Raw genomic sequence first — 54,788 nt, 5'->3', positions numbered from 1 at the left:
CGGTAAAACCCTGCTGGACGGCGACGCTGGTACCATGACTTTCCAGGTCGGCTCCAATACCGGTGGTGATAACCAGATCACTCTGGTGCTCAGTGACTCGTTCGACGCCGCAACTTTGTCTGTCGACAGTGGCACTATTAGCATCACTGGTGACAGTGCGAGCATCGAAGCCAACTTTACCTTGGCGATCACCAACATCGACGCCGCCTTGAGCACAATTAACGCCGCCCGTGCTGACCTCGGTGCTGCACAAAACCGGCTGACGAGCACTATCTCCAACCTGCAAAACATTAACGAAAACGCCAGTGCTGCACTGGGTCGCGTACAAGACACCGACTTCGCTGCTGAAACTGCCCAGCTGACCAAGCAGCAGACTCTGCAACAGGCTTCCACTTCGGTTCTGGCCCAAGCCAACCAACTGCCATCCGCTGTACTGAAGCTGCTTCAGTAATAGCCGGATGAGTTTTAGCGGGGGAGTGCGCTTGCGTACTCTCTCGCTTTTTTCGTTCAAGAGGTGATGGACATGGATATGAGCGTGAAGCTGAACTTGTCTTATCCAGCTGCGAAGCCGGCGCCGACAGTTGCCGACAAGCCAGTGGAGAAGCCTCGAACCGAGGTCACCAGCCTGGCATCGGTGAAAGACGAGCCTAAAGATGCAATGGCCGAAAAAGACAAGCTCAAGCAAGCGGTTCAGGAAATTGAAAAGTTTGTGCAGTCGGTCAAGCGTAACCTGGAGTTCTCAATTGATGAGCCTTCAGGCAAAGTAGTAGTCAAAGTGATTGCCAGTGGTTCCGGCGAAGTGATTCGTCAGATCCCCAATGAAGAAGTTCTGAAGCTGGCCAATAGCTTGAATGATGCAAACAGCCTGTTGTTCAGCGCGCAAGCCTGACAGCTGGTACGAATTTTGTTGATCGGTTCTTTAGCGTCGCAATCGCCAAAAGGTCGCCGACACACTGAAGGGAGTCCCACATGGCAAGTCCAATTCTACCTGGCTTGGGTTTAGGCTCTGGCCTTGACACCGGTGCTATCGTCAAGGCATTGGTGGATTCTGACAAAGCAGCCAAGCAAGGTCAGATTGACCGTGCCACCAAGACTAATACCTCCAATATTTCCGGGATTGGCACCCTGAAATCCTTGTTGGCTACCTTCCAGTCCACGCTGAAAGCCTTAGGCAGCACGAGCACCCCGCAATTTACCGGCGTCGCCGCCACTTCGGCCAACACCAGTGCGTTGACGGTGACCGCGGGCAACTCGGCGGTAAGTGGTACCTACACGGTAGAAGTCAGCCAACTGGCCACTTCTTCAAAAGTAGCGACGGCTGCTTTCGCCGGTGGGACTTCCAGTGCCGTAGCGGCTGGTACGCTGACTATCAGCCAGGGGGGCACGGATTACGCCCTTGATATCCCGGCGGATTCGACGTTGCAGTCGGTGCGGGATGCCATCAACAGCAAGTACTCCACCAGCGGGCTGACCGCGAACATCGTGACAGACAGCTTCGGTTCACGCCTGGTGGTCGGCTCGACTAAAACCGGTGCGGGTAACGATATTTCCCTCAGCGGTATTGCCAGCCTGACGGCTGACGGTTCCGTTAAAATGGTCTCGCCACCGACCGCGAATTCTTCAGGGTCCCTGGGGCTCGCCCAGGACGCCATATTCAAGGTTGACGGCCTGGAGATGAGCAGCAAGACCAACAAGCTGGATAACGTGGTCTCGGGCTTGAGCATGACGTTACTGGTTGAGGACACAGGCCCGACAATCGTTACCGTCGCTACTAACGCTGACGGCCTGAAGGCTTCGATCCAGAAGTTTGTCGATGCCTATAACGCCGTTGCGAGGGCCGTGACGTCCCTGACTAAGCCATCGACAGACGCGGAGGGGAATTCGGTTCCGGCGGCCTTGACCGGTGACTCGTTGCCCCGCTCGCTGCTGGCGGCCATTCGCACGCCTTTGTCCGAGGCCGGTTCAGGTGACAAGCTGACCGTTCTTTCTCAGCTGGGAATCACCACCAACCAGACGACCGGAACCCTGGATTTCGACAGTGGGAAATTTACTGCGGCGTTGAATGACAAACAGTTGGGCGGGGAAGTCCAGACACTGTTCGCTGGTGAAAATGGCCTCCTTGAGCGCATGAATAATGCTATCAAGCCATACACCGAAGGCAAGACTGGTGTGGGGGGGCTAGGGGGCTCAGAGGCCATCCTGACCACTCGCACCAAGAACCTGGAGCTTCTCAAGGCGAAACTGAGTGAAGACCAGTTGGCCTTGGATCGCCGGATCGAAACCCTTACCGCAGTGCTGACTAAAAAGTATAACGACATGGATACCCTGGTCGGCAGGCTGAAAGCCACCGCCAGCAACATCACTTCCATGTTCGAAGCAATGACGGCACAACAGAAAAATAGCTGATTCTCAACCGATGCAAAAGCCCGGCAGCGTTTTGACAACGCTCCGGGCTTTCGGCTTTTCGGTCTAAAGTTTTTTGACGCGGCGTCGATACGCTGTTTATACGAACCGAAGTTTTTTTGATGAGGTAGAACATGAATCCGATGTTAGCCCTTCGCCAATACCAGAAGATTGGTGCCCAGGCGCAAACCTCCGAAGCAAGTCCCCATCGTCTTGTGCAGATGCTCATGGAAGGTGGGCTGGACCGTATCGCCCAGGCCAAGGGCGCGATGGAGCGCAAGGATATCCCGAACAAAGGCGTTCTGATCAGCAAGGCCATCGGCATCGTTGGCGGCCTGCGCGAAGGCCTGGACCTGGAAAACCAGGCTGAGTCGGTCGCTGAGCTCGATGCCCTTTACGCCTATATGATGAAGCGCCTGGCCGAAGCCAACGCCAAGACCGATCCGAAGATCCTCGACGAAGTCACTGATCTGCTTCGCACGGTCAAGGAAGGCTGGGATGCCATTGCCACGCCTGGTCCGCAATTCTAAGGAGTGCTCCCCATGAGTCTTGTCCTGCAGCGAATCGAACAAACCCGTGAAGCCCTGGTTGATGCCCTGGCCGAGCGAAATTGGGAAGCCATTGGTCAATTGGACCTGGCGTGCCGTACCTGCATGGAAGACGTCATGAGCGAGTCCGAGGTGGACGAGGCGGCGTTGCGTAGTAATCTGGAAGAGTTACTAGGGGTCTACCGCAACTTGCTGGAAGCGGCGACCGGAGAGCGTCAGGCAATCGTGAACGAGATGTCGCAGATTCATCAGGCACAGAACGCGGCGAAGGTTTATCACCTGTTCGGCTGATTTAATTTTCAGTTAACCCGAACAAAGTGCGCCATAAATTTGACTGTGCACGATTTTTTGACTTAACTAGTGGCTGTTTACAGATTTCAGGCGTCTACAGGCATGACAAGTCTGCAAGCGTCTAGCTTGCCCCCAAATTCGGGCACTGAGTTGACTAGGGAAGTTGCTATTGCATGTGGCGTGAAACCAAAATTCTCCTGATCGATGACGATAGCGTCCGCCGCCGTGACCTAGCGGTGATCCTCAATTTTCTTGGCGAAGAAAATTTGCCCTGCGGTAGCCATGATTGGCAGCAGGCTGTCGGCTCTCTGTCCTCCAGTCGTGAAGTCATTTGCGTCCTTATTGGGACCGTAAATGCCCCCGCGTCGCTTTTGGGCTTGCTAAAGACACTCTCAACCTGGGATGAGTTCCTTCCAGTGTTGTTAATGGGTGAAAATTCTTCTCTCGACTTGCCTGAAGACCAGCGCCGCCGAGTACTTTCCACCCTGGAAATGCCGCCCAGCTACAGCAAATTGCTTGATTCGCTGCACCGCGCCCAGGTTTACCGTGAAATGTACGACCAGGCTCGTGAGCGCGGTCGGCATCGCGAACCCAATCTTTTCCGCAGCCTCGTCGGCACTAGCCGTGCGATCCAGCACGTGCGCCAGATGATGCAGCAAGTGGCCGACACTGACGCCAGCGTGCTGATCCTGGGTGAGTCCGGCACCGGCAAGGAAGTGGTTGCGCGCAACCTGCATTACCATTCCAAACGCCGCGAAGCGCCGTTCGTTCCGGTCAACTGTGGGGCGATACCCGCCGAGCTGTTGGAAAGCGAATTGTTCGGCCACGAGAAGGGCGCCTTCACCGGTGCAATCACCAGTCGCGCCGGGCGTTTCGAATTGGCCAACGGCGGCACGCTGTTCCTCGACGAAATCGGCGACATGCCGTTGCCGATGCAGGTCAAGCTGCTGCGGGTTCTGCAGGAGCGTACGTTCGAGCGCGTGGGCAGCAACAAGACTCAGAGTGTCGACGTGCGAATCATCGCCGCGACCCACAAGAATCTCGAGAGCATGATCGAGGTCGGCAGTTTCCGCGAAGACCTCTATTACCGTCTCAATGTGTTCCCTATCGAAATGGCACCGCTGCGTGAGCGGGTCGAAGACATTCCGTTGCTGATGAACGAACTGATCTCGCGCATGGAGCATGAAAAGCGCGGTTCGATTCGCTTCAACTCGGCGGCGATCATGTCCCTGTGCCGCCATGGCTGGCCGGGCAACGTCCGGGAATTGGCCAACCTGGTGGAGCGCATGGCGATCATGCACCCCTACGGTGTGATCGGTGTCGCCGAGTTGCCGAAGAAATTCCGCTACGTCGACGATGAAGACGAGCAAATGGTCGACAGCCTGCGCAGCGACCTGGAAGAGCGCGTGGCGATCAACGGCCATACGCCGGATTTCACCAGCAACGCCTTGCTGCCGCCGGAAGGCCTGGACCTCAAGGACTACTTGGGCGGCCTGGAGCAAGGCCTTATCCAGCAAGCCTTGGACGACGCCAACGGCATCGTGGCTCGCGCCGCAGAACGCCTGCGCATCCGTCGTACCACCCTGGTAGAAAAGATGCGCAAGTACGGCATGAGCCGTCGCGAAGGAGATGAACAGGCGGATGATTGACGCCTGTTTTGCAACCGCCTGATTTTCAGGCGGTTTTTTTTCGGCACGGGTATTGCTAAAGCTCTCGCAACGTTCCGTTTAACTGACGGTCAGCCAAGCGAGAGAGCACGATGACCCAAGCCGCCCTGATGTCTCCTGTCCCAGAGTCGGGACACATGCCGTCCGCCGAACAGGCTAGTCGTCTTGGACTTGAGCAGGCGTTTTCGCTGTTTAACCAGATGTCCAGCCAGCTGACCGACTCCTACAGCCTGCTTGAAGCCCGGGTCACCGAGCTCAAGGGTGAGCTGGCGGTGGTCAGCGCCCAGCGCATGCAGGAGCTGGCGGAAAAAGAACGCCTGGCCAATCGACTGCAAAACCTCCTCGACCTCTTGCCCGGCGGCGTCATCGTCATCGATGCCCACGGCTTCGTGCGCGAAGCCAACCCGGCGGCCTGCGAGCTGCTGGGCTTGCCGCTGGAAGGCGAGTTGTGGCGACACGTCATCGCCCGTTGCTTCGCCCCGCGTGAGGATGACGGTCACGAAGTCTCCCTCAAGGACGGCCGTCGCCTGTCCATCTCGACTCGGTCGCTGGACGCCGAGCCCGGTCAGCTGGTGCTGCTCAACGATCTGACTGAAACCCGTCACCTGCAAGATCAACTGGCCCGTCACGAACGTTTGTCCTCCCTTGGGCGGATGGTGGCGTCGCTGGCTCACCAGATCCGTACCCCGCTGTCCGCTGCGTTGCTGTACGCCAGTCATTTGACCGAGCAGCAATTGCCGATGGAGACCCAGCAACGCTTTGCCGGTCGCCTGAAAGAGCGCCTCCACGAACTCGAACACCAGGTGCGCGACATGCTGGTGTTCGCCCGTGGCGAGCTGCCCCTGACCGACCGTGTAACGCCCAAGGCGCTGCTGCAATCCTTGCAGGCTGCGGCGCTGACTCACGTGCAGGGCTTGCCGATCCGCTGGCAGTGCGACAGCCATGTCGGCGAGGTGCTGTGCAACCGCGACACGCTGGTGGGGGCGGTGTTGAATCTTATTGAAAATGCGATCCAGGCCAGCGATGGCGAGGTGCGGCTCAAGGTCCATCTGTACACGCGCGACAACACCTTGCGCCTGTGCGTCAGTGACAGCGGCAGCGGTATCGAGTCGGCCGTGTTGACGCGTCTGGGCGAGCCATTCTTTACCACCAAGACCACCGGGACGGGCCTCGGCCTGACCGTGGTCAAGGCGGTGGTCCGTGCCCATCAGGGAGAATTGCAGTTGCGCTCGCGGCCGGGGCGCGGCACATGCGCGCTGGTGCTCTTGCCGCTGTTTTCCAGTACGCCAGGGGTGGAGTGAGGGTTATGGCGATCAAGGTTCTGCTGGTCGAGGACGACCGCGCCCTGCGCGAAGCGCTGGCCGATACGCTGTTGTTGGCCGGGCATGATTATGCAGCCGTCGGTTCGGCAGAAGACGCTTTGCTCGCCGTGGCCCGTGAACCGTTCAGCCTGGTGGTCAGCGACGTCAACATGCCGGGCATGGACGGCCATCAGTTGCTTGGTTTGCTGCGGGCGCGCCAGCCGCAATTGCCCGTCTTGCTGATGACCGCCCACGGCGCCGTCGAGCGTGCGGTGGATGCCATGCGCCAGGGCGCCGCGGATTATCTGGTCAAGCCGTTCGAGCCCAAGGCGCTCCTGGATCTGGTCGCGCGGCATGCCTTGGGCAGCCTCGCTGTCGAGGGTGAGGGGCCGGTGGCGCTTGAGCCGGCCAGCGCGCAATTGCTGGAATTGGCCGCGCGGGTAGCCCGCAGCGATTCGACGGTGTTGATTTCCGGCGAGTCCGGCACGGGCAAGGAAGTGTTGGCTCGCTATATCCACCAGCAATCCCGGCGCGCCAGCGAACCGTTCATCGCCATCAATTGTGCGGCGATTCCCGACAACATGCTCGAGGCAACATTGTTCGGGCATGAAAAGGGCTCGTTTACTGGCGCTATCGCGGCCCAGCCCGGCAAGTTCGAGCAGGCCGACGGCGGGACGATCCTCCTCGATGAGATTTCCGAAATGCCGCTGGGCCTGCAGGCCAAGTTGCTGCGTGTATTGCAGGAACGGGAAGTGGAGCGGGTCGGCGCGCGCAAGCCCATCAGCCTGGACATTCGCGTGGTGGCAACGACCAACCGCGACCTGGCCGGCGAAGTGGCGGCGGGGCGCTTTCGTGAAGACCTTTATTACCGACTGTCGGTTTTCCCCCTGGCCTGGCGTCCATTACGCGAGCGCACCGCCGATATCCTGCCGCTGGCCGAGCGCCTGCTGGCCAAACACGTCAATAAAATGAAGCACGCAACGGCCCGGCTGTCTGCCGAGGCGCAGGCTTGCCTGATCGCGTATCCCTGGCCCGGTAATGTCCGCGAGCTGGACAATGCTATTCAGCGAGCCTTGATTCTTCAGCAGGGCGGCTTGATCCAGCCCGAGGATTTTTGCCTGGCGGGCCCGGTGGCCTGCGCGCCATTGCCGGCGCTCAAGCCTGTGCCAACGCAGGTTCAGCCGGTCGAAGTGACGGGGGAATCGGCTGGAGCCCTGGAAGACGACCTGCGTCGTCGCGAATTCCAGATGATCATCGACACCCTGCGCGCCGAGCGCGGCCGTCGCAAGGAGGCGGCTGAACGGCTGGGCATCAGCCCGCGTACCTTGCGCTACAAGCTGGCGCAGATGCGCGATGCCGGGATGGACGTGGAGGCTTATCTCTTCGCCAGTTGATGCCTGTCGCCAGGGGCTGGCCAAGCATGAGTGCGAAGCGCTCATGCATGTAACGGTTGAACCGTGTAGCGCCGGATGCGCTCGCGTGCGCATTTGTTTCTGACGGCCATGGAGCTGGCACCCTTGTTGCTAACACCTGTATACCCGCTGAGTAAGTGTCAAAAAAATGCGGGCCGCCAGAGAGAATAGATCATGAGCCAAGGTATTGAATTTAATCGGTTGATGTTGGACATGCGATCCATGCAGATGGACGCCATGGCCCAGCCTAAATCGGTCGCGGTGCCGCAAGCGGCCGGCAGCAGTTTTTCCGACTTGCTCGGTCAGGCCGTCAATAAAGTGAACGATACCCAGCAGGCTTCGAACCAGTTGGCCAGTGCTTTCGAGATTGGCAAAAGTGGCGTCGACCTGACGGACGTAATGATCTCTTCGCAGAAAGCCAGTGTCTCGTTTCAGGCGTTGACCCAGGTACGCAACAAGCTGGTTCAAGCCTACCAAGACATCATGCAGATGCCGGTCTAAGGAAATTATTGAGTCATGGCAGAAGCAGCCGTTGATAACGTTCCAGCCAAGACCACACCGGTAGACGGCAAGCCGCCGTTGTTCGGTCTGTCTTTCCTGGAAAACCTCTCCGAGATGACCATGCTGCGTCAGGTTGGCCTGTTGGTCGGCCTGGCTGCCAGCGTGGCGATTGGTTTCGCCGTGGTGTTGTGGTCCCAGCAGCCAGACTACCGTCCTTTGTACGGCAGCCTGGAAGGCATGGATGCCAAGCAAGTCATGGAAACCCTGGCTTCTGCCGACATTCCTTACACCGTTGAACCTAATTCCGGCGCCTTGTTGGTCAAGGCCGACGATGTGGCGCGTGCGCGCCTCAAGCTCGCCGCGGCTGGCGTAACGCCGACCGATGGCAACATCGGCTTCGAGATTCTCGACAAGGACCAGGGCCTGGGCACCAGCCAGTTCATGGAAGCGACGCGTTATCGTCGCGGCCTGGAAGGCGAACTGGCGCGGACCATTTCCAGCCTCAACAACGTCAAGGGTGCACGCGTGCACCTGGCGATTCCGAAAAGCTCGGTATTTGTGCGCGATGAGCGCAAGCCGAGTGCTTCGGTCCTGGTCGAACTGTATTCCGGCCGCTCGCTTGAGCCAGGCCAAGTCGTTGCCATTATCAATCTGGTGGCAACCAGCGTTCCCGAGCTGAGCAAGTCGCAGATCACCGTGGTCGACCAGAAGGGCAACCTGTTGTCCGACCAGGCGGAAAATTCCGAACTGACCATGGCCGGCAAGCAATTCGACTACAGCCGTCGCATGGAAGGCATGCTGACCCAGCGTGTGCACAACATCCTGCAACCTATACTGGGCAACGGTCGCTATAAAGCCGAAGTCTCGGCTGATGTAGATTTCAGCGCCGTGGAGTCGACGTCCGAACAGTTCAACCCGGATCAACCGGCGTTGCGCAGCGAGCAGTCGGTGAACGAGCAGCGTACTGCCAGCAACGGCCCGCAAGGTGTGCCAGGTGCCCTGAGCAACCAGCCGCCATCGGCAGCCAGCGCGCCGCAAACCACCGGTGGTGCTACCGCTGCGGCAGGCATGGTGCAGCCAGGCCAGCCCCTGATCGACGCCAACGGCCAGCAGATCATGGACCCGGCCACCGGCCAGCCGATGCTCGCGCCGTACCCGGCCGACAAGCGTCAGCAATCGACCAAGAACTTCGAGCTCGACCGTTCCATCAGCCACACCAAGCAGCAGCAGGGCCGTTTGAATCGCCTGTCGGTTGCCGTGGTCGTGGACGATCAAGTCAAGATCAACGCGGCCAACGGCGAAACCAGCCGTGCGCCATGGACCGCCGACGAATTGGCGCGCTTCACTCGTCTGGTGCAGGACGCCGTCGGTTTCGACGCCAGCCGTGGCGACAGCGTCAGCGTTATCAACGTGCCGTTCTCCCTGGAGCGCGGTGAAGAAATTGCCGACATTCCGTTTTATTCGCAACCCTGGTTCTGGGATGTGGTCAAGCAAGTATTGGGTGTGCTGTTCATCCTGATACTGGTGTTCGGCGTGCTGCGTCCGGTGCTCAACAACATCACCGGTGGTGGCAAGAACAAGCAGCTGGCAGGCTTGGGCGATGTAGAGCTGGGAGGCATGGGCGGCCTGGATGGCGAATTGGCCAACGATCGCGTCAGCCTCGGCGGACCGCAGAGCATTCTGCTGCCGAGCCCGAGCGAAGGCTATGACGCTCAGTTGAACGCCATCAAGAGTCTGGTGGCAGAGGATCCGGGTCGTGTGGCCCAGGTCGTGAAAGAGTGGATTAACGCAGATGAGTGATAATCGAGCCGCTGTTGCCAAATTGTCCCGGGTCGACAAAGCCGCGATCCTGCTGCTGTCCCTGGGTTCGACCGACGCCGCCCAAGTGCTGCGCCACATGGGTCCGAAAGAAGTCCAGCGCGTTGGCGTGGCCATGGCGCAGATGGGCAACGTGCACCGGGAGCAGGTCGAGCAGGTCATGAGTGAGTTCGTCGACATCGTCGGCGATCAGACCAGCCTGGGCGTCGGTTCCGACGACTACGTGCGCAAGATGCTCACCCAGGCCCTGGGCGAGGACAAGGCCAACGGCCTGATCGACCGGATCCTGCTGGGTGGCAACACCAGCGGCCTGGACAGCCTCAAGTGGATGGAACCGCGCGCGGTGGCCGACGTGATCCGTTACGAGCACCCGCAGATCCAGGCGATCGTCGTGGCGTATCTCGACCCGGACCAGGCTGGTGAGGTGCTGGGCAACTTCGATCATAAAGTGCGTCTCGACATCATCCTGCGGGTATCGTCGTTGAACACAGTGCAGCCGGCGGCCCTGAAAGAATTGAACCAGATTCTCGAGAAGCAGTTCTCGGGCAACTCCAATGCTTCGCGCACCACCCTGGGCGGTATCAAGCGCGCGGCGGATATCATGAACTTCCTCGATAGCTCGATCGAAGGCCAACTGATGGACTCGATCCGCGAAGTCGACGAAGACCTGTCCGGTCAGATCGAAGACCTCATGTTCGTGTTCAACAACCTGGCCGATGTCGACGACCGTGGCATCCAGGCACTGTTGCGCGAAGTGTCCTCCGATGTGCTGGTCCTGGCCCTCAAGGGTTCGGACGAAGGCGTCAAGGAGAAAATCTTCAAGAACATGTCCAAACGAGCGGCCGAACTGTTGCGCGACGACCTCGAGGCCAAGGGCCCGGTGCGCGTCAGCGACGTGGAAACCGCACAGAAGGAAATCCTCACCATCGCCCGCCGTATGGCCGAAGCCGGAGAAATCGTCCTCGGTGGCAAGGGCGGCGAAGAGATGATCTAAGGTCGTTATGTCTGCCAAGAGTGATGATTCACCCAGCGACCTGATCCGCGCCCGGGACGTCGGTGGCTTCGACGTCTGGTCGCTGCCCAGCTTCGATCCCCACGTGCCCGAGCCTGAGCCTGCACCGGTGGAAGAACTGCCGGAGATGGAAGAGGTACCGCTGGAGGAAGTGCAGCCGCTGACCCTCGAAGAAGTCGAGAGCATTCGCCAGGAAGCCTATAACGAAGGCTTCGCCATCGGCGAAAAAGAAGGTTTCCACAGCACCACGCTCAAGGTCCGCCAGGAAGCCGACGTGGCGCTGACGGCCAAGCTGCGCGCGCTGGAATCGCTGATGCTCAATTTGTTCGAGCCCATCGCCGAACAAGACACTCAGATCGAAAAATCGTTGGTCGGGCTGGTGCAACACATCACCCGGCAGGTAATCCAGCGCGAGCTGGCGATCGATTCGAGCCAGATCGAACACGTCATGCGCGAAGCCCTCAAGCTGTTGCCGCTGGGCGTGGGCAACGTGCGGTTGTACATCAACCCGCAGGACTTCGAGCTGGTCAAGGCGCTACGCGAGCGCCATGAAGAAACCTGGCGGATTGTCGAAGACGAAACCTTGCTGCCGGGCGGGTGCCGGGTCGAAACCGAGCACAGCCGTATCGATGCGACGGTCGAAACGCGCATCAGCCAGATCATGGCCAAGCTGTTTGACCAACTGCACGAACAGGCCCTGCACCCGGCTCCCGCTGACCTGAGCCTGGAGTTGCCGGACGAACCCAAGGCCGCCGTCATCGTCGATCCGGACGGTGCCGAGCTGATAGCCCCTGAACTGGACGGTCGCGATGCGCCTTGATCGAACCAGCTTCGGCAAGCGCCTGGGCAGCTACGCCGAAGCCACCGAACTGGCCGGCCAGCCGATCCTGGAAGGCCGCCTGCTGCGCATGGTCGGCCTGACCCTCGAAGCTGAAGGCTTGCGCGCCGCCATGGGCAGCCGGTGCATGGTGATCAACGACGACAGTTATCATCCGGTGCAAGTCGAAGCCGAGGTCATGGGCTTTTCCGGCAGCAAGGTGTTTTTGATGCCGGTGGGCAGTGTCGCCGGCATCGCCCCCGGCGCCCGCGTGGTGCCCCTGGCCGATACCGGTCGGTTGCCCATGGGCATGAGCATGCTCGGACGAGTGCTGGACGGAGCCGGGCGTGCCCTCGACGGCAAGGGCGGCATGAAGGCCGAAGACTGGGTGCCGATGGACGGCCCGACAATCAACCCCCTCAAGCGTGACCCGATCAGCGTGCCGCTTGACGTGGGCATTCGCTGCATCAACGGATTATTGACGGTGGGACGCGGCCAGCGTTTGGGCCTGTTCGCCGGTACCGGCGTGGGCAAGAGTGTGCTGCTGGGCATGATGACCCGCTTCACTGAAGCCGACATCATCGTCGTGGGGCTGATCGGTGAGCGGGGCCGCGAGGTAAAGGAATTCATCGAGCACATCCTCGGCGAAGAAGGGCTCAAGCGTTCCGTGGTGGTGGCTTCGCCAGCGGACGATGCGCCGCTGATGCGCTTGCGCGCCGCCATGTACTGCACGCGGATCGCCGAATATTTTCGCGACAAGGGCAAGAATGTCCTGTTGCTGATGGACTCGCTCACTCGTTTCGCTCAGGCTCAGCGGGAAATCGCCCTGGCCATCGGCGAGCCCCCGGCCACCAAAGGTTATCCGCCTTCAGTATTTGCCAAGCTGCCCAAGTTGGTAGAGCGAGCCGGTAACGCCGAGAAGGGTGGCGGTTCGATCACCGCGTTTTATACCGTGTTGTCCGAAGGCGATGATCAGCAAGATCCGATCGCCGACTCGGCGCGGGGTGTGCTCGATGGCCACATTGTCTTGTCTCGGCGCTTGGCCGAAGAAGGGCACTACCCGGCCATCGACATCGAAGCCTCGATCAGTCGGGTCATGCCGTCGGTCATCAGTGCCGAGCACATGAAACGCGCCCAGCAATTCAAGCAGTACTGGTCGCGCTATCAGCAGAGCCGCGACCTTATCAGCGTCGGTGCCTACGTGCCGGGTGGTGATCGCGAGACGGACATGGCCATCAATCTCTATCCGGCCATGGCGGTTTATCTACGCCAGAGCCTGAACGACAACATCGGCATGGGCGCCAGCGAAGCGCACCTGCAGACCATCTTCACCCCCGTCGCTGGCGCGTAACCGGTCATGGCCACGAGTCGTGCTGCACGCCTGGCGCCAGTGGTGGACATGGCGGAAAAAGCCGAGAAGACCGCCGTCCAGCGACTGGCGTATTTCCAAGGGCAAGTGGCCGTCGCCGAGAGCAAGCTGGCGGACCTCGAGAATTTTCGCCTCGAATACCAGGAACAATGGATCGCCCGTGGAAGCCACGGGGTTTCCGGGCAATGGCTGTTGGGTTATCAAGGGTTCCTGGCACAGCTGGGTACGGCCATCGATCAGCAGCGTCAAAGCCTCGTCTGGCACCAGAACAACCTGGAAAAGGCCCGCCAGAGCTGGCAGGAAGCCTTTGCCCGTGTCGAAGGGCTGCGCAAGCTTGTACAGCGCTATATCGACGAGGCTCGGCAATTGGAGGACAAGCGCGAGCAGAAACTGCTGGATGAGTTGTCCCAGCGCCTTCCCCGGCAAGACCCGTATTGATGGTGGATAGAGTTTTGTCGGGAAGCGCTGTGAAACCTTGCCCGAACCTCTACCAAGTGCTAAACCTTGTACACGTATGTCCACGACAAGGAAGTGAATATGTCTGTCGTAACTGAAGTATCCCCAGATGGGCAAAAGCTGACGATCTCGATCAAAGGTCGATTCGATTTTGGCCGGCATCAGGAGTTTCGCGAGTCTTATGAGCGGCTCGACAAAAAGCCTGAGTCCATCGTGGTGGATTTGAAAGAGGCCACTTATCTCGACAGTTCTGCCTTGGGCATGCTCCTGCTGCTGCGCGACCATGCCGGTGGCGACGAGTCGGACATCCGGGTCGTCAACAGCAGCAGCGACGTCAAGAAAATCCTCGCGATCTCCAATTTCGACAAGCTGTTCGACATCAGTTGATCGCCATGCAATCGTCGTCGGAGCCACTGACGGTCCTGATTGCCGAAGACAGTGCCGCTGATCGACTGCTGTTGTCGACCATTGTCCGCCGCCAGGGCCACCACGTGCTCACGGCTGCCGATGGCGCCGAGGCGGTCGAGGTTTATCTGCAGCAGCGTCCGCACCTGGTGCTGATGGACGCAATGATGCCGGTCATGGACGGCTTCGAAGCTGCGCAGAGGATCAAGCAACTGGCCGGGGACCAGCTGGTCCCGATCATCTTCCTCACTTCATTGACTGAAAGCGAAGCCTTGGCCCGTTGCTTGGAGGCCGGGGGCGATGACTTCCTGGCCAAACCCTATAACCAGGTGATCCTGGCCGCGAAGATCAAGGCCATGGACCGCTTGCGACGGCTGCAGGCTACGGTGGTGGAGCAGCGCGACCAGATCGCCCGGCACCACGATTACCTGCTCAACGAGCAACGGGTCGCCAAGGCCGTATTCGACAAGATCGCCCACTCGGGTTGCCTCAGCGCGCCGAACATTCGTTATCTGCAGTCGCCCTATGCCTTGTTCAACGGTGACTTGCTGCTGGCCGCGTTCAACCCGGCTGGCGACATGCATATCCTCTTGGGGGACTTCACTGGGCATGGCTTGCCGGCGGCGGTCGGCGCCATGCCGTTGGCGGAGGTGTTCTACGGAATGACCGCCAAAGGCTACGGCCTTGCGCAGATCCTGCGGGAGATGAATGCCAAGCTCAAGCGCATCCTGCCGGTGGACATGTTCTGCTGCGCGACGCTGTTGTGCCTGAGTTTCCAGCGCTGCACCGTGGAAGTCTGGAACGGCGGCATGCCCGATGGCTACCTGCATGACAGCCTGAGTGGCGCGCGCACGCCGTTGCCGGCCCGGCATTTGCCACTGGGCGTGCTGACGCCGCAGCTATTCGATGACCGAACTGAAGTTCATCCCTTGTCGGTGGGGGATCGGGTTTTCCTGTTGTCCGATGGTGTGATCGAGACCAGTGACCGCGATGACCAGCCGTTTGGCGTGGAGCGGTTGCAGCAAGTGTTCTCGGCCAACCGCGAGCCCGACTCTCTCTTCGAAGATATCCAACAAGCCCTGCAGGATTTTCGCGGCGAAGCCCGTGACGACTTCAGCATGGTCGAAGTGCGTCTGGTCGCGCCGACGCAACTCAATCCACCGCCGCCGGTCTATTCCGATAGCGGCCAGTCCAGCCCGCTGGACTGGTCGGTGAGCTTCGAGTTCCGGGCGCAGACGCTCAAGCGCTTCAACCCGATGCCGTACCTGTTGCAGTTGTTGCTGGAGGTTCATGGGTTGAGAGGGCAGAGCGGCGCCTTGTACAGCGTATTGTCGGAGCTTTACTCCAATGCGCTTGAGCATGGCGTGCTGGGGCTCGATTCGAGCCTCAAGCGTGATGCGGTCGGCTTTGCCCGCTATTATCAGGAGCGTAGCGTGCGCCTGGATGAGTTGAGTGACGGTCACGTGCGGGTGCATTTGCATGTCACGCCCCATGGCGACGGTGGCCGCTTGGTCATCGAGGTCGACGACAGCGGCAAAGGCTTTGATGTTGCCAAGGTGCTGGCGCGACCGCTGGACAAGGATCGATTATCGGGCCGTGGCGTGAGCTTGGTTCGCCAGCTATGCCATCAGGCCGCGTGGTCCGACGATGGTCGTAGTGCGCGCGTGGAGTTTTTCTGGGAGGCTCTGGCATAATCAGGGCCATTCTTGATCAAGGAGCGAACAAGTGAGCGAAATTCATCTGGATCGCGACGTGCTCAGCACGTTGCGGGAAGTCATGGAGGAGGGGTACCCGGAATTGCTGGATACCTTTCTCAATGATTCCGAAGCGCGCTTGCGCGTGCTGCATGAAGCGCGGGACGCTGAAAAGCTCAGCGCCACGGCCCACAGTTTCAAGGGCAGCAGCAGCAACATGGGTGCCCTGCGCCTGGCCGAGCTGTGTGGCGAACTGGAGCAGCGTGCCAAACAGCCGTCGCTGGGCGGTATCGAAAAACTCGTCAGCGAAATCGACAGCGAATTTGCCCGAGTGCGTATTCTCTGCCGAGAGGAGCGCGAAGGCTTCCATTGCTGAAATCAGCGCCGTTCACACGTTGGCCCGTCCCTTGCATTGCACTGTCTCGACTGCATCTATGATTCCAGTGCAGCGGAGACCATTTTATGCCCGTTACGCCTAATACACTCATCCAGGCCACTGCCCAGGCCAAGCCGCAGGCCGCTGTCAATCCGCTGGCAGCAGGCCCGGACGCCGGGAATAAAGCCTCCAGCTTCGCCCAGGTCTTCGCCAAACAGGCGCCCGTCAAATCACCGGCGGTACCTGAGCCATCGACAAAACCGCTGCGCGACAAGGCCGCCGATAATACCGTCAAGAAGGACGTCGACAGCGATACGACTGCCGCGCCGGAACCGGTGGTTGCCGATAGCGGCAAGCCCTTGCCTGCCGACAAGCCGGCGACTGCCGACGGCAAGACAACGCAAGATGCTCCCGCCGATACGGCTGAAGCTCCGGTAGTGGATGCAGCACCTTCCGATCCGACGCTTGATCCGGCCTTGCTGCCGGACGCCGTTGCTCTGGTGGCCGCCGTCGAGGCTCAGCCTACGCCTGTCGTCACCCCGGCCGAGGCTCCAGTCAGTGCGGTGGTTGCAACTCCCGTCGTTGCCTTAACCACGCCAACCAAGGCAACGGACCCAGTGATCGATCCGGAGTTCGACCCGCAGGCCGATCCACTCGATGCGCTTCCAGCCCTGCGCCTGGCGATGGAGCAGGGCGGTCATGTGTCCGCTTCCAGCCAGGCACAGCCCAAGGCAGCGGCACCGGCGTCCCTAGACGGCGAACCGACGTCGGCCCAGACCTTCGCGGCGGGGATGGCGAGCATGCTCACCGTGCAAGCCGACCAGGACAGTACCGGCGCGGGTAGCCAGGGCGGCGACAAGGCGTTCAGCGGCCTGATCAGCGAAGGCCTCAAGGACCTGACCGCGGCGTCCAGCGATACCCGCGTGGACGATTTCGCCAACCGCCTGGCAGCGCTGACCCAGGCGGCCACGCCAAAAACCGCCAACGCGGTGCCGGTCAACCAGCCTATCGCCATGAACCAGAGCGGCTGGACTGAAGAAGTGGTCAATCGGGTGATGTACTTGTCGAGCGCCAATCTCAAGGCGGCCGACATCCAATTGCAACCGGCTGAACTCGGTCGCCTGGATATCCGGGTGAACATGGTTCCGGACCAGCAGACCCAGATCACGTTCATGAGCGCACACTCAGGCGTTCGCGAAGCCCTCGAAGGCCAGATGCATCGCCTGCGCGACAGTTTTGCCCAGCAAGGCATGGGGCAGGTCGACGTCAACGTATCAGATCAGTCGCGTGGCTCGCAGGGCCAGGATCAGCAAGCGCAGCAGCAAGCCCAGGCGGGACGCACGACTGCCTCCGGTGGTCGAGTGGATTCGGTGGATGAAGTTTTGCCGGCCAGCGTGGCCGAGGTGGCGGCCAGCACCGTCAGCGTGATTGGCACCAGTGCGGTCGATTACTACGCCTGATTCAATGCAGTAAACCCGCGGGAGCGCGTTTGCTCGCGATAGTGGATGTCAGCCAGCGTTGTCCTGGCGGGAATCAACCCTATCGCGAGCAGGCCCGCTCCCGCTTTGTTTGTGGGCGGCGCAAACCACCTGAGCTGCACACTTCTGGCATAACACTTGCTCCTGCCTAGCCGTGCAACAGTGAAACCCCCGATTAGTGACGGATTATTGGCATGGCGAAGAGCGAAGCAGCAGCAGTAAAAGACCCTGCAACCAAAGGCAAACTCAAGATGATCATCATGATCGTTGTGGGCTTGCTCCTGGCGGTGGGTGTTTCCGTTGGGGCGACCTGGTATTTCATGCACAGCGCTCAGAGCAAGCCGGCGCCGGCAGTCGAAGCCGCTCCAGTAGGCAAGCAGCCGGCGATTTTCGAGCCCATGGCCCCGGCCTTCGTGGCCAACTACACCCAGAACGGTCGCCAACGCTACATGCAGGTGAGCATTACCCTGTTGGGACGCAACCAGGCTGACCTGGAAGCGTTGCGGGTACACATGCCACTGATTCGCAATAATCTGGTCATGCTATTTTCAGGACAGAGTTTCGACACCCTGGCCACTCCGGTCGGCCAGGAAATGCTGCGTCAGAAAGCCACGGCCAGCGTTCAGGAGGTGGCTCAGAAAGAGCTCGGCAAAGTGGTGATCGAACAGTTGCTTTTCACTAACTTCGTATTGCAGTAGGAACACGACATGGCCGTGCAGGACCTGTTGTCCCAGGACGAAATCGATGCGCTGTTGCATGGTGTCGACGACGGCCTGGTGCAGACCGAAAACGCTGCTGAACCGGGCAGCGTCAAAAGCTACGACCTGACCAGCCAGGATCGCATCGTTCGCGGACGCATGCCGACCCTGGAAATGATCAACGAGCGTTTTGCCCGATACACCCGCATCAGCATGTTCAACATGCTGCGCCGTTCGGCCGACGTGGCCGTTGGGGGCGTGCAGGTGATGAAGTTTGGTGAATACGTGCACTCGCTGTACGTGCCCACCAGCCTCAACCTGGTCAAGATCAAGCCGCTGCGCGGTACTGCGCTGTTCATCCTCGACGCCAAGCTGGTGTTCAAGCTGGTGGATAACTTCTTCGGCGGTGACGGTCGTCACGCGAAGATCGAAGGTCGTGAGTTCACTCCGACCGAGTTGCGCGTGGTGCGCATGGTCCTGGAGCAGGCCTTCATCGATTTGAAGGAAGCCTGGCAGGCGATCATGGAAGTGAACTTCGAGTACATCAACTCGGAAGTGAACCCGGCCATGGCCAACATCGTCGGGCCAAGCGAAGCGATTGTCGTCTCGACTTTCCACATTGAACTCGACGGCGGTGGCGGCGACCTGCACGTGACCATGCCGTATTCGATGATCGAGCCGGTGCGTGAAATGCTCGATGCCGGTTTCCAATCGGATCTCGATGACCAGGACGAGCGCTGGATCAACGCCTTGCGCCAGGACGTGCTGGACGTCGACGTGCCAATCGGCGCGACCGTTGCCCGGCGCCAGCTGCGCCTGCGAGACATCCTGCACATGCAGCCGGGGGACATCATTCCCGTCGAGATGCCGGAAGAGATGATCATGCGCGCCAATGGCGTACCGGCCTTCAAGGTCAAGATGGGCTCTCACAAAGGCAACCTCGCGTTGCAGGTGATCGAGCCGATCGAACGCCGCTGAGCGGTGTCAACCGCTTTAAGTTTGTAACGACTTTTCAGGTTTCTAACCGATTTTTGCCCGCCGAGGACACATGATGGCTGACGATATGAATACCCAGGATGACCAGGCGCTGGCCGACGAATGGGCTGCCGCCCTGGAAGAAACCGGCGACGCCGGGCAGGCCGATATTGACGCGCTGCTGGCCGCCGATACCGGTAACGCTTCCAACCGTCTGCAGATGGAAGAGTTTGGCAGCGTGCCAAAAAGCAACGAGCAAGTGACCCTCGACGGGCCGAACCTGGACGTCATCCTCGACATTCCGGTGTCGATTTCCATGGAAGTGGGCAGCACCGATATCAACATTCGCAACCTGTTGCAGCTCAACCAGGGCTCGGTGATCGAGCTGGACCGCCTGGCCGGTGAGCCGTTGGACGTGCTGGTCAATGGGACGCTCATCGCCCATGGCGAAGTGGTGGTGGTCAACGAGAAGTTTGGCATTCGCCTGACGGACGTGATCAGCCCGAGCGAACGCATCAAGAAGCTGCGCTGAATGAAAGGCTTTCTCGCCGCAGCCTTGATGCTGCCGTTCAGCGTGCTGGCGGCCGAACCGGTGGCCACGGTGGCCGCTGCGCCAGCGGGTGGCAGTGGTATCGCCGGACAATTGGCGCAATTGGTGTTGGGCCTGCTACTGGTGCTCGGATTGATTTTCTTCCTGGCCTGGATGCTGCGGCGCGTGCAACAGGCAGGGCCAGCCGGCAAAGGGCAGGTGATCGACATCATCAGCTCCCGCGCGCTCGGCCCGCGGGATCGACTGGTGCTGGTGCAGGTTGGCAACGAGCAGATCCTGCTCGGCCTGAGCCCCGGCACGATTACCGCCTTGCATGTCCTCAAGGAGCCGGTGCAGGTGCCCGCCACTGAGCAGGCTACCCCCGAATTTGCCCAGCGGCTCATGGAATTGCTGGGTAAAGACCAGAAGGATAAAAAGTAATGCCGTTGCGCATTCTGTTGGCGTTGGCCCTGATGCTGGCCGCGCCGTTGGCGTTTGCCGCCGACCCGCTGTCGATCCCGGCGATTACCTTGGGCACCAACGCCGAAGGGGCACAGGAATATTCGGTCAGCCTGCAGATCCTGCTGATCATGACCGCGCTGAGTTTCATCCCGGCGTTCGTCATGCTGATGACCAGTTTCACCCGGATCATCATTGTCTTCTCGATCCTGCGTCAGGCCCTGGGCCTGCAGCAGACGCCGTCGAACCAGATCCTCACCGGCATGGCGTTGTTCCTGACCATGTTCATCATGGCGCCGGTGTTCGACCGGGTGAACAAGGACGCGCTGCAACCCTACCTGGCGGAAACGCTCAGTGCCCAGGACGCCGTGTCCAGGGCTCAAGTGCCGATCAAGGACTTCATGCTCGCCCAGACTCGCAGCAGCGACCTGGAGCTGTTCATGCGCCTGTCCAAGCGCACCGACATCCTCAGTCCCGACCAGGCGCCGCTCACAATCCTGGTGCCGGCGTTCGTCACGTCCGAACTGAAGACGGCGTTCCAGATCGGCTTCATGATTTTCATCCCGTTCCTGATCATCGACCTGGTGGTCGCAAGTATCCTGATGGCCATGGGTATGATGATGCTGTCCCCACTGATCATTTCCCTACCGTTCAAGATCATGCTGTTCGTGCTGGTGGATGGCTGGGCCTTGATCATCGGCACCCTGGCGGGCAGTTTCGGCGGTGTTTAGACCAATTGCGCAGGTAGGACAATATGACGCCTGAAGTAGCGGTAGACCTGTTCCGCGAAGCGCTCTGGCTGACCACGGTGATGGTTGCCATCCTGGTGATTCCCAGCCTGTTGGTGGGTTTGCTGGTGGCGATGTTCCAGGCCGCCACGCAGATCAACGAACAGACCCTGAGCTTCCTGCCGCGCCTGCTGGTGATGCTGGTGACGCTGATTGTCGCGGGCCCTTGGCTGGTGCAAACCTTCATGGAATACATCCTGCAGTTGTACGGCAGTATTCCGCAGTTGATCGGCTGAGCCGATGTCGATGCTCGAGCTGACGGACACCCAGATCAGTACCTGGGTGGCGTCGTTCATCCTGCCGCTGTTTCGCGTCGCCGCGGTGCTGATGAGCATGCCGGTCTTCGGCACGACCCTGGTCCCGACTCGGGTGCGCTTGTATCTGGCCTTGGCGATCACGGTGGTCATTGCCCCGGGACTACCGCCGATGCCGCCCGTCAACGCCCTGGACCTCAGTGCGCTGATGCTGGTGGCCGAACAGATTCTCATCGGTGCCTTGATGGGCTTCTCGTTGCAGCTGTTCTTCCAGGCATTCGTGGTCGCCGGACAAATCATCTCGATCCAGATGGGCATGGCGTTCGCCTCCATGATCGATCCTACCAACGGCGTAAACACCGCGGTCATAGGGCAGTTCCTGACGATGCTGGTGACGCTGTTGTTCCTCGCCATGAACGGACATCTGGTGGTGTTCGAAGTGCTGACCGAGAGCTTCACGACGATGCCGGTGGGTAGCGCGATGCTGGTCAATCATTTCTGGGACATTGCCGGCAAACTCGGCTGGGTCCTCGGTGCGGCGATGCTGCTGGTATTGCCGGCGATCACCGCGCTGCTGGTGGTCAACATTGCCTTTGGCGTAATGACCCGGGCGGCACCGCAATTGAACATCTTTTCCATCGGTTTTCCGCTGACCCTCGTGCTGGGCATGGTGATTTTCTGGGTCACCCTGGGGGATATTCTCAACCAGTATCAGCCGCTGGCCACCCAGGCCTTGCAGCTGCTACGTGATATGGCACAGGCGCGCTGAACCATGGCTGAAAGCGAGAGTGGCCAGGACAAGACAGAAGACCCCACGGAGAAACGCAAGAAAGAGTCCAGGGACAAAGGCGAGGTCGCGCGTTCCAAGGAGCTCAACACACTTGCGATCATGCTCGCCGGCGCTGGCGGCTTGCTGATTTATGGCGGTGGGCTGGCTTTGGATTTGCTGGAAATCATGCGCCTGAACTTCTCTCTGCCCCGAGAAGTGCTACTGAGTCCTGGCGCGATGACGCAGTACCTGTTGCATTCGGGCAAGATCGCAATCATTTCGATGCAGCCGATTCTGATTTTCTTGCTGCTGGCGGCTTTTCTGGGGCCGATTTCCTTGGGGGGGTGGCTGTTTTCCGGCAAGACCATGGCCCCGAAATTCAGCCGGATGAACCCTGCGGCGGGCCTCAAACGCATGTTCTCCACCACGGCTGTGATGGAGCTGCTGAAGGCGCTTGGGAAGTTTCTGCTGATCCTGTTCGTCGCGCTGACGGTATTGCAGGCCGACATCGACGACCTGCTGCGTATCGCCCATGAGCCGCTGGAACAAGCCATTATCCACAGCGTTCAGCTGGTTGGCTGGAGCACCTTGTGGATGGCCTGCGGCCTGATTCTGATTGCCGCCATCGACGTGCCGATCCAGCTTTACCAAAGCAAGCAAAAGCTGATGATGACCAAGCAGGAAATTCGCGACGAGTACAAGGAGCAGGAAGGCAAGCCCGAGGTCAAGCAACGGATCCGTCAGTTGCAGCGCGAAGTGTCCCAGCGGCGAATGATGGCGGCCATCCCCGACGCCGACGTGGTCATCACCAACCCGACCCATTTTGCGGTGGCGCTCAAGTACGACCCCGAAAAAGGCAACGCACCGGTGTTGCTGGCCAAGGGCAGCGATTTCCTGGCGCTGAAGATCCGTGAGATCGCCGTGGCCAACGAAGTGATGCTGCTCGAATCTCCGGCGTTGGCGCGGTCGATCTACTACTCCACTGAGCTCGAGCAGGAAATCCCGGGTGGCCTGTATCTGGCGGTGGCCCAGGTGCTGGCCTACGTCTACCAGATTCGCCAGCACCGTGCGGGCAAGGGAAAGCGCCCCGAACCGCTCAAGGACCTGCCGATTCCGCCGGATCTGCGGCGTGATTCCTGAGGCGGTCGGCACCCCTCCAAACCTATCTATTTCAACCTCCGGCAAAAGTTGGAAGGCTTCTTGCAATACCCCGCCTGCGCCCCTTCCGGGCGTCAAAAGTTTGCTTCACAGGAACGGGGAATTTTGGTGGATCGCTCTCAGTTACTCAGCAATGCGCGCAGCAACGTAGCAGACCTCAGCCGGGGTAATCTGGGCGTGCCGCTGTTGCTGCTGGTCATGCTCGCCATGATGATGCTGCCGGTCCCGCCGTTCCTGCTGGACGTGTTCTTTACGTTCAACATCGCTTTGTCAATCGTCGTGCTGCTGGTGTGCGTATACGCTTTGCGGCCGCTGGATTTCGCCGTCTTCCCGACCATTCTGCTGGTGGCCACGCTGATGCGGCTGGCGCTGAACGTAGCGTCGACGCGGGTTGTCATGATCCACGGCCACGAAGGTCACGAAGCCGCTGGTAAGGTGATCCAGGCTTTTGGCGAGGTGGTAATCGGCGGTAACTACGTGGTCGGTATCGTGGTTTTCGCGATCCTGATGATCATCAACTTCGTCGTGGTGACCAAGGGTGCCGGGCGGATTTCCGAGGTGAGTGCGCGTTTTACCCTCGATGCGATGCCCGGCAAGCAAATGGCGATCGACGCCGACCTCAACGCCGGCCTGATCGACCAGAACCAGGCCAAGGCCCGTCGTCTTGACGTGGCTCAGGAAGCCGAGTTCTACGGTTCCATGGACGGTGCCAGTAAATTTGTGCGCGGCGACGCCATTGCCGGTCTGTTGATTCTGTTCATCAATCTGATCGGCGGCATGGCCGTGGGTATTTTCCAACATGGCATGACCTTCGGTGACGCCGGCAAGGTTTACGCCTTGCTGACCATCGGTGACGGTTTGGTGGCGCAATTGCCATCACTGTTGTTATCCACAGCCGCCGCGATCATGGTGACCCGTGCTTCGGGCTCCGAAGACATGGGCAAGCAGATCGGCCGCCAGATGTTCGCTTCGCCCAAGGCCCTGGCCGTGGCCGCGGGCCTGATGGCAGTCATGGGGATCGTGCCGGGCATGCCGCACTTCTCCTTCCTGTCCATGGCTGCGATGGCGGCGGGTGGCGCCTACCTGTTCTGGAAGAAGCAGAATGTGCAAAAGGTCCAGGCGTTGGAAGAGGTCAAGCGCCAGCAGGAACTGCTGCCGTCGCCGGCCCGCGCCATGGAAACCAAGGAACTGGGCTGGGACGACGTGACGCCGATCGACATGATCGGCCTGGAAGTCGGCTATCGCCTGATTCCATTGGTCGACCGCAACCAGGGTGGTCAGTTGCTGGCGCGGATCAAGGGCGTGCGCAAGAAGCTGTCCCAGGACCTGGGCTTCCTGATGCCCACCGTGCACATCCGCGACAACCTCGACCTGGCGCCGAGCGCCTATCGCCTGACGCTCATGGGCGTGATCCTGGCCGAAGCCGAGATCTACCCGGACCGCGAGCTGGCGATCAACCCGGGGCAGGTCTACGGTTCGCTCAACGGCATTACCGCCAAGGATCCGGCTTTCGGCCTGGAAGCGGTGTGGATCGAAATCAGCCAGCGAGCCCAGGCCCAGTCCCTCGGTTATACCGTGGTGGACGCCAGCACCGTGGTCGCGACTCACTTGAACCAGATTTTGTACAAGCACTCCAGCGAGCTGATCGGCCACGAGGAAGTCCAGCAACTGCTGCAAGTACTGGCCAAAGGCTCACCGAAGTTGGCGGAAGAATTGGTGCCGGGCGTGGTTTCGCTGTCGCAATTGCTCAAGGTATTGCAAGCGCTGTTGGCCGAACAAGTCCCGGTGCGCGACATTCGCAGCATCGCCGAAGCGATCGCCAACAACGCTTCGAAGAGTCAAGATACCGCCGCCTTGGTCGCTGCGGTGCGGGTCGGCGTATCCCGTGCAATCGTCCAAAGCATTGTAGGCACTGAGTCTGAGCTGCCTGTGATCACTCTGGAGCCAAGGTTGGAACAGATATTGCTCAATAGTCTGCAGAAGGCAGGACAAGGCTCGGAAGAGGGTGTTCTGCTGGAGCCAAGCATGGCCGAGAAGCTGCAACGTTCGTTGATCGATGCGGCCCAACGGCAAGAGATGCAAGGCCAACCGGTGATCCTGCTGGTGGCCGGTCCGATTCGCGCGATGCTCTCGCGATTCGGGCGCCTCGCGGTCCCGGGGCTGCATGTGCTGGCGTACCAGGAAATACCGGACAACAAGCAAGTGACCATCGTTGCGACAGTAGGGCCCAACGGCTGAGGTAGTGGTTTATGCAAGTGAAGCGTTTTTTCGCCGCCGATATGCGTCAGGCCATGAAACTGGTTCGTGACGAGCTGGGCGCTGAAGCAGCCATCATCGGCAACCGTCGTATCGCCGGCGGTGTCGAGCTGACGGCGGCTCTGGATTACAAATTGTCGGCGCTGGCCCCGCGGGTTCCGAACATGGAACTCGAGGACGAGCTGCGCAAGACCCAGTCGCGCATCGCCAGCGCCCAGGCCGAGCTGAGCCTGCGCAGCAGCGAAGGCGAGGGCAGCGCGGGCACCAATCGCCAATTGTTCGCCGGTCAGCCATTGACGGCCGGCCTGCCGCTGACCGCTGCCGAACCGCTGATCGAGCCAGCCCTGGCCGAGCCGCGTCGTCCGGCACCGGTGCAGGCAGCGCCAGCGGCGGGTGTTGACCCACGTGCCCTGGACTCGATGCGTTTCGAACTCAACAGTTTGCGCGAGCTGATGGAAGTCCAGCTTGGCTCGCTGGCCTGGAACCAACTGCAAGGCAGCCGTCCGGCCCAGGCCAACCTGTGGCGTCGCCTGCAACGCATTGGCCTGTCCGGCCCGTTGTCGCGCGACCTGCTGGCGCTGATCAACGGCATCGAAGAGCCTCGCCAGGCCTGGCGCATGTTGCTTGCACACCTGGCGCGGATGATCGCCACGCCGGAAGTCGAGCCATTGGAGGAGGGCGGCGTCATCGCCATGGTCGGCCCTGCCGGCATGGGCAAGACCACCACCCTGGCCAAGCTTGCGGCTCGTTATGTACTCAAGTACGGCGCTCAGAGCATCGCGCTGGTGAGCATGGACAGTTTCCGCATCGGCGCCCAGGAACAACTCAAGACCCTGGGTCGGATCCTCAATGTGTCGGTGACCCATGTGGATCCGGGCCAATCCCTGGCCCAGGCGCTGGAGCCTTTGATGCGCAAGCGTGTCGTGCTGATCGACACCGCCGGCCTGCAAGCCAGCGATCCGGCCCTGCGCATGCAGCTCGAAAGCCTGGCCGGGCGTGGCATCAAGTCAAAAAATTATCTCGTGTTGGCAACCACCAGCCAGAAACAGGTTCTAACCGCCGCATACCACAGCTACAAACGCTGCGGGCTGGCCGGCTGCATCCTGACTAAACTGGACGAAACGGCAAGCCTGGGCGAGGTGTTGAGCCTGGCAATCGGTCATGAACTACCGGTGGCCTACCTGACCGACGGGCCGCGGATCCCGGATGATTTGCATCTGCCGCGCCGTCATCAACTGGTCAGTCGTGCCGTGAGTGTGCAAATGCAGGAAGAACCCAGCGAAGAAGCCATGGCTGACATGTTCGCTGATATCTACCACAGCCCGACCAAGCAGGTTGGCTGAGGTAATCATGAATATTTTTTGTACCTACATCGATGGTCTGCCATGCATTGTTCCGAGTGAACGCGCAGCCAGTAATGTGGCCTCCGTCTAAGTAAGACAAGGTAAAGAACGAACATGGGCAGCATGCATCCCGTACAGGTGATCGCGGTGACCGGCGGCAAAGGTGGCGTCGGGAAGACTAACGTGTCAGTGAACTTGTCCCTGGCTCTGGCAGAGCTTGGCCGACGGGTCATGCTGCTGGACGCCGACCTGGGCCTGGCAAACGTCGACGTGTTACTGGGGCTTACCCCCAAGCGCACGCTGGCGGACGTGATCGAAGGTCGCTGTGAACTGCGTGACGTGCTCCTGCAGGGGCCGGGCGGGATTCGCATCGTGCCGGCTGCCTCCGGCACCCAGAGCATGGTTCACCTGACCCCAGCCCAGCACGCGGGCCTGATCCAGGCTTTCAGCGACATCGGTGACAACCTCGATGTGCTGGTGATCGACACGGCCGCCGGCATCGGCGACTCGGTTGTCAGTTTCGTGCGCGCCGCCCAGGAGGTCCTGCTGGTGGTGTGCGACGAGCCGACGTCCATCACCGATGCCTACGCCCTGATCAAATTGCTTAACCGCGACTATGGCATGAACCGCTTCCGCGTCCTGGCCAACATGGCCCAGAGCCCGCAGGAAGGCCGGAACCTGTTCGCCAAGTTGACAAAGGTCACGGATCGCTTCCTGGACGTCGCCCTACAATACGTCGGCGCAGTGCCTTACGACGAAAGCGTACGCAAGGCTGTCCAGAAGCAACGTGCCGTTTATGAAGCCTTTCCACGTTCCAAATGCGCGCTGGCGTTCAAGGCGATCGCCCAGAAGGTCGATACCTGGCCACTGCCGGCCAACCCACGCGGGCATCTGGAATTTTTCGTCGAGCGTCTCGTGCAACAAACAGCAGGGCCCGTGTTATGACAGCCAGCGGTTACAACCATCTCTACAAAAAATCGGCACGGGACGCCCAGTACGAATTGATCGAGCGTTACGCGCCCCTGGTCAAGCGCATCGCCTATCACTTGCTGGCGCGCCTGCCGGCCAGCGTCCAGGTCGAAGACTTGATCCAGGCGGGCATGATCGGCTTGCTCGAAGTGTCGAACAAATACGACGCGAGCAAGGGCGCCAGTTTCGAGACCTATGCCGGTATCCGCATTCGCGGGGCGATGCTCGATGAAGTCCGCAAGGGCGACTGGGCGCCGCGTTCGGTGCATCGCAATACGCGTATGGTCAGTGACGCGATTCGCGCTATCGAAGCTAAAACCGGACGTGACGCTAAAGATCACGAGGTTGCGGCCGAACTCCAGTTGAGTCTCGATGATTATTACGGGATTTTGAACGATACCTTGGGCAGTCGCCTGTTCAGTTTCGACGACCTTTTGCAGGACGGCGAACACGAAGGGCTGCACGAGGATAACGCGAGTGCTCACATGGAGCCGTCGCGTGACCTGGAAGATGAACGTTTCCAGAGCGCGCTGGCGGATGCGATTGCCAATCTGCCGGAACGTGAGCGACTGGTCTTGGCGCTGTACTACGACGAAGAGCTGAACCTCAAGGAAATCGGTGAGGTCCTGGGGGTCAGCGAATCGCGGGTCAGCCAGTTACACAGCCAGTGCGCGGCCCGCTTGCGGGGGCGTTTGGGGGAGTGGCGAGCGCGCTGACGGGCAGTGTGGGGACGCTGCGAGCGGGGCTGGCACGGCATGTGTGTGCCGGGCCAGTCTCATCCGTTGTGCTCCAGACCGTTGTCGAGTGTTATGCCGGAATTGATTGAAATGGCGCGTCCAGGTGCTGGGCGCGTTTAAGACTGCTTGGAGGTCGAATTGGACAAGAACATGAAAATCCTCATCGTTGATGACTTCTCAACGATGCGGCGGATCATAAAAAACCTGTTGCGTGACCTCGGGTTCACCAACACGGTCGAGGCCGACGATGGCATCACTGCCATTCCCGTCCTCAACAGCGGGAGCATCGACTTTCTGGTGACTGACTGGAACATGCCTGGCATGACCGGTATCGACTTGCTGCGCCACGTGCGCGCCGACGAAAAACTCAAGCACCTTCCGGTGCTGATGGTGACTGCCGAAGCCAAGCGCGAGCAGATCATCGAAGCGGCCCAGGCCGGTGTAAACGGCTATGTGGTCAAACCCTTCACGGCCCAGGCGTTGAAAGAGAAGATCGAAAAAATCTTCGAACGCATCGGTTAACGGCGCCACGGGGGAGCTATGGACAACGAATCTTCAATGGGTGATTTCGAATCGACCCTGAAAAAACATGCCCGCGAACTGGTCGACAGCCTTGAAAAGGGCCGCTTCGGTGATGCGGTTCAAATGATTCATGAGCTCAACCAGACCCGTGACCGAGGTCTGTACCAGGAAGTCGGCAAGCTCACCCGTGAACTGCACAGTGCGATCGTCAATTTCCAGATCGACCCGAACATGCCACAGGCCGAGGAAGTCTCGCAGATCACCGACGCCACCGAGCGCTTGGGTTATGTGGTCAAGCTGACCGAAGCCGCCGCCAACCGCACCATGGACCTGGTGGAAAGCGCAACACCCCTGGTCAACGGCCTGAGCGATGAAGCCCAGGCGTTGAGCACCGATTGGGGTCGGTTCATGCGTCGCGAAGTCGGCGCCGAGGAGTTTCGGGAGCTGGCCCGTCGGGTCGACGGTTTCCTGACGCGAAGCAGCACCGAGAACCGTGCCGTGGCGAGCAACCTCAACGACATTCTGCTGGCCCAGGATTACCAGGACCTGACCGGTCAGGTGATCAAGCGCGTGACCCAACTGGTCACCGAAGTGGAAAGCAATTTGCTCAAGCTGGTGTTGATGGCCAGCCAAGTCGACCGCTTTGCCGGCATCGAGCACGACCGTGAAGCGATGCTTGCTGAAAAAGATCCACAAAAACATCTCTCTCAGGGTGAAGGTCCGCAGATTCATGCCGATAAAAGAGAAGACGTTGTGTCCGGTCAGGACGATGTGGACGATTTGCTGTCCAGCCTTGGATTTTGAGTTTTAGCCCTATTTTAGGAGCAGCCATTAATGAGCTTCGGCGCCGATGAAGAGATCCTTCAGGATTTCCTGGTTGAGGCCGGCGAGATTCTAGAGCAACTTTCCGAACAACTGGTCGAGCTGGAAAGCCGACCTGATGATGCGGACCTGCTCAATGCAATTTTTCGCGGTTTCCACACTGTAAAAGGAGGCGCCGGCTTCCTCCAGCTCAACGAGCTGGTGGAGTGCTGCCACATTGCCGAGAACGTGTTCGACATCCTGCGCAAGGGTGAGCGTCGCGTTGATTCGGAACTGATGGACGTGGTGCTCGAAGCGCTGGATGCGGTCAACAGCATGTTCAGCGAAGTGCGCGAGCGCTCGCCGGTCACCGCTGCCACCCCTGAGTTGCTCGCCGCGCTGGCACGCCTGGCCGAGCCGCAATCGGCTGACGAAGCCGCGCCTGCCGAACCTGTGGCTGAAGAGCCGGTTGCCGAGGCATCGGGTGACATCACCGATCATGAATTCGAATCGCTGCTGGACTCGCTGAACGCCGTCAAGGCCCAGGCTGAGGCTCCGGCCGCGCCTGCTGCGCCAGCCACCGGCGCAGCTGCCAGCGACGAAATTACCGACGCTGAGTTCGAGTCGCTGCTCGACCAGCTTCACGGCAAGGGTCAGTTTGCTGCCGATGCCGTCGCAGCCCCAGCGGCCCCGGCCCCGGCCGCGCCAAAGGCGGCTGGCGATAATTCCGACATTACCGATGATGAGTTCGAGGCGTTGCTCGATCAGCTGCATGGCAAGGGAACCTTTGCCGTCGATGCGCTGGATTCGGCCATCGCTTCCGCGCCGACCCCGGCCAAGCCAGCCGCCGCGGCAGCTGGCAGCGACCTGATCAGCGATCACGAATTTGAATCACTGCTCGACGAGTTGCACGGCAAGGGCAAGTTCAGCGAAGTCGGTACGGCCTCTGCCGCGCCGACGGCTACCGCTGCGCCTGTCGCCAAGGCCGCGCCAAAACCGGCCGCCAAGGCACCCGAGCCCAAGGCCGAGACACCCAAGCCCGCCGCTGCTGCACCGGCGCCTGCCCGTGCGCCGGCTGCCCCGCCCGCCGAAAAACCAGCCAGCGAAGCCGAGACTACCGTTCGGGTCGACACCGCGCGCCTGGACGAGATCATGAACATGGTCGGCGAACTGGTGCTGGTGCGTAACCGCCTGGTGCGCCTGGGCCTCAACAGCCAGGACGAAGCCATGTCCAAGGCCGTGTCCAACCTCGACGTGGTCACGGCCGACTTGCAGACCGCGGTCATGAAGACCCGGATGCAGCCGATCAAGAAAGTCTTCGGGCGCTTCCCGCGCCTGGTTCGTGACCTGGCTCGCCAGCTCAAGAAAGAAATCATTCTGGAACTGGTGGGTGAAGAGACCGACCTCGACAAGAACCTTGTCGAGGCCCTGGCCGACCCGCTGGTCCACTTGGTGCGCAACGCGGTCGACCACGGCATCGAGTCGCCGGAAGAGCGCGAGGCCTCCGGCAAGGTTCGCGGCGGCAAGGTGATCCTGGCTGCCGAGCAGGAGGGTGACCACATCCTGTTGTCGATCTCCGACGACGGCAAGGGCATGGACCCGAACGTGCTGCGCGCCATCGCGGTGAAACGCGGCGTGATGGACAAGGATGCGGCCGATCGCCTGAGCGAATCCGAGTGCTACAACCTGATCTTCGCCCCGGGCTTCTCGACCAAGACCGAGATTTCCGACGTGTCGGGTCGTGGCGTGGGCATGGACGTGGTGAAAACCAAGATTTCCCAGCTCAACGGCTCGATCAACATCTACTCGACCAAGGGCCAGGGCTCCAAGATTGTCATCAAGGTCCCGTTGACCCTGGCGATCATGCCGACCCTGATGGTGATGCTGGGCAACCAGGCCTTCGCCTTCCCGCTGGTCAACGTCAACGAGATTTTCCACCTCGACCTGTCGCGCACCAACGTGGTGGACGGCCAGGAAGTGGTCATCGTCCGGGACAAGGCGCTGCCGCTGTTCTACCTCAAGCGCTGGCTGGTCAGCTCCGCCGCTCATGTCGAGCAGGGCGAAGGCCATGTGGTGATCCTTTCGGTGGGCACCCAGCGGATCGGCTTCGTTGTCGATCAATTAGTTGGCCAGGAAGAAGTGGTCATCAAGCCATTGGGCAAGATGCTCCAGGGCACCCCGGGCATGTCCGGCGCCACCATCACCGGCGACGGCCGCATCGCGTTGATTCTCGATGTGCCTAGCATGCTCAAGCGCTACGCCGCTCGGCGTATTTGATTCTGGAGGGGCGTGGCCCAGCGCCGCGCCTCGTCTAACGGAGTGTTTATGGTAGTTAAAGTCCTGGTGGTGGACGATTCGGGGTTCTTCCGCCGCCGCGTCTCGGAAATTCTTTCAGCGGACACGAGCATTCAGGTCGTCGGCACGGCGACCAATGGTAAAGAGGCGATCGATCAAGCCCTGGCACTCAAGCCGGACGTGATCACCATGGACTACGAGATGCCGATGATGGATGGCATCACGGCGGTGCGGCATATCATGCAGCGCTGCCCGACCCCGGTATTGATGTTTTCCTCCCTGACCCACGAAGGCGCTCGCGTCACCCTCGATGCGCTGGACGCCGGGGCCGTGGATTTCCTGCCAAAGAATTTCGAAGACATTTCGCGCAACCCGGACAAGGTCCGGCAGATGTTGTGCGAGAAAGTCCATAGCATCTCCCGCAGCAACCGACGCGTCAGTGCCTACAGCGCACCTGCGCCTGTGCCTACGGCCGCGCCGACGCCTGCGCCAACGCCAGCGTCGTCCAGCGGTTTCAACCCGGCACCGGTTCGCAGTGCTCCGGCACCCGCTCCCGCTCGTTCGGCGCCTGCCAGCGCTTCGTCGCCGGCGCCCAAGCGCAAGGCCTACAAGCTCGTCGCCATCGGCACGTCCACGGGCGGCCCGGTCGCGCTGCAGCGGGTCCTGACCCAGTTGCCGGCCAATTTTCCGGCCCCCATCGTGCTGATCCAGCATATGCCTGCCGCGTTCACCAAGGCTTTCGCCGAGCGCCTGGACAAGCTGTGCAACATCAGCGTCAAGGAAGCCGAGGATGGCGACATCCTGCGTCCAGGGCTGGCGCTGCTGGCGCCGGGTGGCAAGCAGATGATGATCGACGGCCGTGGCGCGGTGAAAATCCTGCCGGGCGATGAGCGTTTGAATTACAAACCATGCGTCGACATTACCTTCGGTTCCGCCGCGAAATCCTACGGCGACAAAGTTCTGGCGGTGGTGCTCACCGGCATGGGCGCCGACGGTCGCGAAGGCGCGCGCTTGCTCAAGCAGGGCGGCAGTGCGATCTGGGCCCAGGATGAAGCCAGTTGCGTGATCTATGGCATGCCGATGGCGATCGTCAAGGCGGACCTGGCCGATGCGGTCTACAGCCTGGACGACATCGGTAGACACCTGGTCGAGGCGTGCCTGTAATGGATGTGCTCAGCCTGATCGGCATCATCATGGCGTTTGTGGCCATCATTGGTGGTAATTATCTGGAAGGCGGTCACCTGGGCGCGCTGGCCAACGGCCCGGCCGCACTGATCGTGATCGGTGGCACCGTCGGCGCCGCGTTGTTGCAATCGCCGATGAGCGCGTTCAAGCGCGCCATGCAGGTACTGGTCTGGATTTTGTTCCCGCCTCGGGTCGATCTGGCCGGAGGCATCGACCGCGTCGTCAACTGGAGCCTCACCGCTCGCAAGGAAGGCTTGCTGGGTCTGGAAGGGGTGGCCGATGCCGAACCCGACAACTACTCGCGCAAAGGCCTGCAATTGCTGGTGGACGGCGCCGAACCGGAAGCGATCCGCAGCATCCTGGAAGTGGATTTCTACACCCAGGAAAGCCGCGACATCGAAGCGGCCAAAGTCTTCGAAAGCATGGGCGGCTACGCGCCGACCATCGGCATCATCGGCGCGGTCATGGGCCTGATCCACGTGATGGGCAACCTGGCCGATCCGTCGCAACTGGGCAGCGGTATCGCCGTGGCCTTCGTTGCCACGATCTACGGCGTGGCGAGTGCCAACCTGGTGTTGCTGCCGATTGCCGCCAAGCTCAAGTCCATTGCATTGCGCCAGTCGCGCTACCGCGAAATGTTGCTGGAAGGCATCCTGTCGATCGCCGAAGGCGAGAACCCGCGCTCCATTGAGTTGAAGCTCCAGGGCTTCATGGACTGATGGAGGATATGGAAAATGGCCCGTCGCAGGCATCGTGAAGAACACGTCAACCATGAACGCTGGCTGGTTTCCTACGCCGACTTCATCACGCTGCTGTTCGCCTTTTTCGTGGTCATGTATTCGATCTCGTCGGTCAACGAAGGCAAGTACAAAGTGATCTCCGAGGCGTTGATCGGGGTCTTTACCGACTCCGACCGCGCCCTCAAGCCCATTCCCATCGGTGACGAGCGTCCGAAGACGACGACACCGGCCAAGCCTCTGGTCAGGGACGCCGAGCAGGTCGACGCCGGCATTGCCGGTGGCAGCGACCCGCTGAAGAGCATCGCCGATGACATCAGCGCGGCGTTCGGCGACCTGATCAGTTCCAACCAGATGACCGTGCGCGGCAATGAGTTGTGGGTCGAGATCGAACTCAATTCCAGCCTGTTGTTTGGCAGCGGCGACGCGATGCCCAGCGACATGGCGTTCACCATCATCGATAAGGTCGCGACAATCCTGAAACCGTTCGACAACCCGATCCACGTCGAAGGCTTCACCGATGACCAGCCGATCCGCACTGCGCAGTACCCGACCAACTGGGAACTGTCCTCGGCCCGTTCGGCGAGCATCGTGCGCATGCTGGCCATGCAGGGCGTCAATCCCGGTCGGCTGGCATCGGTGGGCTATGGCGAGTTCCAGCCGGTGGCGAACAACGCCACCGCCGAAGGCCGTGCGCGCAATCGGCGGGTGGTGCTGGTGGTCTCGCGCAACCTCGATGTCCGTCGCAGCCTGACCGGCACTGGCACGGCGAACGCAAAACCGGATGCGGCATTGAAGCGGGCTGGCACACAAACTGCACCGCCCCCGGTCAAGTCGCCGGCAAGACAGAACGCCGTCAATTCTCCGTCACCGGCTTTATAACCGAGCTATTTCTCGGTCGAGCGCGTCTCGATCGGGAGGAACGATCCGAATGAGAGTCTGGGCAGTCGCCAATCAAAAAGGTGGTGTGGGCAAAACCACATCTTCCATCGCTCTAGCCGGTTTGCTGGCCGAGGCGGGCAAGCGCGTGGTCATCGTCGATCTGGATCCCCACGGCTCGATGACCAGTTACTTTGGCTACGATCCCGACAGCCTGGAGCACAGCAACTACGACCTGTTCCTGCACAAGGGTAGCGTGCCCGAGGGCTTGCCGGGACAGTTGCTGTTGTCCACCAGCGACGAGCGGATTTCCCTGTTACCGTCGAGCACGGCCTTGGCCACCCTGGAGCGCCAATCGCCTGGTCAGAGCGGCCTGGGGCTGGTGATCGCCAAGAGTCTGGCGCAGCTGTGGCAGGATTTCGATTACGCAATCATCGACAGCCCGCCGTTGCTCGGGCTGTTGATGGTCAATGCCTTGGCGGCGAGCCAGCAGTTGGTGATTCCGGTGCAGACCGAACATTTGGCCGTGAAAGGCTTGGAACGCATGGTCAACACCCTGGCGATGGTCAACCGCTCGCGCAAGCAATCGCTGGCCTTCAGCATCGTGCCGACCTTGTTCGACCGCCGCACCCAAGCGTCCCTCGGCACCCTGCGTGTGCTGCGGGACATGTACCCGGACGACATCTGGCAAGGCTATATCCCGGTTGATACCCGCCTGCGCGACGCCAGCCGCGCAGGCGTCACGCCGTCGCAATTCGACGGCAAGAGCCGTGGCATACTGGCCTACCGTGCGCTTCTCAAGCACCTGCTGGCCCAGCAGCTCGTTCCGCAGCAGGTGGCTTGAGGTGATGAGGTTCTCCATTGACGTTGTGTTCGCTTGCGGGCGCTCAAGTCCTGCCGTATCCATGCCGATAACCTTTTCAAGTGGCGCACAGTTCCTATGAACCGCCCGATCAAGACAACCTCGCGTCCGCAAATGGCCTTGCAGTCCTATCTGGACGGGCTATTGCAGGAAGCGACTGAAGAATTACCGGCGCAGCCGACTGCGGCCGAGGCGTTGCCCGGGCCGGTCGAAGCCGAGCCTGAAGCGGTGCTGGATGAGTTCCAGGCGGCGGTGCTCGAAGAGCAGGCCCGTGATGCACGGCCGCCAGTGGCTGCCGCAGTGCTCGAGGCGCCGACCAGCAAGCCGCAGGTGGCGGTGATGCAAGCGCCTGCGCCGATCCTGGCGCCGGTTTCGACCGTCGCACCGTTGTTGCAAGGCCTGGCGACGCCGGTGGTGGAAATCCACCTGCCGCCGAGCAGTCCGCCGCCGCCGGTGCCGGGCGATGACCGTCCGGCGTGGGCTGCCGAGCCGTTCGAGTGCCTGTTGTTCGATGTCGCCGGGTTGACCCTGGCGGTGCCGTTGGTCTGCCTGGGATCGATTTATTCCCTGGCTGGCCAGGAATTGACACCGTTGTTCGGCCAGCCGGAGTGGTTCCTCGGGATCCTGCCGAGCCAGGCCGGCAACTTGAAAGTGCTGGATACCGCGCGTTGGGTCATGCCGGACCGTTATCGCGATGATTTTCGCCAGGGCCTGCAGTACGTGATTTCAGTGCAGGGTTACGAGTGGGGTTTGGCGGTGCACCAGGTCAGCCGTTCGCTGCGCCTGGACCCGAACGAAATCAAATGGCGCAGCCATCGAGGGCAACGGCCATGGCTGGCCGGTACGGTGATCGAACACATGTGCGCCTTGCTGGACGTTTCCGAACTGGCGGAGCTGATCGCCAGCGGCGGGGCAAAACACCTGGACGGCGCCAAGCCGGTCCGCAAACCAATATAAGACAACCGGTGGCGCAGGGCGCCGCCGGACAGAACACACACCGCCACAGGCGGTTTTTCGAGGGGTCAGGGTATGAATGATAAAGCGTCGTCTCAAAAGGGTTCTGAAGATCCGATTCTGCAATGGGTGACCTTCAAGCTCGATAACGAAACGTACGGCATCAACGTGATGCGCGTTCAGGAAGTGCTGCGCTATACCGAGATCGCCCCGGTTCCAGGTGCGCCAAGTTATGTACTGGGGATCATCAACCTGCGTGGCAACGTGGTCACGGTGATCGATACCCGTCAGCGCTTCGGCCTGCAAAACGCCGAGATCAGCGACAATACCCGGATCGTCATCATCGAAGCCGACAAGCAAGTGGTTGGCATCATGGTCGACAGCGTTGCCGAAGTGGTTTACCTGCGTCAGTCAGAAATCGAGACGGCGCCGAACGTGGGTAACGAAGAGTCCGCCAAGTTCATCCAGGGCGTGTGCAACAAGAACAACGAGTTGCTGATCCTGGTTGAACTGGACAAGATGATGAGCGAAGAAGAGTGGTCGGAACTGGAGAGTATCTGATTTGATTCTTGAGGTAGCAGTCATTGTCCTGTTCCTTTTCTGGGCAGGCACGCTGGCGATGTTCGTGGCGTACATCCGCGCCCAGCGGCAGATCGCCGCTGAGCAGGCCCAGGGCGATGCGCTGCGCGACCAGCGCATCCGCGACCTGGCCAAGCGCGTCGACGATTACCAGAACGGCACCGTGCGCATGGGCGAAGCGCTCCATGAGCTGCGTGCCGTCGTCGCGCCGTTGCCGGACAAGTTGGCGCAACTGGAACAACGCGACCCCTCCAGCCTGTCCTTCGCCCAAGCCGCCCGACTGGTCGGCATGGGCGCCAGCGTCGACGAACTGACCCAAGCCTGCGGCCTGACCCAGGCCGAGGCGGAGTTGATGAGCAAGTTGCACAAGGGCGGTTGATTGCTTTGAGCGGCAAGCTGCAAGAGATCGCAGCCTTTGGCGGTGCCTATAGAGGTTCAAATACCTCTATAAGACCTGCCGGAGGTTGCGATTTTTTTTCAACCTTCGCCCAGTTGAACCCATTCCCGTGGCGAGGGAGCAAGCCCCCTCGCCACAAGAGCAGTCCTCGCCAGACTTCGGCTCAGTAATCATCACCGCGATCCGTCACATCCTTCTCGACAGGCTGCGCATGCGGGTCAAACCCTTGGGGAAACTTGCCCTTCAGGTTCCAGGCAAACGCAATGATCTCGGCAATCGTGCGGTACAGCTCTTCCGGGATGCTGTCGCCCAACTCCATCCGTGCCAGAAGCTTCACCAACTCGGCATTTTCGTAGATCGGCACTTCGCTTTCCCGGGCGATGCGCAGGATTTCCTCGGCCAGGGCTTCGTCGCCCTTGGCGGTGAGGGTCGGGGCGTGGTGGCCGTCGTACTTGAGGGCGATGGCCTGGCGGGGTTCGGTGTGGATTGTCATGCGGTTTCATCCACCCAGCGTTGTTCCAGGCGAGTCTTCGGGCCTTGAGGCGGAGTGCCGACGTGGCAGTCCAGTTCGCCGACGTTCAGCCCGCACGTCACCAGGCGTTCACGCAACGCGGCCAGGTTGCTTTCGATCAGGCTCGCGGTGTACGGCCTTTGCGCCCATAACTGGCTGGACAGGCTGCCGCTGAGCAACTGCGCCTGGATCTGCAGCGGCCCCAGCGGCTCCATATCGAACGCCAGCTCTACTCGCCAGAGCTGCTGTTTCGGTTCGTGTTGTTCCCGGCGTTCATCGGACTGTTCCCGGGGCGGGGTTTCCTCGCGTTGGAACTTGACCTGCAACGGCACGATGTCCTGCAGGTTGCGCATCGGTATCTCCAACTGCCAAGTGCTCATCAGCCGACCGTCGTCGGTCAGCCCGGTTTGCTCCAGGCTCGACAATTGATGGCTTTGCAGGCGCGACACGGCGGCAGCCGCCAGGCGCAACAGATGTTCCAGGTCGCCTTCTTCGTCTTGGCCTTTGAGCAGTCGCGACGGCAGGGGGAAGACTGTCGGTTGCGGCTTGGCGCTGACTTGGCCGAGCATGCCCAGGGCGCTGCGCACGAAGCTGGGCAGTGCCTGGGCCAAAGTATTGGCGGCGATGACCGCGGTAAGGTTGGTGGAGGCGGGCAGGGCCGGTGTCAGTTGGGCGATCAGCTTCAATAGGTCGCCTTTCATGTCCGGCGCCAGGCTCGGCGGTTGACCGGCCAGCAGTTTGCTTTCCAGGAACACACCGCTGGCGACCATGGCCTGGGCCAGTCCCTTGGGGCTGCTCAGTTGTTGCATGTCTGGCAGATTGGCCAACAGGCGCGTGACTGCGGCGCGCAGCTCGGGCCCGGCATCGTCGCTAGCGGGAAGGTTTTGCAGGGCGGTGAGCAAGCCGTCCAGCGAACCCTGGCGGCTCACCTGCGTCACCAGTTGCTGGCTCACCGCCAATTGCTCCTGGCGATTGCTCAGGGGAACGAACTTCAACGTCTGGGCATCTTGCACCTGGGCACTCAACAGCGTGCCGATGCGCAATGGCTGGGGGCTGTCGATGTCCAGCGTACTGCCGGCCTGGGCGGTGTTGAGCAGGCTCACCAGCGAGCGATACACCGCCGGTTGCCCGGGCAATTGCGGCAACGCCTGGCTGGTCAGCACTTTGCCCTGCAGCAGCGTACCCACGGGCAGTTGCGTCGTGTCGATTCGGGTCAAGGTGGCAACGCTGGAGGCCAGGGCCTGCTGCACGGTAATCGCCAGGTTGCTGGCGGACGGTTGGGTCACGGCCAGGCTGGTGCCTTGCGGCAATGGTTGGGTGCTGGTGGCCTGCACCGTGGCCTGGCGACCGCTTTCCAACGTGACCTTGAGCAGCAGTTGAAACGCCTGGTCCGCCTGTTTGAGCGACAGCACCTCGGCCTTGGCGGTCTGGCCGGGCCCGATCAGGCCTTCAGCCGGCGCCAGCAGCTTGAGCAGCTCGCCAGTCACCGCTGGCATGCGCGTGGTTGCCGTGGGCTGAGGCAGCGGCGGGATGTTCATGTCGCCTGTCATCTGCGGTCTTACCTTGGGGAAATAAGCCCTCTTGGGAGTAGGGCTTCACATGTATAATGCCGCCCGCCTTCCAGGGAGTGGCAAAAACCTCGCTTTTGTTGACGCAGCTCTGTGGAACAGGCCATCAATGCATCTATGCTGCACCACTTTAACGGCCGCTGCATTGCCGACTTGAACCGTATAAGGCCCGTGATCCCTTGACCAGTCCTCTCTTGCAAACCGTTGGCCTCGCCTGTGAGCGAGACCTGCGACTGCTTTTCGAAAATCTCGAATTGAGACTCTCCCGTGGCGATATGGTGCAGATCAGTGGGCCCAACGGCAGCGGCAAAACCAGCCTGTTGCGCCTGCTGGCCGGGTTGATGCAGCCCACCGCCGGCCAGGTGTTGCTCAATGGCCATCCTTTGCACAGCCAGCGCAGCGAGCTGGCCCGCAACCTGCTATGGATCGGCCATGCCGCCGGTATCAAGGATCTGCTGACCCCTGAAGAAAACCTCAGTTGGCTCTGCGCGCTGCATCGGCCGGCCGGGCGCGAGGCGATCTGGCAGGCCTTGGCGGCGGTAGGCTTGCGTGGCTTCGAAGATGTGCCGAGCCACACCTTGTCCGCCGGGCAGCAACGCCGCGTGGCCCTGGCCCGGTTGTACCTCGACAGCCCGCCGCTGTGGATTCTCGACGAACCTTACACCGCCCTGGACAAGCAGGGCGTCGCGCAACTTGAAGAACATCTGGCCCGGCATTGCGAGAACGGTGGGATGGTGCTCTTGACTACTCACCACACATTGGCCCGGATGCCGTCCGGTTATCGCAACATCGATCTGGGGAACTGGGCGGTATGAGTGTGTTTGGCCTGTTGCTTGCCCGTGAGGGGCGCCTGCTGTTTCGCCGTCCGGCCGAACTGGCCAACCCGTTGGTGTTCTTTGCGATTGTTATCGCGCTGTTCCCGTTGGCGGTCGGTCCAGGGACTCAATTGTTGCAAACCTTGTCGCCTGGGCTGGTCTGGGTGGCAGCGCTTTTATCGGTCCTGCTCTCGCTGGACGGGCTTTTCCGCAGCGATTTCGAAGACGGTTCCCTGGAACAGTGGGTCCTTTCGTCGCACCCCCTGGCCCTTCTGGTTTTGGCCAAGGTACTGGCACACTGGGTTTTTTCCGGCCTGGCGTTGGTGTTGCTTTCACCACTGCTGGCGATGATGCTGGGGTTGCCCGCTGAATGCATGCCGGTGTTGCTGTTGTCGCTGCTGCTGGGTACGCCGGTGCTGAGCCTGCTCGGCGCGGTGGGCGCGGCGTTGACAGTGGGGCTCAAGCGCGGCGGCCTGTTGCTGGCCTTGCTGATCCTGCCGTTGTACATCCCGGTGTTGATCCTGGGCAGCGGCGCCTTGCAGGCGGCGTTGCAAGGCATGCCGGCGACTGGTTATCTGCTGTGGCTTGGGAGCCTGACCGCCCTGGCGATAACCCTGACACCCTTTGCAATAGCCGCTGGCCTGAAGATCAGCGTCGGCGAATAATAATGAGGCCTGGTCAAAAACTGACCACTTCTTCTTGAAGTAAAGGCCGACCTGGCGACTCGTGATGGCGAGCCGCGACCGTGATGGAAACTGCAATGAACTGGACCTGGTTTCATAAGCTCGGCTCACCCAAATGGTTCTACGGCATCAGCGGCAAAATGCTGCCTTGGCTGAGCGTCGCCGCCCTGTTGCTGATCGGCATCGGCCTGGTCTGGGGCCTGGCCTTCGCGCCGCCGGACTACCAGCAAGGCAACAGCTTTCGGATCATTTATATCCATGTTCCGACGGCGATGCTGGCCCAGTCCATCTACGTAATGCTGGCGGTATGCGGTGTGGTCGGGCTGGTGTGGAAGATGAAACTGGCCGACGTCGCCTTGCAATGCGCCGCGCCCATTGGCGCCTGGATGACTGCCGTGGCGCTGGTCACCGGGGCGATCTGGGGCAAGCCGACCTGGGGCTCGTGGTGGGTCTGGGATGCACGACTGACGTCGATGCTGATCCTGCTGTTCCTGTACTTCGGTCTTATTGCGCTGGGCAACGCCATCAGCAATCGTGATAGCGCCGCCAAGGCCTGCGCGGTGCTGGCGATTGTCGGCGTGATCAACATCCCGATCATCAAATACTCGGTGCAATGGTGGAACACCTTGCACCAGGGCGCGACGTTCACCCTCACGGAAAAACCGGCGATGCCGGTGGAGATGTGGCTGCCGCTGTTGCTGACAGCGCTGGGTTTCTACTGTTTCTTCGGCGCGGTGCTGTTGCTGCGCATGCGCCTCGAAGTGCTCAAGCGCGAAGCCCGGGCCAGCTGGGTGAAGGCCGAAGTACAGAACAGCCTGGAGGCCGCTCGATGAGTTTCGCGTCATTCGGCGATTTCCTCGCCATGGGCCATCATGGCCTGTATGTCTGGTCAGCCTATGGCATTTGCCTGGCGGTGCTGGCCCTCAACGTGGCGGCGCCGATCCTGGCCCGCAAGCGGTATCTGCAACAAGAGGCGCGTCGTCTGCGCCGGGAGAACGGTCAGTGAATCCGCTGCGCAAAAAACGTCTTGTCATCATCCTTGCGATCCTCGTCGGGGTCGGCGCTGCGGTCGGCCTGGCCCTGAGCGCTTTGCAGCAGAACATCAACCTGTTCTACACGCCGACCCAGATTGCCAACGGCGAAGCGCCCGAGGACACCCGCATCCGCGCCGGCGGCATGGTGGAACAGGGCTCGTTGGTGCGCTCTGGCGATTCACTGGATGTGAAGTTCAACGTCACCGACTTCAACAAGACCGTGACCATCACCTATCGCGGGATCCTGCCGGACCTGTTCCGCGAAGGGCAAGGCATCGTCGCCCTGGGCAAGATCAACGCCGACGGCGTGGTAGTGGCCGATGAAGTGCTGGCCAAGCACGACGAGAAATACATGCCGCCGGAAGTGACCAAGGCCTTGAAAGACAGCGGCCAGTCGGCGCCCGCTCCCGTGAAGGAGGGTTGATCGATGACCGGTCTCTTTATTCCCGAGTTGGGCCACTTGGCGATGATCCTGGCCTTGTGTTTTTCCGTGGTGCAGGCAGTGGTGCCGTTGCTCGGTGCCTGGCGTGGCGACCGTTTGTGGATGAGCCTGGCCCAGCCGGCGGCATGGGGGCAGTTCGCGTTCATGCTGTTTTCCTTCGGTTGCCTGACCTACGCGTTCATGGCCGATGATTTTTCCGTGGCCTATGTCGCCAGCAACTCCAACAGTGCCTTGCCCTGGTACTACAAGTTCAGCGCGGTGTGGGGCGCCCACGAAGGCTCGCTATTGCTCTGGGCGTTGATTCTCGCCGGCTGGACCTTCGCCGTCTCGGTGTTCTCCCGGCAATTGCCGCAAGTGATGCTCGCCCGCGTGCTGGCGATCATGGGCATGATCAGCATCGGTTTCCTGCTGTTCCTGATCGTCACCTCCAACCCGTTCGAGCGCATCCTGCCGCAAGTGCCAATGGACGGTCGCGACCTCAATCCGTTGCTCCAGGACATCGGCCTGATCGTCCATCCACCGATGCTCTACATGGGCTACGTCGGATTCTCCGTGGCCTTCGCCTTCGCCATCGCCGCGTTGCTCGGTGGTCGCCTCGATGCGGCCTGGGCTCGCTGGTCGCGCCCGTGGACCATCGTTGCCTGGGCCTTCCTCGGCATCGGCATCACCCTCGGTTCGTGGTGGGCCTACTACGAGCTCGGTTGGGGCGGCTGGTGGTTCTGGGACCCGGTGGAAAACGCCTCGTTCATGCCATGGCTGGTCGGTACGGCGTTGATCCACTCCTTGGCCGTTACCGAAAAGCGCGGCGTATTCAAGAGCTGGACCGTGCTGCTGGCCATCGCGGCCTTCTCCTTGAGCCTGTTGGGCACGTTCCTGGTGCGCTCCGGCGTGCTGACGTCGGTGCATGCCTTTGCCTCGGACCCTGAGCGCGGTGTGTTCATCCTGATGTTCCTGCTGTTCGTGGTCGGTGGTTCGCTGACCCTGTTCGCCCTGCGTGCCCCGGTGGTGAAGAGTCAGGTTGGCTTTAACCTCTGGTCACGGGAAACCCTGCTGCTGGGCAACAACCTGGTGTTGGTGGTGGCGGCGTCGATGATCCTGCTGGGGACGTTGTACCCGCTGGTGCTCGACGCATTGTCCGGGGCCAAGCTGTCGGTCGGCCCGCCGTACTTCAACGCGTTGTTCATCCCGCTGATGGCGATCCTGATGGTGGTGATGGCGGTCGGCATGCTGGTGCGCTGGAAAGACACGCCGGTGAAATGGCTGGTAGGCATGTTGACACCGGTGCTGCTGGGCACGGCTGCCCTGGCCGTGGTGGCTGGCGTTGCCTATGGCGACTTCAACTGGGCGGTGCTGGCAACGTTTGCGCTGGCGGCCTGGGTGTTGCTGGCCGGTGTGCGGGACATCTTCGACAAGACCCGCCACAAAGGCCTGATCAAGGGCCTGCCGACGCTGACCCGCAGTTATTGGGGCATGCAGATCGCTCACTTGGGCATCGCCGTCTGTGCCTTGGGCGTGGTGTTGTCCAGCCAGAACAGCGCCGAGCGCGACCTGCGCCTGGCGCCGGGCGAGTCCATGGACCTGGGCGGTTATCAGTTCGTCTTCGAGGGCGCCAAACACTTCGAAGGCCCGAACTTCACCTCCGACAAAGCCACCGTGCGGGTCATTCGCAACGGCCAGGAAATCACCGTGCTGCATCCGGAAAAACGCCTCTACACCGTGCAGAACTCGGTCATGACCGAAGCCGGGATCGATGCCGGTTTCACCCGCGATCTTTACGTGGCGCTGGGCGAATCCCTGGGTGATGGCGCGTGGGCGGTGCGGGTCCACGTCAAGCCGTTCGTGCGCTGGATCTGGTTCGGTGGCTTGCTCACCGGCTTGGGTGGGGTGCTGGCGGCGCTGGACCGGCGTTATCGAGTCAAGGTGAAAGCTCGGGTGCGTGAAGCCCTGGGTGTGAATGGAGCCACTGCATGAAACGTTGGTTGATGGTGTTGCCGCTGGCGCTGTTCCTGTTGATGGCGGTGTTTTTGTACCGTGGGCTGTATCTGAATCCGAGCGAGTTGCCCTCGGCGATGATCGGCAAGCCGTTCCCGGAGTTTTCCTTGCCCTCCGTGCAAGATGACAAGACCCTGACCCGCGCCGACCTGCTGGGCAAGCCGGCGCTGGTCAATGTCTGGGGCACCTGGTGCATTTCCTGCCGGGTCGAGCACCCGGTGCTGAACAAACTGGCCCAGAACGGCGTGGTGATCTACGGCGTCAACTACAAGGACGTCAACGCCGATGCCCTCAAGTGGCTGGCCGAGTTCCACAACCCTTATCAATTGGACATCCGCGACGAAGAAGGCACCCTCGGCCTGAACCTGGGCGTCTATGGCGCGCCGGAAACGTTCTTCATCGACGCCAAGGGCATCATTCGAGACAAGTTTGTCGGCGTGATCGACGAACAGGTCTGGCGCGAGAAACTGGCGGCCAAGTATCAGGCCCTGGTGGATGAGGCCAAGCCATGAAGCGCTGGTTAGCTGCCGTCGTTCTTGGCTTGAGCCTGGCCGGCGTGGCTCACGCCGCCATCGACACCTATGAATTCGCTAACGAGGGTGAACGCGAGCGGTTTCGCGAACTGACCAAGGAACTGCGCTGCCCCAAATGCCAGAACCAGGACATCGCCGACTCCAATGCTCCAATTGCCACCGACCTGCGCAGGGAAATCTTCCGCATGCTCGGCGAGGGCAAGGACAACCAGCAGATCATCGATTTCATGGTTGATCGCTACGGTGAGTTCGTGCGCTACAACCCGGCCCTGTCCTCCAAGACCGCGCTGCTCTGGTTCGGCCCGGCCGGGCTCCTGCTGGGTGGTTTGGTCGTCATTGCGGTGATCGTGCGTCGCCGCCGGGTCCAGCGCAGCGCCGACCCGGACACGCTTTCTGTCGAAGAGCGCCAGCGCCTCGACCAACTGTTGGAAAAAACCAAGCATGATTGATTTCTGGCTCGCCGCAGGTCTGCTCCTCCTGGTTGCCCTGAGTTTCCTGTTGATTCCTGTGTTGCGCGGTCGCCGCGCCCAGTTGGAAGAAGACCGCACCGCGCTGAACGTGGCGCTGTACCAAGAGCGCGTCGCCGAACTGCAGGCCGAGCGGGAGGAGGGCGTGCTCAACGCCGCGCAACTGGACACCGGCCGCGCCGAGGCCGCGCGGGAACTGCTCGCCGACACCGAAGGCGCCGATGCGCCGCGTGAATCCCGCTTGGGCAAGCCGTTGCCACTGCTCGCTGCTGTGCTGGTGCCGATATTGGGCCTGGCGCTGTACCTGCATTTTGGCGCCAGCGACAAGGTCGAGCTGACCCGTGAGTTCGCCCAGGCGCCGCAGTCGATGGAAGAAATGACCGTGCGCCTGGAGCGCGCCGTGGCGGCACAACCGGACTCCGCCGAGGGCCTGTATTTCCTCGGTCGGACTTACATGGCGCAGGACCGGCCGGCGGACGCGGCGAAGATCTTCGAGCGCACCGTGGCGGTGGCCGGTCGTCAACCCGAGCTGCTGGGCCAGTGGGCCCAGGCGCAGTATTTCGCCGACGGCAAGAAATGGTCGGACAAGGTCCAGGCCCTGACCGACGAAGCGCTGAAGCTCGATCCGAAGGAAGTCACCAGCCTCGGGCTGTTGGGGATTGCCGCGTTCGAAGGCGAGCGCTATCAGGAAGCGATCGATTATTGGGGGCGCCTGCTGGCGCAATTGCCTGAAGGCGACAAGTCCCGTGAAGCATTGCAGGGCGGCATTACCCGCGCCAGCGAGAAGCTCAAGGCCAGTGGCGGCAAGGTCACTCAGGCGCCCGCGACCAAGGCTGCGGCGCTGCTCAAGGTGCGTGTCGACCTGGATCCGGCCCTCAAGGCCAAGGTGCAACCGGGCGACAGCGTGTTCATCTTCGCCCGCGCCGTTTCCGGTCCGCCGGCGCCGCTGGCGGCCAAGCGCCTGACCGTCGCCGACCTGCCGGCCAACGTCGAGCTGGGCGACGCCGATGCGATGATGCCGCAACTGAAACTGTCCAACTTCCCCGAAGTCCAACTGGTGGCGCGCATCTCCCGGGCCGGTCAACCGACCGCCGGCGAGTGGATCGGTCGCAGCCAACCCTTGGCGAGCAGTACCACCGCGCTGCAACAATTGACCATCGACAGTCCGGACCAATGACAGGAACTCGCACCATGACCGCCATCGCTCGTATGACCCTGCTTACGCTCGTCCTGGGCCTGAGCGCTTGTGCGGTTCAGCGCCCACCGGAGCCTTCGACGCCGTTACCGCCCATTCCGCCGTCGACACCGACCACCAAGCCGGTGCCGTCGACCGCGCCTGGCAAACCTGTAACCCCGAACAAACCGGCCAAACCAGTGCCGCGCACCTCCGCCAGCTTCGCCCCGCCACCGGGTGGCAACAGCCACTGGGATGCCAAGCTCGGGGTTTATGTCCTGGATAACCAGACCAACACCTTCTACCGCCAGCGCACCTATTACCGCTGGAACAACGGCTGGAGCCGCTCCGTCAGCCCGAACGGGCCATGGGAAGAGACCACCATCGAGGGTGTGCCGGCGGGGCTCGGACGCAAATTCAACTGACGACTGCGATCATTCCCACGCTCCGCGTGGGAATGCCGCTCGGTAACGCAGCGTTGCGTCGCCAGAAGTGTTGAAGGTTCGACCTGTCATCCCCAGCGTCGTAGAATGCGCGCCTTTGCGAGCCTCATTGGCCAACCGCGTATTTATCGGAGCACCTGACCATGACGACCACCCCGACCGGCGATTACCTGGAAACCCTCTACGAAGGCTACGGCCAGCGTTTTCGCATGGACAAGCTGCTGCATGAGGTGCGCACCGAGCACCAGCACCTGGTGATCTTTGAAAACCCGCGCATGGGCCGGGTCATGGCCCTGGACGGTGTGATCCAGACCACCGAAGCCGATGAATTCATCTACCACGAGATGCTGACTCACGTGCCTATCCTGGCTCATGGCGCGGTCAAGCGCGTGCTGATCATCGGTGGTGGCGACGGCGGCATGCTGCGCGAAGTGACCAAGCACATCGGCATCGAGCACATCACCATGGTCGAGATCGACGGCACGGTGGTGGACATGTGCAAGGAGTTCCTGCCCAACCACTCCAAGGGGGCCTACGACGACCCACGCCTGAACCTGGTGATCGACGACGGCATGCGTTTTGTCGCCACCACCCAGGAAAAATTCGACGTCATCATTTCCGACTCCACCGATCCGATCGGTCCTGGCGAGGTGCTGTTTTCGGAAAACTTCTACCAGGCGTGCCATCGCTGCCTGAACGAAGGCGGCATCCTGGTGACCCAGAACGGCACGCCATTCATGCAGCTGGGCGAAGTGCAGACCACCGCCGGGCGCTTGCACGGTTTGTTCGCCGACTGGCATTTCTACCAGGCGGCCGTGCCGACCTACATTGGCGGCGCCATGACCTTTGCTTGGGGCGCGACTGATCCTGCCTATCGCAAGTTGTCGCGTGAAACCCTGCGCGAGCGTTTCATCGGCAGCGGCATCGTCACCCGCTACTACAACCCCGAGATCCACATCGGCGCCTTTGCCATGCCGCAATATGTGTTGCAGTCGATCAATAAGCCGAGCAACGACTGATTCAATGAAAATCGCTGTGGCGAGGGGATAAATCCCCTTGCCACAACGATGCTCGACTCCAGAGAACGGGCGCTTTTGTGTTTCCAGATATTCATTGAACGAAATTTTCACGAAACCTTGCGGACAATCCCACGCGCTTTTAGCGCCGCGGTTATTTAATGGCAATGCCATGGCCGTTGGTGCAAGATTTGCGCTTTCGCGAAAGCCCCGGGCCTGTCATTGGCCAACAGAGGGCGCGCCGTTGTTCTTTTCTGTTCCTCCAATTCCAATAGGTCCCTAAACGACATGGCAATCCCGGACGCCCTGAGTCAGCAGCGCACCACGCATCGCCTGCTGCAACCGACCGTCAAATCGCACCTGGCCTATACGTTGCTCTGTGCCTTGGTGATGATGGTCATGCTGAGCCTGCTGCGCGTTGCGCTGCTGGTCTATAACCGCGAAATGATCCTCGACACCCCAGCCTCCACCTTCGTTGAAGCGTTCGCCAACGGCCTGCGTTTCGACTTGCGCCTGGTCGTCTATCTCTGCATTCCGCTGCTGCTGGCTTTGTTCAGCACGCGGGCGATGGCGGCGCGTGGATTCTTTCGTTTCTGGCTGACCGTCACTTCCAGCATCGCGCTGTTCCTCGGCCTGATGGAAATGGACTTCTACCGTGAGTTCCACCAGCGCCTCAACGGCCTGGTCTTCCAGTATGTGAAGGAAGACCCGAAAACCGTGGCGAGCATGCTTTGGTACGGTTTCCCGGTAGTGCGTTACCTGCTGGCCTGGGTCGGCGGCACCCTGCTCATGAGCCTGGCGTTCAAGGGCGCCGATCGCGCCACCCGGCCGCGTGGGCCTTTCAGCGGAGGTAGCATCGGCACACGCCAGATCGCCCCGTGGTACGGACGTGTCGCGGTGTTCATGATCTGCCTGGTGGTGGCGGTGGCCGCTGCGCGTGGCACCCTGCGCCAAGGCCCGCCGCTGCGTTGGGGCGACGTCTACACCACGGATTCGAACTTCGCCAACCAATTGGGCCTCAACGGCACGTTGTCGCTGGTGGCGGCGGCCAAGAGCCGGATGTCCGAAGACCGCGACAACATCTGGAAAGCCACCCTCGAGCAACCGCTGGCACAACAGACCGTTCGCGACATGCTGGTGATGCCCGACGACAAACTGGTGGATACCGAGACGGCCGCCGTGCGCCGCGACTACACGCCGCCGGCCGACAAGACGCTGCCGATCAAGAACGTGGTGGTGATCCTCATGGAAAGCATGGCCGGTCACTCGGTGGGCGCCTTGGGCGCGCCGGGCAACATCACGCCTTACCTGGACAAACTGTCCAAGGAAGGCTTGCTGTTCGACCGCTTCTTCTCCAACGGCACCCACACTCACCAGGGCATGTTCGCCACCATGGCGTGTTTCCCGAACCTGCCGGGCTTCGAATACCTGATGCAGACGCCGGAAGGCAGCCACAAGCTGTCGGGCCTGCCACAGTTGCTCAGCGCGCGTGAATACGACGACGTGTATGTCTACAACGGCGATTTTGCCTGGGACAACCAGTCAGGCTTCTTCAGCAGCCAGGGCATGACCAACTTCATCGGGCGCAATGACTATGTGAACCCGGTGTTCTCCGACCCGACCTGGGGTGTGTCCGACCAGGACATGTTCGATCGTGGCCTGATCGAGCTCAAGGCGCGGGAAAACGGTAAGCCGTTCTATGCCTTGCTGCAAACCCTGTCCAACCACACGCCGTACGCGCTGCCGACACCGTTGCCAGTCGAGCCGGTCACTGACCGTGGCAGCTTGAACGAACACCTGACCGCCATGCGTTACTCCGATTGGGCGCTGGGCCAGTTCTTCGAGAAGGCGCGCAAGGAGCCTTACTTCAAGGAAACCCTGTTCGTCGTGGTCGGTGACCATGGCTTTGGCAACGAGCGCCAGATCACCGAAATGGACCTGGGTCGTTTCAACGTGCCTATGCTGCTGATCGGGCCGGGCATCCAGGAGAAGTTCGGCCAGCGCAACCACACCGTGGGCACCCAGGTCGATATCGTTCCGACCATCATGGGGCGGCTCGGTGGCCAGGTACGCAACCAGTGCTGGGGCCGCGACCTGTTGAACTTGCCGGCGGGCGATACCGGGTTTGGCGTGATCAAGCCGTCGGGCAGCGAGCAGACCACGGCGATCATCCGCGACGACAAGATCCTCGTGCTGCCAAGGGAGAAGGAAATGGCGCCGAAGATGTATCGCTACGAACTGGGCGCCACTCCGCGTGCAGAAGTCATTCCGGATGCACCGGAGACGGCCGAGATGAAACTCAAGCTCGAATCGTTCCTGCAAACCGCGACCAAGAGCCTGATGGATAACACCGCAGGCGTTATAGACGGCAAGCCGGACTGATATCGGCGACCCATAAAAAAGAGGCCCGAAAGGGCCTCTTTTTTTGCGCCTGGTATTTATATCTTGCCGAGTAACAGCAGGACCAACAGCACCACCAGTACTACGCCGATGATACCGGACGGGCCATAACCCCAACTTCTGGAGTGCGGGAAGACCGGCAGGCCACCGATCAGCAGGAGGATCAGGATGATGATTAGAATAGTGCCCATTGTTGATTTCCTTATTGGTCAGTTCTGGAGTGATGTAACTTTTAACTGCCAGCGCGCATGCATTAAATCCGGGCGGCTTAATAAGTCCGACCGTAACGTCCTGTAAAAAATTCAATGTTTTTTGTTGTTGCCATAACGCATCACTTTGGCGCCCGCAGGTTTCAGGTCAAGACCTCTAAACCGCCTGCGGTTTGCCCCCGCCATTCAGCAATCTGATGGAGCGTGGGTCCGGCCGGCGCCTTCGCTACACTCGGCCCATCTCTCCCGGAACAACAAGGCTGTTTCCCTATGCAAAATCGCATGATGATCACTGGTGCCGGCTCTGGCCTGGGTCGCGAAATCGCGCTGCGCTGGGCCCGCGAAGGCTGGCGCCTGGCCTTGTCCGATGTCAGCGAGCCTGGCCTGCTGGAAACCCTCAAGCGGGTGCGCGCCGCAGGCGGCGACGGCTTTGTCCAGCGCTGCGATGTGCGCGACTACAGCCAGCTCACGGCGTTTGCCCAGGCCTGCGAGGAAAAACTCGGCGGCATCGACATCATCGTCAACAATGCCGGCGTAGCTTCAGGCGGGTTCTTCAGCGAACTGTCCCTGGAGGATTGGGACTGGCAAATCGCGATCAACCTGATGGGCGTGGTCAAGGGCTGCAAGGCGTTCCTGCCGCTGTTGGAAAAAAGCCGTGGGAAGATCATCAACATCGCTTCCATGGCTGCGCTGATGCAGGGCCCCGCCATGAGCAACTACAACGTGGCCAAGGCCGGTGTGGTGGCGCTGTCGGAGAGCCTGCTGATCGAGCTGGCGCAGCAGGAGATTGGCGTGCATGTGGTCTGCCCGTCGTTCTTCCAGACCAACCTGCTGGACTCGTTCCGCGGCCCGACCCCGGCCATGAAAGCCCAAGTCGGCAAATTGCTGGAAAGCTCGCCCATCAGCGCCGCCGACATCGCCGATTACATCTACCAGCACGTCGCCCAAGGCGAGTTCATGATCCTGCCCCATGAGCAGGGGCGCATGGCGTGGGCCACCAAGCAAAAGAATCCCAAACTGCTGTATGACGAAATGACGGCCATGGCTGACAAGATGCGCGCCAAAGCCCGTCAGAACCAGGGTTGACCCCATGCTCCAATGTCCTCAGGATGGCGCGCTCGTGCCTTCCTGATGGACTGCTCCATGCTCAACTATTTGTGGTTTTTTCTCGCCGCACTCTTTGAAATCGCTGGCTGCTACGCCTTCTGGATGTGGTTGCGCCAAGGCAAGAGCGCCTGGTGGATCGGGCCGGCGCTGCTCAGCCTGACGCTGTTCGCCCTCTTGCTGACCCGCATCGAAGCGACGTACGCCGGTCGTGCGTATGCCGCCTACGGGGGAATTTATATCATCGCTTCCATTGGCTGGCTGGCCGTCGTGGAGCGTGCCCGGCCGCTGGGTTCCGACTGGATTGGCGTGGCGCTCTGCGTGTTGGGCGCGGGTGTGATTCTGTTCGGGCCGCGGTTCTCCGGTCCTTGAATTGACCCGGTGCCTGACCGGGTTTTGCAGGACGTTTCCTTCAGCCACCGGAGTTTTGTTTGTAGGGGGTTACTGAATTCCCGCCGGTACCTTGTGCACAGAAAACAGGCCGGGCATGGTCTAGGTCCAGACATTCTTAAGGACAAGAGCCATGCTCGTACTAAGCCGCGCTGTAGGTGAATTGATTTCCATAGGTGACGACATTTCCGTCCGTGTGCTGTCGATCAGCGGCAGCACCGTGCGTTTCGGCGTGGAGGCGCCTCGGCACGTCGACGTCCATCGCTCGGAAATCTACGACAAGATCCAGAGAAAAAAGGCCCAGGCCGCACGCAAGGCCTGTTCAGTCGAATAGGTGCTTGGGCACGTCATGCTTGAGCATCAGTTGGCACTGTTCGCTCTCGGGGTCGAAGACAATCATGGCCTGGCCTTTGGTCAGGGCCTGCCTGACCCGCAGGACTCGCGTCTCCAAAGGCGTATCGTCGCCATTGTCAGTCCCATCGCGGGTGACGAAATCCTCGATCAGGCGGGTGAGCGTGTCGACTTCGAGTTGGTCGTAAGGGATCAGCATTGTAGGGCTCCGCTAAACAATGAGGCGGATGCTACGGTGGATAGGCCGTCGCGGCTAGCCTGGGCTTCGCGACGGCTGTTCCAGTGATATCCCTTAATGCTTGAATCCGGATCACTGATCCGAACGCTGCCCGATCAGGCTGTCGACTGACGGCACGCGGGTATCGCTTTCCATCTGCGCATCGTGTTCTATCTGGTGGCTGAAGCGGTCCAGCGATCCCTGGGCGGGTTGCGCATCGCTGGCAAACACCGGTGGGCTGAGGATATACGCGCCCAGCAAGCGGCTCAGTGCGGCCAGGCTGTCGATGTGGGTGCGCTCATAGCCATGGGTGGCGTCGCAGCCGAAAGCGAGCAGGGCGGTGCGGATGTCGTGGCCGGCGGTGATGGCCGAGTGGGCGTCGCTGAAGTAGTAGCGGAACAGGTCGCGGCGCGCCGGCAACTCGTTCTCGCGGGCCAACTTCAACAGGTGGCGCGACAGATGATAGTCGTAGGGGCCTCCGGAATCCTGCATCGCCACGCTCACCGCATGTTCGCTGGAATGCTGGCCGGGTGCGACCGGAGCGATGTCGATCCCGACGAACTCACTGACGTCCCAGGGCAATGCCGCCGCCGCGCCGCTGCCGGTTTCCTCGGTGATGGTGAAGAGTGGGTGACAGTCGATCAGCAACTCTTCGCCGCTGTCGACAATCGCCTTGAGCGCTGCCAGCAACGCGGCAACCCCAGCCTTGTCATCCAGGTGCCGGGCGCTGATATGGCCACTTTCGGTGAATTCCGGCAACGGGTCGAAGGCGACGTAATCGCCGATACCGACCCCCAGTGTTTCGCAATCGGCGCGGGTGGTGCAGTAGGCGTCCAGGCGCAGTTCGATGTGGTCCCAACTGATGGGCATTTCATCCACCGCAGTGTTGAACGCGTGCCCGGACGCCATCAACGGCAACACACTGCCGCGGATGACGCCTGTGTCGGTAAACAGGCTGACCCGGCTGCCCTCGGCAAACCGACTGGACCAGCAACCTACCGGGGCCAGCGTCAGGCGGCCGTTGTCCTTGATGGCTCGAACCGAGGCACCAATGGTGTCCAGGTGCGCCGACACGGCCCGGTCAGGGCTGTTCTGGCGGCCCTTGAGGGTGGCGCGAATCGTCCCGCGCCGGGTCATTTCGAACGGGATGCCCAGCTCTTCGAGTCGCTCGGCGACATACCGCACGATGGTGTCGGTGAAACCGGTGGGGCTGGGAATGGCGAGCATTTCCAGCAGGACTTTTTGCAGGTATTCGAGATCCGGTTCGGGAATTTTACTGATCATGGAAACTCCTCACGGAACGTTAAGTTGGATGACGCATGATCGTTCCTACGCTCAGCGTGGGAATGCAGCCCGTGGCGCTCTGCGTCACCTGGACGCGGAGCGTCCCTTGAGGCATCCCCACGCGGAGCGTGGGAACGATCTGTCAGAGAGATATTTCAGACCGCCGCCTGGCTATGGGGAAACAACATATCCACAAAGCGTTCGGCGGTAGGTTGCGGTTCGTGGTTGGCCAGGCCGGCGCGCTCGTTGGCTTCGATGAACACGTACTCCGGCTGATCGGCCGCAGGCACGAGCAGGTCCAGACCGACCATGGGAATGTCCAGCGCCCGCGCGGCACGTACGGCGGCATCGTTCAGGGTCGGATGAAGAATGCCGGTCACGTCTTCCAGCACGCCGCCGGTGTGAAGGTTCGCAGTACGACGCACGAACAGATGCTCGCCCGCGGGCAACACGCTGTCATA

61 protein-coding genes (2 of these 61 cut by a window edge) are annotated in these 54,788 nt (G+C 61.0%); 55 read left to right on the top strand and 6 right to left on the bottom strand.

From position 1 onward, the window contains the following. The 40 genes from HU762_RS12590 to HU762_RS12395 form a co-directional block, all read left to right on the top strand. Positions 1-451 carry the 3' portion of a flagellin domain-containing protein gene (locus HU762_RS12590; RefSeq protein WP_186637208.1) on the top strand. The gene continues 398 nt to the left of window position 1, outside the view, so 451 of the gene's 849 nt are visible here — the last part of the coding sequence; its start codon lies beyond the left edge, outside the window; its stop codon occupies positions 449-451. 72 nt (positions 452-523) lie between these two features. Then, a complete protein-coding gene (locus HU762_RS12585) occupies positions 524-889 on the top strand; it encodes a flagellar protein FlaG (protein WP_186637205.1) in 366 nt (121 codons plus the stop codon). 80 nt (positions 890-969) lie between these two features. Then, positions 970-2,406: a flagellar filament capping protein FliD gene (gene fliD / locus HU762_RS12580; protein WP_186637202.1), complete on the top strand. Its 1,437-nt coding sequence runs from the start codon at positions 970-972 to the stop codon at positions 2,404-2,406. A 131-nt stretch (positions 2,407-2,537) separates the two neighbouring features. Beyond that, entirely contained in the window at positions 2,538-2,933 is a 396-nt protein-coding gene (fliS, locus tag HU762_RS12575; protein ID WP_186637198.1) for a flagellar export chaperone FliS, read from the top strand. Between the two features lie 12 nt (positions 2,934-2,945). Next, the gene (locus HU762_RS12570) at positions 2,946-3,242 is read left to right on the top strand and encodes a flagellar protein FliT (RefSeq protein ID WP_186637194.1); all 297 of its coding nucleotides are present in this window, start codon (positions 2,946-2,948) and stop codon (positions 3,240-3,242) included. A 173-nt stretch (positions 3,243-3,415) separates the two neighbouring features. After that, positions 3,416-4,891: a sigma-54 dependent transcriptional regulator gene (locus tag HU762_RS12565; RefSeq protein ID WP_030141088.1), complete on the top strand. Its 1,476-nt coding sequence runs from the start codon at positions 3,416-3,418 to the stop codon at positions 4,889-4,891. A gap of 110 nt (positions 4,892-5,001) precedes the next feature. Next, complete coding sequence (locus tag HU762_RS12560) at positions 5,002-6,210, top strand: ATP-binding protein (protein ID WP_186637193.1); 1,209 nt, start codon at positions 5,002-5,004, stop codon at positions 6,208-6,210. Positions 6,211-6,215: 5 nt separating this feature from the next. Beyond that, positions 6,216-7,604 (top strand): sigma-54-dependent response regulator transcription factor FleR, encoded by a 1,389-nt coding sequence (fleR, locus tag HU762_RS12555; protein WP_186637191.1) that lies wholly within the window; start codon positions 6,216-6,218, stop codon positions 7,602-7,604. 192 nt (positions 7,605-7,796) lie between these two features. Further along, positions 7,797-8,123: a flagellar hook-basal body complex protein FliE gene (gene fliE, locus HU762_RS12550; RefSeq protein ID WP_186637189.1), complete on the top strand. Its 327-nt coding sequence runs from the start codon at positions 7,797-7,799 to the stop codon at positions 8,121-8,123. A gap of 15 nt (positions 8,124-8,138) precedes the next feature. Further along, a complete protein-coding gene (gene fliF, locus HU762_RS12545) occupies positions 8,139-9,923 on the top strand; it encodes a flagellar basal-body MS-ring/collar protein FliF (protein WP_186637187.1) in 1,785 nt (594 codons plus the stop codon). Continuing rightward, on the top strand, positions 9,916-10,935 hold the full coding sequence (fliG, locus tag HU762_RS12540; protein ID WP_007958288.1) for a flagellar motor switch protein FliG: 1,020 nt from the start codon (positions 9,916-9,918) through the stop codon (positions 10,933-10,935). Before fliF ends, fliG begins: the two co-directional genes overlap by 8 nt. Positions 10,936-10,942: 7 nt before the next feature. Further along, a complete protein-coding gene (gene fliH, locus HU762_RS12535) occupies positions 10,943-11,773 on the top strand; it encodes a flagellar assembly protein FliH (RefSeq protein WP_186637185.1) in 831 nt (276 codons plus the stop codon). After that, on the top strand, positions 11,763-13,121 hold the full coding sequence (fliI, locus tag HU762_RS12530) for a flagellar protein export ATPase FliI (protein ID WP_186610429.1): 1,359 nt from the start codon (positions 11,763-11,765) through the stop codon (positions 13,119-13,121). The genes fliH and fliI overlap by 11 nt, the downstream gene beginning before the upstream one ends. Positions 13,122-13,127: 6 nt before the next feature. Beyond that, positions 13,128-13,577: a flagellar export protein FliJ gene (gene fliJ, locus HU762_RS12525; RefSeq protein ID WP_003184033.1), complete on the top strand. Its 450-nt coding sequence runs from the start codon at positions 13,128-13,130 to the stop codon at positions 13,575-13,577. A 99-nt stretch (positions 13,578-13,676) separates the two neighbouring features. Further along, positions 13,677-13,982 carry an STAS domain-containing protein gene (locus HU762_RS12520; RefSeq protein ID WP_186637183.1) on the top strand — a complete coding sequence of 102 codons (306 nt, stop codon included), beginning with the start codon at positions 13,677-13,679 and terminating at the stop codon, positions 13,980-13,982. 5 nt (positions 13,983-13,987) lie between these two features. Then, positions 13,988-15,694 carry a fused response regulator/phosphatase gene (locus tag HU762_RS12515; RefSeq protein WP_186637180.1) on the top strand — a complete coding sequence of 569 codons (1,707 nt, stop codon included), beginning with the start codon at positions 13,988-13,990 and terminating at the stop codon, positions 15,692-15,694. Positions 15,695-15,725: 31 nt separating this feature from the next. Further along, positions 15,726-16,070, top strand: a complete 345-nt coding sequence (locus HU762_RS12510) for an Hpt domain-containing protein (RefSeq protein WP_186610432.1) — start codon at positions 15,726-15,728, stop codon at positions 16,068-16,070. An 86-nt stretch (positions 16,071-16,156) separates the two neighbouring features. Continuing rightward, positions 16,157-17,530, top strand: coding sequence for a flagellar hook-length control protein FliK (locus HU762_RS12505; protein WP_186637178.1), 1,374 nt, complete (start codon positions 16,157-16,159; stop codon positions 17,528-17,530). Between the two features lie 212 nt (positions 17,531-17,742). Further along, complete coding sequence (gene fliL / locus HU762_RS12500) at positions 17,743-18,246, top strand: flagellar basal body-associated protein FliL (protein ID WP_186637176.1); 504 nt, start codon at positions 17,743-17,745, stop codon at positions 18,244-18,246. Positions 18,247-18,255: 9 nt separating this feature from the next. Then, entirely contained in the window at positions 18,256-19,224 is a 969-nt protein-coding gene (fliM, locus tag HU762_RS12495; protein WP_186637173.1) for a flagellar motor switch protein FliM, read from the top strand. Between the two features lie 73 nt (positions 19,225-19,297). Further along, positions 19,298-19,753, top strand: coding sequence for a flagellar motor switch protein FliN (gene fliN / locus HU762_RS12490; protein WP_186637171.1), 456 nt, complete (start codon positions 19,298-19,300; stop codon positions 19,751-19,753). After that, positions 19,754-20,191 carry a flagellar biosynthetic protein FliO gene (fliO, locus tag HU762_RS12485; RefSeq protein WP_186637169.1) on the top strand — a complete coding sequence of 146 codons (438 nt, stop codon included), beginning with the start codon at positions 19,754-19,756 and terminating at the stop codon, positions 20,189-20,191. It begins immediately after the preceding gene. Continuing rightward, positions 20,191-20,940: a flagellar type III secretion system pore protein FliP gene (fliP, locus tag HU762_RS12480; protein ID WP_186637167.1), complete on the top strand. Its 750-nt coding sequence runs from the start codon at positions 20,191-20,193 to the stop codon at positions 20,938-20,940. The genes fliO and fliP overlap by 1 nt, the downstream gene beginning before the upstream one ends. Before the next feature lie 23 nt (positions 20,941-20,963). Then, positions 20,964-21,233 (top strand): flagellar biosynthesis protein FliQ, encoded by a 270-nt coding sequence (fliQ, locus tag HU762_RS12475; protein WP_024618176.1) that lies wholly within the window; start codon positions 20,964-20,966, stop codon positions 21,231-21,233. A 4-nt stretch (positions 21,234-21,237) separates the two neighbouring features. Continuing rightward, positions 21,238-22,020: a flagellar biosynthetic protein FliR gene (gene fliR / locus HU762_RS12470; RefSeq protein WP_186637160.1), complete on the top strand. Its 783-nt coding sequence runs from the start codon at positions 21,238-21,240 to the stop codon at positions 22,018-22,020. A gap of 3 nt (positions 22,021-22,023) precedes the next feature. Next, a complete protein-coding gene (gene flhB / locus HU762_RS12465) occupies positions 22,024-23,160 on the top strand; it encodes a flagellar biosynthesis protein FlhB (protein WP_186637158.1) in 1,137 nt (378 codons plus the stop codon). 126 nt (positions 23,161-23,286) lie between these two features. Continuing rightward, positions 23,287-25,416 carry a flagellar biosynthesis protein FlhA gene (gene flhA / locus HU762_RS12460; RefSeq protein ID WP_186637156.1) on the top strand — a complete coding sequence of 710 codons (2,130 nt, stop codon included), beginning with the start codon at positions 23,287-23,289 and terminating at the stop codon, positions 25,414-25,416. 11 nt (positions 25,417-25,427) lie between these two features. Next, complete coding sequence (flhF, locus tag HU762_RS12455; protein WP_186610442.1) at positions 25,428-26,777, top strand: flagellar biosynthesis protein FlhF; 1,350 nt, start codon at positions 25,428-25,430, stop codon at positions 26,775-26,777. 114 nt (positions 26,778-26,891) lie between these two features. Then, positions 26,892-27,722, top strand: coding sequence for a flagellar synthesis regulator FleN (fleN, locus tag HU762_RS12450; protein ID WP_003184001.1), 831 nt, complete (start codon positions 26,892-26,894; stop codon positions 27,720-27,722). Continuing rightward, entirely contained in the window at positions 27,719-28,462 is a 744-nt protein-coding gene (fliA, locus tag HU762_RS12445; RefSeq protein ID WP_014337177.1) for an RNA polymerase sigma factor FliA, read from the top strand. The genes fleN and fliA overlap by 4 nt, the downstream gene beginning before the upstream one ends. A 171-nt stretch (positions 28,463-28,633) precedes the next feature. Then, positions 28,634-29,005 carry a chemotaxis response regulator CheY gene (locus HU762_RS12440; RefSeq protein ID WP_008006721.1) on the top strand — a complete coding sequence of 124 codons (372 nt, stop codon included), beginning with the start codon at positions 28,634-28,636 and terminating at the stop codon, positions 29,003-29,005. Positions 29,006-29,023: 18 nt separating this feature from the next. Further along, positions 29,024-29,809, top strand: a complete 786-nt coding sequence (locus HU762_RS12435) for a protein phosphatase CheZ (RefSeq protein WP_186637153.1) — start codon at positions 29,024-29,026, stop codon at positions 29,807-29,809. 30 nt (positions 29,810-29,839) lie between these two features. Further along, entirely contained in the window at positions 29,840-32,083 is a 2,244-nt protein-coding gene (locus HU762_RS12430) for a chemotaxis protein CheA (protein WP_186637150.1), read from the top strand. Positions 32,084-32,131: 48 nt separating this feature from the next. Further along, positions 32,132-33,265, top strand: a complete 1,134-nt coding sequence (locus HU762_RS12425; protein WP_186637147.1) for a chemotaxis response regulator protein-glutamate methylesterase — start codon at positions 32,132-32,134, stop codon at positions 33,263-33,265. Next, positions 33,265-34,005: a flagellar motor protein gene (locus HU762_RS12420; RefSeq protein ID WP_186610446.1), complete on the top strand. Its 741-nt coding sequence runs from the start codon at positions 33,265-33,267 to the stop codon at positions 34,003-34,005. The genes HU762_RS12425 and HU762_RS12420 overlap by 1 nt, the downstream gene beginning before the upstream one ends. Positions 34,006-34,020: 15 nt before the next feature. Continuing rightward, entirely contained in the window at positions 34,021-34,905 is an 885-nt protein-coding gene (motD, locus tag HU762_RS12415; protein ID WP_186637144.1) for a flagellar motor protein MotD, read from the top strand. A 49-nt stretch (positions 34,906-34,954) separates the two neighbouring features. Next, positions 34,955-35,746, top strand: coding sequence for a ParA family protein (locus HU762_RS12410; protein WP_186637141.1), 792 nt, complete (start codon positions 34,955-34,957; stop codon positions 35,744-35,746). 96 nt (positions 35,747-35,842) lie between these two features. Next, positions 35,843-36,721, top strand: a complete 879-nt coding sequence (locus tag HU762_RS12405) for a CheW domain-containing protein (RefSeq protein WP_186637139.1) — start codon at positions 35,843-35,845, stop codon at positions 36,719-36,721. Between the two features lie 72 nt (positions 36,722-36,793). Beyond that, positions 36,794-37,279: a chemotaxis protein CheW gene (locus tag HU762_RS12400; protein ID WP_186637136.1), complete on the top strand. Its 486-nt coding sequence runs from the start codon at positions 36,794-36,796 to the stop codon at positions 37,277-37,279. A gap of 1 nt (position 37,280) precedes the next feature. Then, positions 37,281-37,676, top strand: a complete 396-nt coding sequence (locus HU762_RS12395) for a DUF2802 domain-containing protein (RefSeq protein WP_186610450.1) — start codon at positions 37,281-37,283, stop codon at positions 37,674-37,676. Between the two features lie 181 nt (positions 37,677-37,857). Here the strand turns inward: HU762_RS12395 and HU762_RS12390 are convergent, their stop codons facing one another. Next, on the bottom strand, positions 37,858-38,187 hold the full coding sequence (locus HU762_RS12390; RefSeq protein WP_186637134.1) for an EscU/YscU/HrcU family type III secretion system export apparatus switch protein: 330 nt from the start codon (positions 38,185-38,187) through the stop codon (positions 37,858-37,860). After that, entirely contained in the window at positions 38,184-39,755 is a 1,572-nt protein-coding gene (locus tag HU762_RS12385; protein WP_186637132.1) for a flagellar hook-length control protein FliK, read from the bottom strand. The genes HU762_RS12390 and HU762_RS12385 overlap by 4 nt, the downstream gene beginning before the upstream one ends. 197 nt (positions 39,756-39,952) lie before the next feature. Here HU762_RS12385 and ccmA point away from each other — a divergent pair, with 197 nt between their 5' ends. The 12 genes from ccmA (at position 39,953) to HU762_RS12325 (ending at position 50,754) form a co-directional block, all read left to right on the top strand. Continuing rightward, complete coding sequence (ccmA, locus tag HU762_RS12380) at positions 39,953-40,588, top strand: cytochrome c biogenesis heme-transporting ATPase CcmA (RefSeq protein WP_186637130.1); 636 nt, start codon at positions 39,953-39,955, stop codon at positions 40,586-40,588. Further along, positions 40,585-41,253 carry a heme exporter protein CcmB gene (ccmB, locus tag HU762_RS12375; protein WP_186637128.1) on the top strand — a complete coding sequence of 223 codons (669 nt, stop codon included), beginning with the start codon at positions 40,585-40,587 and terminating at the stop codon, positions 41,251-41,253. Before ccmA ends, ccmB begins: the two co-directional genes overlap by 4 nt. 95 nt (positions 41,254-41,348) lie before the next feature. Continuing rightward, positions 41,349-42,104: a heme ABC transporter permease gene (locus HU762_RS12370; protein WP_186637126.1), complete on the top strand. Its 756-nt coding sequence runs from the start codon at positions 41,349-41,351 to the stop codon at positions 42,102-42,104. Beyond that, the gene (ccmD, locus tag HU762_RS12365) at positions 42,101-42,277 is read left to right on the top strand and encodes a heme exporter protein CcmD (RefSeq protein WP_007939192.1); all 177 of its coding nucleotides are present in this window, start codon (positions 42,101-42,103) and stop codon (positions 42,275-42,277) included. The genes HU762_RS12370 and ccmD overlap by 4 nt, the downstream gene beginning before the upstream one ends. Beyond that, the gene (ccmE, locus tag HU762_RS12360) at positions 42,274-42,729 is read left to right on the top strand and encodes a cytochrome c maturation protein CcmE (protein WP_186637124.1); all 456 of its coding nucleotides are present in this window, start codon (positions 42,274-42,276) and stop codon (positions 42,727-42,729) included. Before ccmD ends, ccmE begins: the two co-directional genes overlap by 4 nt. 3 nt (positions 42,730-42,732) lie before the next feature. After that, a complete protein-coding gene (locus HU762_RS12355; protein ID WP_186637122.1) occupies positions 42,733-44,718 on the top strand; it encodes a heme lyase CcmF/NrfE family subunit in 1,986 nt (661 codons plus the stop codon). Next, positions 44,715-45,251: a DsbE family thiol:disulfide interchange protein gene (locus tag HU762_RS12350; RefSeq protein WP_186637120.1), complete on the top strand. Its 537-nt coding sequence runs from the start codon at positions 44,715-44,717 to the stop codon at positions 45,249-45,251. Before HU762_RS12355 ends, HU762_RS12350 begins: the two co-directional genes overlap by 4 nt. Continuing rightward, a complete protein-coding gene (locus tag HU762_RS12345; RefSeq protein ID WP_186637118.1) occupies positions 45,248-45,721 on the top strand; it encodes a cytochrome c-type biogenesis protein in 474 nt (157 codons plus the stop codon). The genes HU762_RS12350 and HU762_RS12345 overlap by 4 nt, the downstream gene beginning before the upstream one ends. Next, positions 45,714-46,916, top strand: a complete 1,203-nt coding sequence (gene ccmI, locus HU762_RS12340) for a c-type cytochrome biogenesis protein CcmI (RefSeq protein ID WP_186637116.1) — start codon at positions 45,714-45,716, stop codon at positions 46,914-46,916. Before HU762_RS12345 ends, ccmI begins: the two co-directional genes overlap by 8 nt. Positions 46,917-46,930: 14 nt before the next feature. After that, the gene (locus HU762_RS12335; RefSeq protein WP_186610462.1) at positions 46,931-47,338 is read left to right on the top strand and encodes a hypothetical protein; all 408 of its coding nucleotides are present in this window, start codon (positions 46,931-46,933) and stop codon (positions 47,336-47,338) included. Between the two features lie 161 nt (positions 47,339-47,499). Next, entirely contained in the window at positions 47,500-48,375 is an 876-nt protein-coding gene (gene speE, locus HU762_RS12330; RefSeq protein WP_186610463.1) for a polyamine aminopropyltransferase, read from the top strand. 285 nt (positions 48,376-48,660) lie between these two features. Further along, entirely contained in the window at positions 48,661-50,754 is a 2,094-nt protein-coding gene (locus HU762_RS12325) for an LTA synthase family protein (RefSeq protein WP_186637103.1), read from the top strand. Positions 50,755-50,810: 56 nt separating this feature from the next. Here the strand turns inward: HU762_RS12325 and HU762_RS12320 are convergent, their stop codons facing one another. Further along, positions 50,811-50,963 carry a DUF3309 family protein gene (locus HU762_RS12320; RefSeq protein ID WP_003183939.1) on the bottom strand — a complete coding sequence of 51 codons (153 nt, stop codon included), beginning with the start codon at positions 50,961-50,963 and terminating at the stop codon, positions 50,811-50,813. 288 nt (positions 50,964-51,251) lie between these two features. Between HU762_RS12320 and HU762_RS12315 the strand changes: the two genes are divergently transcribed. The 3 genes from HU762_RS12315 (at position 51,252) to csrA (ending at position 52,809) form a co-directional block, all read left to right on the top strand. Beyond that, on the top strand, positions 51,252-52,067 hold the full coding sequence (locus HU762_RS12315) for an SDR family oxidoreductase (protein WP_186637101.1): 816 nt from the start codon (positions 51,252-51,254) through the stop codon (positions 52,065-52,067). 57 nt (positions 52,068-52,124) lie between these two features. Then, complete coding sequence (locus HU762_RS12310; protein WP_186637099.1) at positions 52,125-52,457, top strand: YnfA family protein; 333 nt, start codon at positions 52,125-52,127, stop codon at positions 52,455-52,457. A gap of 151 nt (positions 52,458-52,608) precedes the next feature. Continuing rightward, entirely contained in the window at positions 52,609-52,809 is a 201-nt protein-coding gene (gene csrA / locus HU762_RS12305; protein ID WP_186610467.1) for a carbon storage regulator CsrA, read from the top strand. Here the strand turns inward: csrA and HU762_RS12300 are convergent. The 3 genes from HU762_RS12300 to ngg all read right to left on the bottom strand — a co-directional run. Further along, the gene (locus HU762_RS12300; protein ID WP_047226285.1) at positions 52,798-53,025 is read right to left on the bottom strand and encodes a YheU family protein; all 228 of its coding nucleotides are present in this window, start codon (positions 53,023-53,025) and stop codon (positions 52,798-52,800) included. The genes csrA and HU762_RS12300 overlap by 12 nt on opposite strands. Before the next feature lie 111 nt (positions 53,026-53,136). Further along, positions 53,137-54,324, bottom strand: a complete 1,188-nt coding sequence (locus tag HU762_RS12295; RefSeq protein ID WP_186610553.1) for an osmoprotectant NAGGN system M42 family peptidase — start codon at positions 54,322-54,324, stop codon at positions 53,137-53,139. 158 nt (positions 54,325-54,482) lie between these two features. After that, positions 54,483-54,788: the final stretch of an N-acetylglutaminylglutamine synthetase gene (gene ngg / locus HU762_RS12290; RefSeq protein ID WP_186637097.1), read on the bottom strand. 1,440 nt of this gene lie beyond the right edge of the window; the window shows 306 of its 1,746 coding nt (coding positions 1,441-1,746); its start codon lies off the right edge, out of view; its stop codon occupies positions 54,483-54,485.

Source organism: Pseudomonas sp. SWRI92 (assembly GCF_014268685.1).
GTDB lineage: Bacteria > Pseudomonadota > Gammaproteobacteria > Pseudomonadales > Pseudomonadaceae > Aquipseudomonas > Aquipseudomonas marvdashtae.
The sequence above is the reverse complement of the archived record's forward strand: the minus strand, read 5'-3'. Positions and strand labels throughout refer to the sequence as shown.

Bases quoted from the DNA above. Each gene is read 5' to 3' on its own strand.
- HU762_RS12585 (WP_186637205.1), top strand. From the start codon at position 524: ATGGATATGAGCGTGAAGCTGAACTTGTCTTATCCAGCTGCGAAGCCG.
- fliD (WP_186637202.1), top strand. From the start codon at position 970: ATGGCAAGTCCAATTCTACCTGGCTTGGGTTTAGGCTCTGGCCTTGAC.
- fliS (WP_186637198.1), top strand. From the start codon at position 2,538: ATGAATCCGATGTTAGCCCTTCGCCAATACCAGAAGATTGGTGCCCAG.
- HU762_RS12570 (WP_186637194.1), top strand. From the start codon at position 2,946: ATGAGTCTTGTCCTGCAGCGAATCGAACAAACCCGTGAAGCCCTGGTT.
- HU762_RS12565 (WP_030141088.1), top strand. From the start codon at position 3,416: ATGTGGCGTGAAACCAAAATTCTCCTGATCGATGACGATAGCGTCCGC.
- HU762_RS12560 (WP_186637193.1), top strand. From the start codon at position 5,002: ATGACCCAAGCCGCCCTGATGTCTCCTGTCCCAGAGTCGGGACACATG.
- fleR (WP_186637191.1), top strand. From the start codon at position 6,216: ATGGCGATCAAGGTTCTGCTGGTCGAGGACGACCGCGCCCTGCGCGAA.
- fliE (WP_186637189.1), top strand. From the start codon at position 7,797: ATGAGCCAAGGTATTGAATTTAATCGGTTGATGTTGGACATGCGATCC.
- fliF (WP_186637187.1), top strand. From the start codon at position 8,139: ATGGCAGAAGCAGCCGTTGATAACGTTCCAGCCAAGACCACACCGGTA.
- fliG (WP_007958288.1), top strand. From the start codon at position 9,916: ATGAGTGATAATCGAGCCGCTGTTGCCAAATTGTCCCGGGTCGACAAA.
- fliH (WP_186637185.1), top strand. From the start codon at position 10,943: ATGTCTGCCAAGAGTGATGATTCACCCAGCGACCTGATCCGCGCCCGG.
- fliI (WP_186610429.1), top strand. From the start codon at position 11,763: ATGCGCCTTGATCGAACCAGCTTCGGCAAGCGCCTGGGCAGCTACGCC.
- fliJ (WP_003184033.1), top strand. From the start codon at position 13,128: ATGGCCACGAGTCGTGCTGCACGCCTGGCGCCAGTGGTGGACATGGCG.
- HU762_RS12520 (WP_186637183.1), top strand. From the start codon at position 13,677: ATGTCTGTCGTAACTGAAGTATCCCCAGATGGGCAAAAGCTGACGATC.
- HU762_RS12515 (WP_186637180.1), top strand. From the start codon at position 13,988: ATGCAATCGTCGTCGGAGCCACTGACGGTCCTGATTGCCGAAGACAGT.
- HU762_RS12505 (WP_186637178.1), top strand. From the start codon at position 16,157: ATGCCCGTTACGCCTAATACACTCATCCAGGCCACTGCCCAGGCCAAG.
- fliL (WP_186637176.1), top strand. From the start codon at position 17,743: ATGGCGAAGAGCGAAGCAGCAGCAGTAAAAGACCCTGCAACCAAAGGC.
- fliM (WP_186637173.1), top strand. From the start codon at position 18,256: ATGGCCGTGCAGGACCTGTTGTCCCAGGACGAAATCGATGCGCTGTTG.
- fliN (WP_186637171.1), top strand. From the start codon at position 19,298: ATGGCTGACGATATGAATACCCAGGATGACCAGGCGCTGGCCGACGAA.
- fliO (WP_186637169.1), top strand. From the start codon at position 19,754: ATGAAAGGCTTTCTCGCCGCAGCCTTGATGCTGCCGTTCAGCGTGCTG.
- fliP (WP_186637167.1), top strand. From the start codon at position 20,191: ATGCCGTTGCGCATTCTGTTGGCGTTGGCCCTGATGCTGGCCGCGCCG.
- fliQ (WP_024618176.1), top strand. From the start codon at position 20,964: ATGACGCCTGAAGTAGCGGTAGACCTGTTCCGCGAAGCGCTCTGGCTG.
- fliR (WP_186637160.1), top strand. From the start codon at position 21,238: ATGTCGATGCTCGAGCTGACGGACACCCAGATCAGTACCTGGGTGGCG.
- flhB (WP_186637158.1), top strand. From the start codon at position 22,024: ATGGCTGAAAGCGAGAGTGGCCAGGACAAGACAGAAGACCCCACGGAG.
- flhF (WP_186610442.1), top strand. From the start codon at position 25,428: ATGCAAGTGAAGCGTTTTTTCGCCGCCGATATGCGTCAGGCCATGAAA.
- fleN (WP_003184001.1), top strand. From the start codon at position 26,892: ATGGGCAGCATGCATCCCGTACAGGTGATCGCGGTGACCGGCGGCAAA.
- fliA (WP_014337177.1), top strand. From the start codon at position 27,719: ATGACAGCCAGCGGTTACAACCATCTCTACAAAAAATCGGCACGGGAC.
- HU762_RS12440 (WP_008006721.1), top strand. From the start codon at position 28,634: ATGAAAATCCTCATCGTTGATGACTTCTCAACGATGCGGCGGATCATA.
- HU762_RS12435 (WP_186637153.1), top strand. From the start codon at position 29,024: ATGGACAACGAATCTTCAATGGGTGATTTCGAATCGACCCTGAAAAAA.
- HU762_RS12430 (WP_186637150.1), top strand. From the start codon at position 29,840: ATGAGCTTCGGCGCCGATGAAGAGATCCTTCAGGATTTCCTGGTTGAG.
- HU762_RS12425 (WP_186637147.1), top strand. From the start codon at position 32,132: ATGGTAGTTAAAGTCCTGGTGGTGGACGATTCGGGGTTCTTCCGCCGC.
- HU762_RS12420 (WP_186610446.1), top strand. From the start codon at position 33,265: ATGGATGTGCTCAGCCTGATCGGCATCATCATGGCGTTTGTGGCCATC.
- motD (WP_186637144.1), top strand. From the start codon at position 34,021: ATGGCCCGTCGCAGGCATCGTGAAGAACACGTCAACCATGAACGCTGG.
- HU762_RS12410 (WP_186637141.1), top strand. From the start codon at position 34,955: ATGAGAGTCTGGGCAGTCGCCAATCAAAAAGGTGGTGTGGGCAAAACC.
- HU762_RS12405 (WP_186637139.1), top strand. From the start codon at position 35,843: ATGAACCGCCCGATCAAGACAACCTCGCGTCCGCAAATGGCCTTGCAG.
- HU762_RS12400 (WP_186637136.1), top strand. From the start codon at position 36,794: ATGAATGATAAAGCGTCGTCTCAAAAGGGTTCTGAAGATCCGATTCTG.
- HU762_RS12390 (WP_186637134.1), bottom strand. From the start codon at position 38,187: ATGACAATCCACACCGAACCCCGCCAGGCCATCGCCCTCAAGTACGAC.
- HU762_RS12385 (WP_186637132.1), bottom strand. From the start codon at position 39,755: ATGACAGGCGACATGAACATCCCGCCGCTGCCTCAGCCCACGGCAACC.
- ccmB (WP_186637128.1), top strand. From the start codon at position 40,585: ATGAGTGTGTTTGGCCTGTTGCTTGCCCGTGAGGGGCGCCTGCTGTTT.
- HU762_RS12370 (WP_186637126.1), top strand. From the start codon at position 41,349: ATGAACTGGACCTGGTTTCATAAGCTCGGCTCACCCAAATGGTTCTAC.
- ccmD (WP_007939192.1), top strand. From the start codon at position 42,101: ATGAGTTTCGCGTCATTCGGCGATTTCCTCGCCATGGGCCATCATGGC.
- HU762_RS12355 (WP_186637122.1), top strand. From the start codon at position 42,733: ATGACCGGTCTCTTTATTCCCGAGTTGGGCCACTTGGCGATGATCCTG.
- HU762_RS12350 (WP_186637120.1), top strand. From the start codon at position 44,715: ATGAAACGTTGGTTGATGGTGTTGCCGCTGGCGCTGTTCCTGTTGATG.
- HU762_RS12345 (WP_186637118.1), top strand. From the start codon at position 45,248: ATGAAGCGCTGGTTAGCTGCCGTCGTTCTTGGCTTGAGCCTGGCCGGC.
- ccmI (WP_186637116.1), top strand. From the start codon at position 45,714: ATGATTGATTTCTGGCTCGCCGCAGGTCTGCTCCTCCTGGTTGCCCTG.
- HU762_RS12335 (WP_186610462.1), top strand. From the start codon at position 46,931: ATGACCGCCATCGCTCGTATGACCCTGCTTACGCTCGTCCTGGGCCTG.
- speE (WP_186610463.1), top strand. From the start codon at position 47,500: ATGACGACCACCCCGACCGGCGATTACCTGGAAACCCTCTACGAAGGC.
- HU762_RS12325 (WP_186637103.1), top strand. From the start codon at position 48,661: ATGGCAATCCCGGACGCCCTGAGTCAGCAGCGCACCACGCATCGCCTG.
- HU762_RS12320 (WP_003183939.1), bottom strand. From the start codon at position 50,963: ATGGGCACTATTCTAATCATCATCCTGATCCTCCTGCTGATCGGTGGC.
- HU762_RS12315 (WP_186637101.1), top strand. From the start codon at position 51,252: ATGCAAAATCGCATGATGATCACTGGTGCCGGCTCTGGCCTGGGTCGC.
- HU762_RS12310 (WP_186637099.1), top strand. From the start codon at position 52,125: ATGCTCAACTATTTGTGGTTTTTTCTCGCCGCACTCTTTGAAATCGCT.
- csrA (WP_186610467.1), top strand. From the start codon at position 52,609: ATGCTCGTACTAAGCCGCGCTGTAGGTGAATTGATTTCCATAGGTGAC.
- HU762_RS12300 (WP_047226285.1), bottom strand. From the start codon at position 53,025: ATGCTGATCCCTTACGACCAACTCGAAGTCGACACGCTCACCCGCCTG.